Genomic DNA, 57,671 nt, shown 5'->3' on the forward strand with positions numbered 1-57,671 from the left:
ATGCCTTAGTTGCATAACAAAAGCGTAGCAGCTAAAAGCCACTACGCTTTCAAATCTAACTTTTGGGGGTCACCACATTATTACTTTACGATATAGACTGCTGTTTTTATATTGTTCTATTTTCTTTATTAATTACGGTTTAATAAAATACTTTTATAGTTACTTGGCAAAACCGTTTGCTAAACTATATTAAAATCTTTTGAATTTAAATTATTATACAGTAAGCTCTGTCAATAATCAATAATTTTCTTCGTGAATTTCAAAGTATGACTGTGGGTGAGCGCACACAGGGCAAACCTGCGGAGCTTTCTCTCCTACTACAATATGACCGCAGTTACGACATTCCCATACCTTAACTTCACTCTTTGCAAACACTTCCTGCATTTCAACATTATGGAGTAATGCACGGTAACGCTCTTCGTGTGCTTTTTCAATAGCACCGACCATACGGAATTTCTTTGCGAGTTCAGGAAATCCCTCTTCCTCCGCTGTCTTTGCAAAACCTTCGTACATATCAGTCCATTCGTAATTTTCGCCCTCTGCAGCTGCGGCAAGATTTTCTGCTGTACTGCCAATACCGTTCAATTCTTTAAACCACATCTTTGCATGTTCTTTTTCATTATCTGCTGTTTTCAGAAATAATGAAGCTATCTGCTCAAATCCGTCTTTCTTAGCCTTTGACGCAAAGTAAGTATATTTATTTCTTGCCTGTGATTCACCTGAAAAAGCCTCAAGTAAATTTTTCTCTGTCTGTGTACCGGCATATTTATTTGCCATAAAGTTCAACCCTTTCTAATTCATATTTTCTATAATTATCATATAAATCAGTAATGATTACTGTATTTATATAATATACTATTGTCGAGTATTTGTCAACACTTTTCCGAAAAATTTTTCAAAAAATAAAAAGGCAACTTTTACATTGCCTTTCTACCGAATTATAAAGTTTTAATTTTACACAAGCTCTATCGGAGCAAGCTGCGGAAAGATATTTCTCAATACCGTATATATCATTATCGCTATAAACGCACCCCATAAAAAGTATTTGCTGTGTACAAATGTGCGCAGTTTTTTCCGAAAGCTCTGAAAACGAGTTCAATATAAAGTACAAATAATGTAGCAAGAGAAACTATAACCAACGGATTTTGCTTTAACGACAATATAACATCTCCGTGAATTAGCGCATAAACCGCTCTTGTACAGCCGCACCCGGGACAGTAAATTCCTGTAAGCTCGTATAAATAACAAGACGGTAATGTTATGTATCTGAAAACATACAACGAAAACAAATACGCCATACCAACAGATGCAAACGGTAATATAAATACCAATATTTTTTGATATGTTTTATATGGAGTAATTATTTATACCACCTCGTATATAAACTTGCTGTTAAAATTAATAATAATTATAGCTGTTTGAACCGCTGAATATAGCAGCACCTGTTGCTGCTGAAATAATAATCATAATAATCATAATACCTAATGCAATCGCAGACAAGATAAGCTGTGCTCTTGCAAAATTCTTAAGTGACTTTTTAGGTGTGCTGCCAAAAGCCCAAACAAACATCATAATAAGATAAACAATAGGGCCTACGCACGGAATGATATTAAGGCAGAAAATTCCAATCCAGTGAAGAACAGAAACATGCTCTTCGTCATTGCTCATATTATTATAGTTAGGCTGCTGATAAGACGGAGTCTGATTGTAACCTGTGCCGTAAGAATTCTGATAATTTTGATTGTTGTCAGTCCCATATGGTCGCTGGTAATCCTGTGCGGAATAGTTTTGCGAACCGTATGGCTGCTGATAGTCCTGTGCAGAATATGTATTCTGATTTTGCTGTGGATTTTGGTTATTGTTCCAAGAATCGTTGTTGTAATTGTCCATAGTTTTCCTCCAAATTTTAATAAGCCACAAAAGCAAATTAATATAACCTACTCAATATAATTATAAAATACAGTTATTTTAATGTCAATAATTTATTGAAAATATTATAATTTTACAAACCTGCTTAATATGTAATCTCCACAGGAGCAAGTGTGTGAAAAATATTTCTTAAAATTGTATAAACAATCAATAAAGCGAACATTATCCATATAAAACCTTGCGTATTAATAAATGTATTGATTTTTTTACCAAAAGCACGGAGTACGAACTGAATATACAGAATAAGAACAATAACTATTCCAACCGCTAAAAAAGCATTTTGCCTTAGCGAAAGCAGAATATCTCCGTTAACAAGCGCATATACCGCTCTTGTCGCTCCACAGCCGGGGCAATACAAACCTGTAACATGATGTATATAACACGGTGGCAATGAAATGTACTTAAACGCAAAAGCACAAATCAGATAACACAAAAAAAGTAAGGCAAACGGTAAAATTAAAACCAAAATTTTTTGATATGTTTTGCACGGCTTAATAATAAAAATCACCCCAAAGCAAAACAAGCAGACATATAGTCCGCTTGTTGCTTGCTATGTAATAAAATTAATAGTAAATTAGGAAATTGAACTGATAAATGCGCCTGAAACAATTTGAGTAATAAGAAGTATTGCCCATATTACTAAAGCAATAATAGAAAGAATGATACCTGCAGTTGCAAGTCCGTTATTTTCAGGCTTTGCCTTTTTAGAATTAATACCAAGAATAAGACCAACTATACCGCAAGGAGCACAACAGCAAAGACCTATAATACCGAGTACAAGTGATGCAGTAGCATTATTCTTTGCGCTTTTATCCTCTACAGGATACTGATTGTAGTTAGGATACTGCTGCTGATAGTTATTCTGATTGTAGTTACTGTAATCAGGCTGTGAACCGTATGGCTGCTGATAATCATTTGCACCATATGACTGCTGCTGATAACCCTGATTATTGTCTGTACCGTAAGGCTGCTGGTAACCCTGATTATTGTCTGTACCGTAAGGCTGCTGGTAACCCTGATTTGAGTAGTTATTCTGCTGTGGATCCGGGCCGTTGCCCTGTGGGTTATTCCAAGAATCGTTGTTGTAGCCGTTATTGTTGTAATTGTCCATCTTTTTCCTCCATAAATTTGTAAGCATAAAATCAGCAAACCACTGTAAATATACATAATTTGCCTTAATGTTTATTATAAAGTACAAGTCAACAAATGTCAACAAGTAATTAATAAATGCCACAAATTAATACATATTTATTTACAGTTCAATACTCATAGTGGCAAAAGCATTAAGGTCTGTGCTTGCAATATTTCCGCTTAAAAATTCATAATATCCCTGCGAGCCAACCATTGCCGCATTGTCACCGCAAAGAGATTTTTCGGGCATATAAAAAGCAAGTCCGTGCTTATCACATTCTTCCCGTAAAGAAGAACGCAAAAGTCGGTTTGCAGACACACCGCCCGCAATAACCAGCTTGTCAACCTTTAAATCTTCTGCCGCTTTCAAAAAATTGGTTTTTAAACAGTCAACAACCGCATATCTGAAAGATGCGCAAACATCTGCCTTGTTAAGTTCTATGCCCTTTTGCGCAGAATTATGAATTAGATTTATTACAGCTGTTTTAAGTCCCGAAAAGCTGAAATCATACTGTGAACCGCTTACGGTAGGTCTTGGCAACTTAAATGCAAAAGGATCGCCGTCCTCTGCTACCTTATCAAGTGCAATTCCGCCCGGATACGGCATACCCATAGTTCTTGCCGCTTTATCAAATGCCTCGCCTGCCGCATCATCTCTTGTTTTGCCGATAATGCGCATTTTTGTGTAATCCTCAACCATTACAATATGACTGTGACCGCCCGAAACAACAAGACAAAGAAACGGCGGTTTTAAATCGGGATTAGAAATATAATTAGAGGCAATGTGCGACCTTAAATGATGGGTCGGAACAAGCGGAAGTCCTGTTGAAAGAGAAAGTCCCTTTGCAAAATTAACTCCTACAAGCAAAGCCCCTATAAGTCCAGGTGCGTATGTAACCGCAATTGCATCTATTTCTTTTAAAGTAAGTTCTGCCTGCTCAAGCGAGTTTTTTACAACAGGCACTATTGCCTCGGCGTGTCTGCGGGATGCAATTTCGGGAACAACACCGCCATACAGTTTATGCTCCTCAACCTGAGAGGCAACAACAGAGGATATAACTTTTCTTCCGTCCTCAACAACCGCTGCTGCGGTTTCGTCACAAGAGGACTCTATTGCAAGTATCTTCATAAAAATAATCCTTTCGTTTTATCAAAAATACTTTGTCATCAGTATTGCGTTTTCGACAGGTTCAGAATAATAATTCTTTCTCTCCCCCACCTTAACAAAGCCTGCGTTTGAATACAGTCTTATTGCATTTTCATTGGATTGTCTTACCTCAAGAGTCAAAAAAGCCAGGCTGTTTTTCTTGGCAAAGGTAACAAGAGTATTTATCAAAGCCGTACCTATGCCCTTTTTTCGTGCGTTTTCATCAACCGCCACATTAAAAATATATCCTTCGTCAACAACAACATTCATTCCTATGTAGCCGAGAACCTTATCGTCCTCAACGCTTACATAAAAATGCGAGCCGTTGTTTTTTAGTTCAGACTCAAGACTTTTTAATGACCACGGATGAGAAAAGCATTTATTTTCAATCTCTGCCACATGTAAAAGGTGGCTTTCTTTCATTTCTTCAATTCTCATATTGTTTTAAAATTTCCTTAACGGCACTGCAAATTTCATCTCGGCACTGTCTGTAAACCTCAACGCCGCACATATACGGGTCGGCAACATTAATAACCTCGATTTTATCGGCAGGGACAGCGCACTGCGTCATAAGAAAAAACTTGTGGCTTGTCGACATACAATAAAATTTATCGTATTCGTCAAGTTTTTTATCGGAATAAGCCGTAGAATGCATATCCGAAATATCAATACCGATTTCTTTGCAGACTTCAACCGAATTTTCAGAAACAGGCATACCCGTAACGGTTGTTGTACCCATACTCTCTGCCCTTACGGCAAGTCCTTTTTCCTCTGCAAAACGGTTAAAAACAGCCTCTGCCATAGGGCTGCGGCAAGTATTGCCTGTACATACAAACATAATTTTATTTTTTGGCATCATACCAAGTCCTTCCGACAGCAGCGTCGGCGGTAAGAGGAACAGAAAGTTTTACGGCGTTTTCCATTTCCTCCTGCAACAGCTTTGCCACTGTTTCCTTTTCGTTTTCGGGAGCCTCGACAATCAACTCATCGTGCACCTGCAAAATAAGTCTTGCCTGCAAGCCCTCTTTTTTCATTCTTTCGTCAACTTTAATCATTGCAATTTTGATAATATCTGCGGCAGTGCCCTGAATCGGCATATTTCTTGCCACACGCTCACCGAAAGCTCTCATCATATGCTTGCCCGAGCTAAGTTCAGGCAAATATCTTCTTCTGCCAAACATTGTTTCAACATAACCGTCACGCTTTGCTTTTTCAACGACATTTTTCATATATTCGTCAACACCGCTGTAATGAGCGAGGTAGTCTTTAATATATTTAGATGCCTCTTTATTGGTTACTTTAATATCCTTAGCAAGTGAGTAAGCACCGATTCCGTAAACTATACCGAAGTTTACTGCCTTGGCACGACTGCGCATTGTGGAATTAACCATTTCAACAGGCATATTAAACACCTGTGACGCTGTAATAGTGTGAATATCGGCATTCGTATTAAATGCCTCTATCATATTCTTATCGCCCGAAATATGAGCAAGCACTCTTAATTCAATTTGAGAATAGTCGGCATCAACAAGCACCCAACCCTCTCTTGCGGCAAAAAACCTTCTCAATTCTCTGCCGATTTCTGTACGGACAGGGATATTTTGTAAATTAGGCTCTGTTGAGCTGATTCTTCCAGTTCTGGTTTCGGTTTGATTAAAGCTTGAGTGTATTCTGCCGTCCTTGGCAATAACCTTTAACAACCCCTCGCAATAGGTTGAATAAAGTTTTGCAAGCGTACGGTACGAAAGCACCATTTCAACCGCAGGATGTTCGTAACGCAGACTTTCAAGCACCTCTGCATTTGTGCTGTAGCCGCTTTTTGTTTTCTTCTTACACGGAAGTCCTAAATCTTCAAAAAGCGCCTTGCCAAGCTGTTTCGGAGAATTTATGTTAAATTCATAACCGATGCTTGTGTATATCTCATTTTCAAGATTTTTTATCTGTTCGTGCAATATCTTGCCGTAGTCCTCTATACCCTGCCTGTCAACGGCAAATCCGATGTTCTCCATTTTAGCAAGCACCTTTGCAAGAGGAATTTCAATATCTGTCAATAGCTTTTCCTGTTCGTTTGTATCTATATCTTTCTTAAGTTTTTCGCAAAGCACATCATATACGGCAAGAGCAGAAAGTTCCGAAAACTTCTCGTTTTTCGGAAGCGTTATTCCGTAACCGCCGCATAAATTTTCGTCACTGTAATCTTTTGATGACGGCTCGATAAGATATGCCGCAAGTTCAATATCAAACGCAAGCGATTTTACTTCAATATTTTTCTTATCGGCATAAGCAAAAACTGTCTTACTGCCGTGAGTAAATTTCAAAATTTCTTCATTTTCAAGAAGTTTGTCGAAAAATTCGTTATCCTTAACAATATAAACTTTACCGTCAAAAAGAATATTGCAAACAGGATTTTCTATATCAGAAAAATCAGTTTTAAAATATACCTTACCCTGTTTTTTAATATTCTCATACAGAACATTAGCATCTGCATTTTCTACAACTTCAAAGTTCTGCACAGTTGCAGGCTTTTCCTCCGCTGTCGGCATTTCTTTTAATCCGAGTTTGTCGATAAGCGAGAATAGCTCAAGTTTTGCCATAAACCTCGCACATTCTTCGGGGTCTTTCAATTCGACTTTGTAATCCTCAACATTTGTATTGATAGGAACTTCACAGAAAATCTCACCGAGCATACGACTTAACTTTGCATTTTCCTCGGAATTTTTAAGTTTATTTCTGATGCCGTCCTTAACATCTATCTCGTCAATATGGCTGTAAATGTAATCAACACTGCCAAAGCGTGAAATCAAATCGCCTGCACCCTTAGGGCCGATTCCCGCAACACCGGGAATATTATCGGACGAATCGCCTTGAATAGCCTTAATTTCTATAAGCTGTTTTGGTGTAACGCCGTAATCCTCAAGAATTTTTGCGGGTGTATAACTGATGTCTTGCTTGTTTGTGCAGAGATGCACTGTTGTTGTATCGGAAACAAGCTGTAAGCTGTCACGGTCACCTGTCGCAATCACACATTCGTTGCCGTTTTTCTCGCAAGCCTTTGCAAATGTTCCCAAAATATCGTCGGCCTCATATCCCTCGCAGGTCACAAGAGTATAACCCAAAAGCTGTAAAAGCTCTTTTAGCGGTTTAATCTGTGAGGCAAGCTCTTCCGGCATACCTTTTCTTGTTGCCTTGTAGCCTGCATATGCCTTGTGGCGGAATGTAGGAGCTTTAAGGTCAAAAGCAATAGCTACCGCATCGGGATTTTCTTCGTTTTTTATTTTTGTGAGCATTGTAAGAAAACCGTAAATCGCATTTGTAAACTGACCGTCTTTTGTTGTAAGCGGTCTTATACCGTAAAAAGCACGGTTTACTATACTGTTTCCGTCAATAACAAGCATTCTCATAGCTTATACATCACATCCATTACTTTTCCGTTTTTAATATAAATTCTCGGTACACGCTTGCCTACAAGGCAAACTACTTCATAGTTAATAGTATCAGTATTTTTTGCAAGGTCATCGGCTGTCATTTCGCCGTTTTCGCCTGTTCCGAAAATCACTACCTCGTCACCGATTTTTACATCTTCAATATCGGTAACATCAATCATAGTCTGGTCCATACATATTCTGCCCACAATTTTTGCTTTTTTACCGTTGACAAGCATATATCCGTCTTTTGCATTCTGACGAATAAAACCGTCGGCATATCCAATCGGAACAGTTGCAATCTTCATATCTTTAGGAGCGGTAAATGTTCTTCCGTATGAAATATCAGCACCCTTTTTAAGATTTTTTACATACGCAACCGTTGATTTTAAAGTCATTGCGGGAATAAGATTTAAATTATTCTGAATTTTATACGACGGAGCAAGTCCGTAAAGTATAATACCCGCTCTTACCATATCGCAATATGTATGCTCATAATCTTCAATAGCACCGCTGTTTGAACAGTGGCAAATCTTAATGTTAATTCCCGATTCTTTAAGTTTATCCCTTACATAAGAAAAGCAACTGTACTGCTTTTCTGTAAAGTCTTTGCCGTCCTCGGCTTCATCCGATACACAGAAATGAGTAAACATACCCTCAAGCTCAAGATTTTTTAGAGTGCAGGCTGTTCTGATTTCTTCGACAGAATAATCATCTCTCGGAAATTCCTGACACATAAAACCTATTCTGCTCATACCGGTATCAACTTTGATGTGAATTTTACAAACCACATTCTGCTCACAACAAGCCTTAGAAAGCATTTTTGCATAATCAAGGCTGTAAACTGCCTGAGAAATATTGTATTCTGCAAGTCGCTTAGCCTCATTTGCAGGAGTAAAGCCTAAAATTACAATAGGCAATTTTGCGCCTGCCTCACGGATTTCAATACCCTCGTCAATATTTGAAACGGCAAAAAAGTCAGCGCCAAGCTGCTCATAGAGTTTAGACAGTTCAACGGCGCCGTGACCGTAACCGTCTGCTTTTATAACGCAGCAAATCTTTGCTCTGCCGCCGACTTTGTTTTTTATTTCATTAAAATTATGCTTAATTGCATCAAGCGATACCTCTGCCCAGGTTCTCTTTAAGTAATCCATCAAACTACCTCTTTTATTTTTATTCGCATCTAATTTAATACCGTAAACATCTGTATTTTTACAAATCAAATTGTACTGTCTTAAATATTTATTATAATACTTTTACACCGATAAATCAATCCATATTGACAAAGAAAAACTAAGTGCTAAAATATTAGTAGATTACGCACAAAAGGTTGATTTTATGGAAATAAATATTCGCAAAGCAGTCAAAAGTGATTACCCTGCCATGGTTAAAATCTGGAACGAAGTTGTAGAGGACGGAATAGCCTTTCCGCAGCTTGATTTACTTGACGAAAACAGCGGTGCGGAATTTTTCGGTTCACAAACATATTGTGCGGTTGCGGAAAATACCGAAAGCCACGAAATTTTAGGCTTATACATTCTTCACCCCAACAATGTAGGCAGATGCGGTCACATTTGCAACGCAAGCTATGCCGTAAAAAGCAGTGCAAGAAATTTACATATCGGTGAAAAGCTTGTTTCGGATTGCCTTGTTCAAGGCAAGGAAAACGGATTTAAAATTTTACAATTCAACGCAGTTGTAAAGTCAAATCTTTCTGCCCGACATCTCTACAAAAAACTCGGTTTTGTCGAGCTTGGTACAATTCCAAACGGATTTTTGCTCAAAAGCGGAGATTACGAAGACATAGTAATTTACTATCACACACTTTAATTTACACATAAATTATGCCCCTGTCGCAAGACAAGGGCATTTTTCAGCTTAAAAGCATTTGATAATGCGGTATTTTATCCTCAAGATACGGGCCTTCGGTAACAACAAATCCAAAACTTTTATAAAAATCAAGCAAATACGCCTGACCTGAAATCCTGATTTTTTGTATCTTCATAATATTGTGAATAAAGTCAATACACTTTTGCACAATCTCTCTGCCAAGTCCTTTTCCTCTGTATGTCTTATCAAGCACAATTCTGCCTATAGACGGCTCATCGTATGAAAGATTAGGAGGTAAAATTCTCGCATAGCCAATAATTTTACCGTCATCTTCAAGTATTAAATGCATACATTTTTGGTCTTTATCATCGGGGTCTGTTTCAAGGCAATTCTGCTCGATTACATAGACTTCAAATCTCAATTTCAAAACAGCATATAATTCTTCATTTGTAAGTTCGTCAAAACTTTTAAATATCCATTCCATACAAAAACTCACCTTAAACAAAGGGCAGTCACGAAGACTGCCCCTTAATTTTTATTTTAATGCGTCAATGGCAGCGGTAATGAGTGCAATCTGCTCTCTTTCCTTTGCAGCCTGACCCTTTACCTTTTCAATAACAGCCTCAGGTGCTTTTGCAACAAAGCCTGCATTGTTAAGCTTACCCTCGCTCTGTGCAAGTCTTTTCTTAACCTGCTCAAGCTCCTTGTTAAGTCTTGCAAGTTCTGCGTCTTTGTCAACAAGTTCGCTAAGCGGAATGTAAATCTTTGCGTCAGCTGTAACAACCGTTACTGCGCCCTCAATGTCAAAGTGCTCGGCAACCTCTACCTCATTTGCAGATGCAAGTTTCTGAATAAACGGTGTGCCGTTAGTAAATGTGTCTGCAAACTTAGTTGCAACATAAACCTTAGCTTTCTTTGACGGAGGGACATTCATCTCACTACGGCGGTTACGGATAGCACGGATAGCGTCCATAACTCTTTCCATTTCGGCAACAGCATCCGGGAAGTCAAGCTCTGCCTTGAACTCAGGGTACTTAGCAAGCATAACGGTTTCACCCTCGTGAGGAATTGTCTGCCAAATTTCTTCTGTTACATACGGCATAAACGGATGGAGAAGTCTTAAAATCTGATCAAGTACATAAAGGAGTACCTGTCTTGCGTTCTGAGCGTCCTCGCCGTCACCCGAAAGTCTTGTCTTAGCAAGTTCAATATACCAGTCGCAGTAACAATCCCAAATGAACTCGTAAACTTTCTGAACAGCAATACCAAGCTCAAATTTCTCAAGGTTTTCGTTTACTTCCTTAGCCACTGTATTGAATTTAGAAACAATCCACTTATCCTCTGTTGTAAGAGTATCGGGGAGCTTGTTTTCTACATTGTAATCGTCGATATTCATATGAACATAACGGGCAGCATTCCAAAGCTTATTGGCAAAGTTTGCACAAGCCTCGATACGCTTTTCTGAATATCTGATGTCATTTCCCGGTGAGTTACCTGTTACAAGCAAGAATCTTAGCGCATCGGCACCGTATCTGTTGATAACATCAATCGGGTCAGGACCGTTACCGAGTGACTTAGACATCTTTCTGCCAAGCTCATCTCTTACAATACCGTGCATAAATACGGTCTTGAACGGTGCTTGACCTGTCTGCTCAATAGCAGAGAATATCATTCTTGCAACCCAGAAGAAAATAATATCATAACCGGTTACAAGTGTATTTGTAGGATAGAAATACTCAAGCTCAGGTGTCTTGTCAGGCCAGCCGAGTGTTGAGAACGGCCATAAAGCCGAACTGAACCATGTATCAAGAGTATCTTCGTCCTGATGCAAATGGTTTTTACCGCACTTAGGGCAAGCTACGGGAGTTTCCTTTGCTACGATAACCTCACCGCAATCGTCACAATACCAAGCAGGAATTCTGTGTCCCCACCAAAGCTGACGGGAAATACACCAATCCTTGATGTTCTCCATCCAGTGATAATATACTTTTTCAAATCTTTCCGGAATAATCTGTATCTGCTTTTCCTTAACACACTTGATTGCAGGCTTTGCAAGAGGTTCCATTTTTACGAACCACTGCTTTGACACTCTCGGCTCAACAGTTGTCTTACAACGGTAGCAAGTACCTACATTGTGAGTGTGAGGCTCAATCTTAACGAGGAAACCGCCCTCTTCAAGGTCTTTAACGATTGCTTCACGACACTCGTATCTGTCCATACCCTGATATTTACCGGCATTTTCGTTCATATGGGCTGTATCGTCCATAACATTGATTACCTCAAGGTTATGTCTTAAGCCGACTTCAAAGTCGTTAGGGTCGTGTGCAGGAGTAATTTTAACTACACCTGTACCAAAATCTTTTTCAACATATGCATCGGCAACAACAGGAATTTCTCTGCCTACAAGCGGAAGAATAAGTGTTTTGCCTACAATGTCTTTATATCTTTCATCATCGGGATTTACCGCAACCGCAGTATCGCCCAAAAGTGTTTCAGGTCTTGTTGTAGCAAGCTCAACATAACCGCTGCCGTCCTTTAACGGATAGCGGAGATGCCAGAAAAAGCCCTCCTGCTCTGCAAAATCAACCTCTGCGTCTGAAATTGATGTGCAGCAATGCGGGCACCAGTTGATGATACGCTCGCCACGATAAATAAGTCCTTTATTGTAAAGTTTTACGAAAACTTCCTTAACCGCCTTAGAACAACCCTCGTCCATTGTAAAGCGCTCACGCTGCCAGTCACAGCTTGAACCGAGTTTACGGAACTGACGGGTAATTCTTCCGCCGTACTCTTCTTTCCACTCCCAGGCACGCTTGAGGAAACCCTCTCTGCCTAAATCATCTTTGGTAACGCCCTCTTTGCGCATAGCCTCAACGATTTTAGCCTCTGTCGCAATAGACGCATGGTCTGTACCCGGAAGCCAAAGTGCAGCATAGCCCTGCATTCTTCTCCAACGAATGAGAGTATCCTGAAGTGTAAGGTCAAGTGCGTGACCGATATGCAACTGACCTGTAATGTTTGGCGGCGGCATAACGATTGTGTATGGTTTTTTATCTTTGTCAACTTCTGCATGGAAGTAGTTGCCCTTCATCCAGAAATCATAAATTCTGTCCTCAAACTCAGACGGTTTGTAGGATTTAGCAAGCTCCTTTGCCATAATCATATCTCCTTACAATTTATTCGGGCAGATTACCCGACAAATATACCTTTATATTATCGCATTTTGCTTGCAATTTGTCAATTATGCAGAGATAAAAAATCATATTATTTGCAGCAAATTGCCAAATGGTATACGGTTATGATTTTATTGACATCATAATTTCAAGGTGATAAAATACTTATAGCTTACTTTAACTTAAACGAGGTGTTCTTATGCAATATACTATAGGTGAAATTTCAAAAAGACTTGATATGCAGCCGTCAACCCTTAGATATTATGACAAAGAAGGACTTATGCCTAATGTAAAGCGTACAAACGGCGGTATCCGCATTTTTGACGATTCCGATTACGAGTTATTAACTCTCATTGAATGTCTTAAAAGAACAGGTATGTCGCTTAAAGACATCAAAGTTTTTATAGATTGGACTCTTGAGGGGGATTCTTCAATTGACAAGCGACTTGAACTTATCAGAAAGCAAAGAGATGCCGTACTTGCTCAAATGGAAAAACTGAATGAAACTCTCGGAATTTTAGATTACAAATGCTGGTATTACGAAACTGCGCAAAAAGCCGGCACTTGCAAAATTCACGATACACTAAGTGCCGACGATATACCGCAGGAACTGAAAAAAGCGGTGTCAAAACTTAAAGGTCACCAGTAATTCATATAAATTCTTACAATTTGCACATTCATATCATTAATATGTTAGAAATACTTTACATTCCGCAAATTGACTAAAAACGTAAAAAATGATAAAATAATATATATTATATCAATATCGGGATGTGTCACAATGAAATGTATTATAAAGCGCACCTTACCTGTTTTCTTATCACTTTTTGCTGTAATTTTTCTTTTCAGCGGCTGCGGTGATAAAAGCGAAAATGAGGTGTTAAAGGGAAAATGGGTCCCTGTATCTGCCGTTATCGACGGAGAAACCGTACAATACAGCGAGCTTGAGCTTAAGGACGGATATTTTGAATTTAATTTTAAAGGAAACGGCAGCTGTACCGCAACGCTTGCGGGTATTGAATATAAAGGCAGTTATGTTTTCAGCGGCACAAGCGTTGACGCTACACTAAACGGCAACAGCGAAAAGCTGAGTTATGAAGCGACAAGGCAAACTCTCACCTATTCGTACGATAACACAACATCATTTACATTTATAAAAGACCAAAATTAAAACTTTCCCCTGCATATTTTTGAGTATGCAGGGGAATTTTTATGCTTCTGTTTTATTGTTAATCTGTTTTTTGTATAACTTTTTCATCAATACAACCGAAATAACGGCAGACAAAATCTCTGCAACAGGTACGGAAAGCCAAATTATCCATTCGCCGCAAATTGATTTATTGACAAGCACAGTAAATATCCACGCAAGAGGCAATACAAACACAAGTTGTCTGCAAACTGAAACTATCAGCGACTGCATTCCGCCGTTAATTGCCTGAAACATTCCCTGAAAAGCTATGTTAATGCCGGCAAATATAAAACTTGCAGAAACAATCCGCATTGCGCCGATACATAACAATTGTGTTTCACCCGAAAGTCCAAAAGCACTTGAAAGCGGATTAGCTATAATTTCTATTACCGCCAGACCTACAAACATTATTACTGTTGTGTAAATTGAGCCGAATTTTATACTGTCGTCAATTCTCTTTTTACTCTTCATTCCAAACGCATATGACATAATCGGAGTTATGGCATCTCTTAATCCGAACGCTGCAAAAAGTATGAATTGCTGTATTTTATAGTACAATCCGTAAGCTGTTACCATCGCCTCACTGACCGTACCCAAAATAAGATTAAAGCCGTAAGTCATAACCGACATAAGTGCCTGTGCAATTATTGCAGGCAAACCGATTTTGTAAATGTTCAGTATTGTATTTGCCGACGGCTTAATGTTTTTAACATTATTGGTTATATCTTTGTTAAACTTTATATGAAAAATAAAAGCAACCGCAAGTGAAATAATTTGACCGATAACCGTAGCGTATGCAGCACCCTTTACACCGAATTTCGGACAGCCTAACAAACCGTAAATCATAATAGGGTCAAGAATAATATTTGCAACTGCGCCGCAGATCTGTGCAATTGTCGAAAATACCGATTTGCCTGTTGCTTGTAAAAGTTTTTCATAAAGAGAGAAAAATACAAGTCCAAAAGAATATACGCAGCATATTCTTAAATAATCACACGCCATTTCCAAAACAATTCCGTTTGCAGTCTGCGTGCCGATATATAATTTAACACCGAACAATCCGAATATTAAAAACACTGCGTAAATAACAACAGCAAGAAATACACCGTTACCCGCAGCCTTATCGGCATAGTTTCTGTTACCCTCTCCAAGGCTTTTTGCTACAAGAACATTAACACCCACACCTGTACCTATGCCGATTGCAACTATTAACATTTGCAAAGGGAAGGCAAGCGTAAGCGCATTAAGCGCAAGTTCACCGTTATCTTCCATATTAGATACAAAAGCACTGTCAACAATATTATAAACTGCTTGCAGTACCATAGAAAGTATCATAGGAACACCCATTCTAAGCATAAGGCTTTTAACAGGCAAAATTTCCATTTTATCTTTTTCTTTTATTTTTTTCATAAAAACACCTCTTAAAACAAAAAAGTGCTGCACTACTGATTGGAATTACGCAGTAGTGCAACACATCTTTATATATTATACTATTTTGGTTTTGCAGATGTCAAAGGAAGTTTTCACTAAATAATATCAGTTATTCTTTGAAATTATTATCTGAAGATTAGTAATATCGTTGATATCTATTATTCCGTTGCCGTCAATATCGGCATTATCAAAGCTGACGGTATCATTTATATCAACAAAATCCGAACCGTCCTCTGCTTTTTCGCCTGCAACAAACAGCTGAATTACCGTGCTGTCTGTAATATCAATATTGCCGTCTTTATTTACATCGCCCTTGCTTTTTGCAAATAACGATATGTCAGTATTACTGCCGATATTTTCTTCTTTAACAACAACTTCCGTTACTGCCGAATCGTAAAAATAACCGACAGCTGATTTTTTCTGCTTAATATAATAAGTGCCAACCTGTAACGGCTTAGCAAATTCGGCTATACCGTTATTGTCTGTTATTGCCGTATCAATAAGATTTTGACATTCCACATCTGAAAACAATTCAAACTCCGCACAGTTTATCGGGGCTTTAAACTCATTTGTAAGATTTACTCTTACTGTCGAAGTATCCAACTTTATTGGTGTATTTTCAGCTTGAGCATAATAAACCGTAAGACCGCTCCATGTATATTGATAAACATTATCAAGAATTATTCTGTCAGAAAATAATTCAAAGCCTTTCGGAGCAACAACCTGCTTTGCGTAATAATTACCGTATGGCATATAAAGAGCTGAATCGAACGCACTTTCATTCCATTTAATATTATTTACATCGTCGGTTTTTTCTTTTGAGGTTGCGCATACCCAGCCGTCTTCGCCTGTTTTCATATAACCGCAAAAAGTGTTATCGGAATTATAAACTTCATAAACCGCACCGCTAAGTGAATAATTTTCATTATTATCGGTCAATTCGGAATAAGATGACACATTCTGAATACGGAGTGCTATTTTAGGTGTCTTGTTTATTTTGCTTAATTTATGGTTATTTTCATTTACAGCTACACCTGCATAGTATCTTTCCGTACCGCCCCATGTCAATGTAGACTTTTCAAATTTATATACCGTGTTGTCTGCAACATACCCGTTCGGTGTTTTTGTTTCTTTGCACCAATAAGAAGTATTTGCAACAGGCACACCTCTCGCAACCGCACTTGATGAAGAATACTGTTGACTGCTCGTCAAACCAAATGCACCGAATCCGTCAGACTGCGGTACAATTTTTCCGACAGGCTTTCTACAAGCCGAGTCAGCATAAACCGTGTATTCAAACTGTGAATAATCGTATGAAGTACCCTTTAATCCGCTTTGTGTGCTGTTAAGCTGAATATTAAGATCAATACCGTTTGAACAACCTGTTTTAAATACATACAATCCGTAGCAAGTACCCCTCGGTTCAATATTTGTGATTGTATTTACATTTTTATATTGAGAATGCCAGAACTTGTTATTTTTTGAATTATTGCCGTAAAAAATACCGACATGAGCGTCAGCCGTACCGAGCATAAAAATAATATCGCCTTTTTCAAGCACTCCGCTGTTCAATGCATTATTAATGGCACTTGTACCGTCAAAATAATATGTCTTGATATTGTTATTGCCCGCCCAATTAATCCATGTATCCTGACCCGTATCATAAGCCGCATACGAATAACTCGGAATATGAGTGTTTGCGTATGCATAGCTTACCGACTGACCCTTTTGTGCCTTGGTATTTGCAAGCGACTTGTAAAGTATATGCCATACAAATCCTGTGCAGTTCATCTGCGGCTTGTACGATGAACCGTTAAGCTCGTCTTGTCTGCCGTAACCTACACAGTAATATCCGCTGTTTGGTGAATATAAATCTGTATTAAAGTACCCTTTGGTATCTCCTTTTGGTGTACGATGGTCGCCCGATGTATATTTTGTACCGAGATAATAATCAGTACCTACAGATGAATCATAATTTTTAGAAACAGTGTAAGTCTGATAATCATTGCTTGAATCATTATCGTGATTTACAATCCATTTGTAGTATTCGGCAGTATCTATTCCCAATGCTTCGCATACGGTTTTACTACCCCATTTGCTGTAAGAAACCGATTCTGTTACTTCTGCGCCAAATGCAGTAACTGTAGAAGAAAATGCAAGCACGGCAGTCAGCGTAATTGCAGATAATTTTTTTATTCCTCTCATTTTCATTCCTCAATTCAAAAAAATTCTTTATCAAAAATTGTGGGAAAGTATGGTTTAGCGCACGAGTTAAACCATAATCTATTAATTTTACCCCAACATTTAAAATAGGACATTAAAACAAAACTTTAAAAGGGCGACAGAATAGCTCTGCCGCCCTATGACTTCATTATATTATGCTTTTAGATAGCACGAACACGGATTACACCTTCAATAGCTGCAATAGCAGCAGCGTTTTCAGGGTTACCGCCTGCAACATCAATAATTGCATAAGCGTAGTCGCCACGGCTCTTTGAAAGCATATTTTCTACATTGCCTTTTACCTCTGAAAGTACCTTCTTAAGAAGTTCAGGTACATTCTTGTGCATTACGCAGAAACGAACATTCTCTGTATTTGTTCTTGCAAGTGAAAGTGCAGGATAGTTTACAGAATTTACGATGTTACCGTTTTCGAGGTACTCTTTAAGCTCATCGCAAGCCATAATTGCGCAGTTATCTTCACTTTCGGGAGTTGATGCACCGAGATGTGGAAGACAAATGATATTCTCTTCGCCGATAATATCATCAGTTGCAAAGTCTGTTACATACTTAGCAACCTTACCGCTCTTAACAGCCTCAAGAACAGCTGTTGAATTTACAAGACCGTCACGGCTGAAGTTGAGAATACGAACGCCGTCTTTCATCTTAGCAATCATATCTGCATCAACCATATCCTTAGTGTCAGCTGTAAGAGGAACATGGATTGTAAGGTAATCACAGTTTACCATTACATCTTCGCCGCTCTTCATAAGCTTAACGGCAGGATTGAGCTTTAATGCGTTTGTTACAGACATAAACGGATCAAAACCGATTACATCCATACCGAGTGCAACGGCACAGTTGGCAACAAGAATACCTATAGCGCCAAGACCGATTACACCGAGAGTTTTGCCCTTAATTTCAGGACCTACAAACTGGCTCTTGCCTTTTTCTACCATCTTACCTACTGCGTCACCGTTACCTTTGAGTGTCTTTGCCCAGTCTGCACCCTCCATTACTCTTCTTGAAGAGAGTAAAAGACCTGCAATTACAAGCTCTTTAACAGCATTTGCATTAGCACCCGGAGTATTGAAAACCACAATACCCTTTTCAGAACAAACATCTTTTGGAATGTTGTTTGTACCTGCGCCTGCTCTTGCAATGGCAAGGAGATTATCTTCAAACTGCATATCGTGCATAGCGGCACTTCTTACGAGAACTGCGTCAGGATTCTGAACATCGTCACCGTAAGCGTAATTGTCACCAAGGCGGCTTGTGCCAACGGCAGCAATTTTATTGAGAGTAAGTATATTAAACATTGTATTCATCCTCTTTTATTTTATTTAAAGCAGATTGTTTGAGCAAAAATTACTTGTTTTCTGCCTCAAACTTCTTCATAAAGTCAACAAGAGCAACTACACCCTCATATGGCATAGCATTGTAGATAGAAGCTCTCATACCGCCAACTGTACGGTGACCCTTGATGTTTACAAGACCTGCCTCTGTTGCCTCTTTAACAAACTTAGCGTCAAGGTCAGCATTGCCTGTTACGAACGGAACATTCATAAGTGAACGATCCTCAGGAACAACAGTACCCTTAAAGAGTTCTGAATTATCAAGGAAGTCATAAAGAAGTTTAGCCTTTTTCTCGTTAAGCTCTTTCATCTTATCAAGACCGCCAACCTCATTCTTAATCCACTCAAGAACAAGCTTTGCAATATAAATTGTGTAGCAAGGAGGTGTGTTGAAAAGTGAATCTGCGTCAGCGTGAGTCTTATAGTTAAGCATTGTCGGGCAGATGTCCATAGCATTGCCGATAAGATCCTCACGAACAATTGCGATTGTAAGACCTGCAGGAGCCATATTCTTTTGAGCACCTGCAAAGAGTGCGCCAAACTTAGTTACATCAATAGGCTCTGAAAGAATACAAGATGAAATATCTGCAATAAGCGGAATATCGCCTGTATCCGGAAGTTCGTGATAAACAGTACCGTAAATAGTATTGTTCATACAAATATACACATAGTCGGCGTCCTCTCTGAACATTGACTTATCTGTCTTAGGAATATAAGAGAAAGTTTTATCCTCTGAAGAAGCAACAGCCTTAGCGTCGCCATAGCGAGCAGCCTCTTTGTAAGCCTTTTTAGCCCACTGACCTGTGATTATGTAGTCAGCCTTATTGTTCTTGTTCATAAAGTTGAGTGCTACCATTGCAAACTGTGTAGAACCGCCGCCCTGGAGGAACATAACCTTGTAGTTGTCAGGAATGTTCATAATCTCACGAAGTAAAGCTTCAGCGTCCTTAATGATTTTATCATATGTTTTGCTGCGGTGTGACATTTCCATTACACTCTGTCCGCTGCCCTGATAATCAAGCATTTCATCTGCTGCTGTCTTTAATACTGCCTCCGGAAGCATTGAAGGACCGGCAGAAAAGTTATATACTCTTGCCATATTAAAAATCTCCCTTGAAAATATATTTTATTTACAGTTTTAACTAATACTGACTATTAAATTATACCGCCAACTTTTAGCAAAGTCAACAATATTTGGTGTTTAATACATAAAAATAACAATTTATTGTATTATTTCTTAATTTTGCCTATGCAGCCGATAATTTCGTCACGCATACGAACCGCCTCGTTGTAAGCAGCCTTTGCAAAATCATTCTCGGTAAGGCCCTGTTTTTTCCATGCGCACATAATACCACGGCTTGAATTGATGATTGCGCCAAGACCGTTTTCATCAAATGCGTTTTTAACATCATTTGCACCGCCGCCCTGTGCACCGTAACCCGGTACAAGGAAAAATGTGTGCGGACATTTAGCTCTCATTTCGGCAAGCTGTTCGGGATATGTTGCACCGACTACTGCGCCGACACCCGAGTAACCGTATTTGCCCTCAAGCTCTGTTCCCCACTCTTCGCACATTTTACCCATTTGCTCATAAACGGTTGTGCCGTCATCAAGTTTCTTATCCTGTAATTCGCCTGAACTTGGGTTAGATGTCTTAACAAGTACAAAAATGCCCTTGTCACCGCTTTTGCAAATATTAACAAGCGGTTTGATACCGTCTGTGCCGAGGTAACCGTTTACTGTAAGTGCGTCTGCACCAAAAGCCTCTACCTCTTCGCCTGCAACTGTGGTTGAGCCGAGGTGAGCGGCAGCGTAAGCCTCCATTGTTGTACCGATGTCGTTACGCTTACCGTCTGTAATAACAAACATACCCTTTGACTTTGCATATGTAATAGTGTCTGCAAGTGCCTTAACGCCCTGCCAACCGTACATTTCGTAGTAAGCAGCCTGTGGCTTGATTGCAGGAACTACCTCATAAAGGGCGTCAATAAGAGCCTTGTTGAACTCAAACAAAGCGGCAGCCGCACCCTCAAGAGTTTTGCCATACTTTGCAAAGCACTCCTCTTTAATAAATTCAGGTACATAGTCAAGCTTTGGATCAAGACCTGCAACTGTAGGATTCTGCATTTCTGCGATTTTATCAATAAGTCTGTCAAATGCCATTTTTTACTCTCCTTTTAAATTCAGTAATAACGCTTACGATATTACTTTTATCTCTATTCCCAATACACCGTATTTCTTCTGCTGCTCCTCTGAATAATACTCTATCATATCCTCGGGTTTTGCATTTGAAATATCTTCCTTAGTATATCCGCATTTAAGTAAAGGAAGATCAGCGTATAATTCCTTAAAAGATTTATATTTATAAATATCAATAACCTCAGCCGTAATGGTTTTAATGCTGTCTTCTGTATTTACAAAAGTAATCAAATCCTTGCGGTTTAGTTTTCTGCGTTTTTCATCATTAAGCCTTAACTCAATGGTTTTTTCTCCGCTTGCTATCATTTTGAACGGCAAGGGATTTAATCTCATTATATGCGTCATCAGCTGTTGATAATGTCAAAAAGTTCGTGAGCAAAGTTTGTGTAATCTTTTCTGTCATCCTTAACAAATGAGATAGCCGGACGGGGGTGAGTGTTATACTGACCTGTAAGCATATAAGGAACATCGTATCCCCACTTAACTCCGCTTTCTCTGAACTGCTGTGTATACTCAAGCATCTTGAGAATCGGGTCAACCTTGTACTTAGGATTTTTGAGGAAACCTAAGAGTAGCTCAAGTGCGCAGTTGCCTGCACCTCTGCCCATACCGTCTACTGTTGCGTCAAGGTAGCTGACACCCTGTGTCATAGCCTCAATAGTATTTGCAAAAGCAAGCTGCTGGTTATTGTGAGCGTGAATACCGACTGACTTGCCGTACTTTTCACCGTATGAGCAATATAATTCAGCTAATTTTCTTGCCTCCTCAGGGTAAAGAGCGCCGTAGCTGTCTACAATATAAAATGCGTTTACAGGGCTTTTGCCGAGAATATCAAGAGCTGTAATAATATCCTCTGTTCTCGCCTTTGAAACAGCCATAATGTTGATTGTGGTTTCATAGCCTTTCTTTGCGCAGTCCTCAATCATTTCTACTGCCGCAGGAATTGTGTTGATATATGTTGCAATTCTTACAAGGTCAATCGGACTTTCGTTCTTTGGAAGAATGTCATTCTTAAAATCTGTTCTGCCAACATCAGCCATAACTGCAATCTTAAGGTCTGTATTGTTTTCGCCAACAACTTCTCTTATGTCGTCATCGTTACAGAACTTCCACTTACCAAAATCTTTTTCGTTGAAAAGTTCCTTAGATGCCTTGTAGCCGAACTCCATATAGTCAACGCCTGCTTTTACATTTGCGTTATATAAAGCCTTAACAAATTCGTCGGGGAACTCAAAATTATTACAAAGTCCGCCGTCACGAATTGTAGCGTCAACAACTCGTATATCTTCTCTTACTGATAACAAATCACCTTTTTGTGCCATTTTGCCAAATCTCCTTTAATCTGCGAGCGCTCCGATTATTTATCTTCAAATACGGTTTTTCCGCCCAAAATTGTATATTTAACCTTTCCGCAGAGCGTTTTGCCCTTGAAAGGAGTATTTTTACTCTTGCCGTGCAATTTATCTACATCAACAACCCATTCTTCGTTCAAATCAACGAGTGCAAGGTCTGCAGGCGCACCGACTTTGATATGTCCTGCATTGATTCCGAGAATTTCGGCAGGATTTGTGCTCATCTTTTCAACAAGCTCCGAAATTGTAAGAAGTCCTGTTTTTACAAGATATGTGTATGATACCGCAAATGAAGTTTCCATACCGATAGAACCGTTCGGTGCTTTTTCAAAATCGGACTTTTCTTCCGGTGTATGCGGTGCGTGGTCGGTTGCAATAGCGTCAAGCGTACCGTCTTTAAGACCGCTTATTATTTCAACAACATCTTCATGTGTGCGGAGAGGCGGATTCATTCTGAAATCTGCATCCTTTGCAAGCAATTCTTTTTCTGTCATTGAGAAATAGTGCGGTGCGGTTTCTGCCGTAACCTTAACCCCTCTTCTCTTTGCATCTCTTACAAGTGCAACGCTTGTTTTTGTGCTGACATGACAAATGTGTATCGGCACATCAAGCGCCGCCGCAAGTGCAATTTCTCTTGCGGTACCGCAATCCTCTGCTGCGGCAGGAATACCCTTTACGCCGAGATTTTTGCTTACTTCGCCGCCGTTGATTTTACCGCCGTCTGCAAGGAAAAGATCCTCGCAGTGAGCAACAACCGTCATACCGAGCTGCGGAGCTTTTTTCATTGCCTCGCTTAAATACTTTGTGTTTTCAACCGGTCTGCCGTCATCCGAAAGAGCAATTGCACCTGCTGATTTAAGTTCTTCAAGATCGGTCGGTTCAAGACTTTTGAGTCCCTTTGTAATACTGCCTGCCACATAAACATTGGCGTCGGCATTCTTTGCCTTGTCAAGAATATATTTTACGGTTTCGGCATTATCCGTAGTAGGGATTGTGTTAGGCATTGCAAGTAAACTTGTAACACCGCCCGCAGCAGCTGCTTTACAGCCTGTTATAATATCCTCTTTGTGAGTTTGACCGGGGTCACGAAGATGTACATGCATATCCACAAGACCCGGAATAAGTGTTAAGCCGTCTGCATCAATCACATTGCCCTCTGTAGAGATGTTCTCTGCAATTTTTGTGATTTTGCCGTCTTTTACAAGAACATCGGCAACTTTGTCAAGTCCATCTGACGGTGAAACTATGTGTGCGTTTTTAATTACTAAAGTATTTATTTTAATCACCTCTGATTACTTTCTTCTGTTATTGTTCTGCTGTGGTTTTCTGTTTGGTGTTCTGTGAGCTGACTGAGATGCTCTGCCGTTAGGCTGCGGTCTTCTCTGTGTGGCGCTGTGTACCTTTACAAGACCGTTGCCGTCACGCCTTTGCGCAGCCTGCTGTTTTCTCACACGCTCTCTTTCTATGCGTTCGAGTTCAGCTTTTTTACGCTTTTTAGCCGCATGCTTACGCTTTATAAGTCTTGAAACATTTGTGCAGAAATATCCGCAGTGTACAAAGAAATTCTTTATTCCGTTACCTGCTTTTTCCGCAGCCGCAATAAAGCTTTCTGTCTTATCGTTATCCACAGTGGTTTCAACCTCTACGGCACGCTTTTCTTCCTCTGAAAGAACATCGTAATCGACCGCATTTTTGAGGTCTGAACTGTCAACATCAATGATACCTACAATTCTTCTCGGCTTTTCCTCAAAGAAATCATAACCTTCATCAAAATCATCGGCTGTATTTTTTTCAGCCTCTCTTCTCAGTTCTTCCTCGTTTTCTTCTTCGACTTTATCTTTCGTTTCTTCTTCGTATTCAGATTCAACTTCTTCAATCGTTTCTTCTATTTCGTCTGTCGGTTCTTCTTCTGTTGAAATTTCTGCCTGTGCAGCTTCTTCGTATTTTCCGTCGTCCGAAATTACTTTTTCTTCCGATTCAATTTCAAAGTCTGCGTTTTCTTTATCTTTGACCGATTGATTTTCAACGGCTGCATCGGTAGCATCCGCATCTGCCTCCTCGGTTATTTCCGAGTTTTCTTCAGCATCGTTTTCATCTTCGGGTTCGTCAACAGCCACGGTTTGAACAACCTCTTCGGTCTGTAAATCCTCCTTAGCCTCTTCAAGTCGGTCTTCAATTACTTCCTGCGGCTCAAGTTTTTCGGCACTTGTTTCTATTACTTCAACATCTGCGCCCTCATTCTTAAGCCTTTCTTTGCTCTCATTTACTATTTCGTCAATTTCATAATCCGAAACTGTCGGCTTTTCGTAAATCTTAACCTTTACTTCTTCTTCGTCAATGTCCTTGTAATCGTCAAAGAGGTCATCGTCTTTTCTGCCACTGCTTATGTCGTTGTTTTCTTCTTTTAACTCATCATAAGCCTGATGAATGCTGACAATATCATCTTCCTGTAATTTTTTTACAGGTTTATTGTTTGATTTGTATTTATCGGTAAGTTCACGCAAAATTTTTTCGTTTTTGCTCTTTTTGTTTTTCTTTCTTGTCTTTTTACCTGCAATCATAACTATGATAAAAAGAATAATAACAACAGCAACTATACCTATGTAAACATATTTTGTAAAGTCGCTTTCCGGGTCAGCTTTTGCATTAAAAGTAACGGTTGAAAGAATTGACTTTAAAGTTTGATAATCGGCAGATGTAACATCGCCGCCGTTATGCTGAATAGTAATATTAATACTCATTCCGTCATAAACGGTGTTTGCCTGATAAGTCTTGATTCTGTCACTGCCGCTCTCTACATTAAGGTCAAACATAAGCCATACAAGGTCTTGCGCCTGATCCGGCGTGCAACTGATATATTCCTCTTGAGAAATAAAATTTTCTCTCACTTCATAAAGCTTTTCGTCCGAAAGAAGTTTATAATTCTTAATACCCTCGCTGTCACCGTTGCGTGTCATAGTAACCGTGACCGTCGTGGTTGCCTGATTATCCATAGCCTGCATAAAAATATCACTGCTCTTGAAATCAGACATTGTTTTGTCATAATCAAGTCCGAAAACGGAAAAATACTTGTCGGTACTCTTGCTGTCCCTTGTTATGCCAAGCATATTGTCGGGCAGTTGAATTGTCATATTATCAAGTTTTTCAATCTGTATTTTACTGCCCGCCGCACTGCAAACAACGGCAGTACAAGCAACAAGTGCCGCACAAACAAATGCTGTAAAAAATCTTTTTATATTTTTAGCTGTCATACTAAAAGCCTCCGAAAAAACAGAATATTCTGTCAATAAATCCATATACATCAATTATTATACATAATACAAGTAAAAAATACAAGTGCAAGGCGGTGTTTTAAGAGAATTTTTTTGAATTTTAAAGCGCTAAAGCGTTTGTTTTTTTCAATAAAGAAAACAAAAAACCAAGTGACAGCCATTCCGTCACTTGGTTTTTATAATAAAATTTCTAATGTTTATTTTGTAAATTACTCAACAGTAACTGATTTTGCAAGGTTTCTTGGCTTGTCAGGGTCATTACCCTTATTGACCGCTGTGTAATAAGCAAGAATCTGGAGCGGAACAACCGCAGAAATCGGCATAAGAAGTTCATCTGTCTGCGGAACTTTAATAACATAATCCGCAATACCGTCCTCAAGAGTTCTTGCACAAGCCTCCGAGCAAACAAGAATATTCATAGCACCTCTCGACTTAACCTCAACAATATTACTGATAGTTTTTGCAATAAGGTCACTCTGTGTTGCAACAGAAATTACAGGCATACCGTCCTCAATAAGAGAAATTGTACCGTGCTTTAATTCACCTGCCGCATAGCTCTCGGAGTGAATGTATGATACTTCCTTAAGTTTAAGCGAACCTTCCATTGAAAGAGCATAGTCAAGACCTCTGCCAATGTAGAGCAAGCTGTCTGTTGTGATAAGTTTTGTCGCTACGTACTTGCATTTTTCCTCTGTTGTTTCAATAACATACTTAACAGCTTCCGGCATTTTGAGAAGTGCAGACACAAGTCTTTTGCACTCTGCTTCGCTTACGGTTTCCTTTGCAAGAGCAAGCTCAAAGGCAAAAAGATACATAACAGAAAGCTGTGTAATATACGCTTTTGTCGACGCTACAGAAATTTCAGGGCCTGCAAGAGTATAAATAAGCATATCCGCCTCTCGTGCAATTGAACTTCCCTTTGCGTTTACAATAGCAAGTGTAGTTGCTCCTTTCTGCTTTGCAAGGCGCATTGCGGCAAGGCTGTCGGCAGTTTCACCCGACTGCGAAATAATAATTACAAGGTCGCCTTCACCTACAATAGGATTTCTGTATCTGAACTCTGACGCAATATCAACTGTAACAGGTACTCTCGCAATACTTTCGATAATATATTTACCTACAAGACCGGCATGCATAGCTGTACCGCAGGCAACAACCGAAATTGATTTAAATTCTCTTAATTTTTCGAGTGTAATACCGCATTCTTCAAGGCAAGGCAATCCGGCTCTTACTCTCGGAGCAACGGTGGTTCTGATAGCTTCCGGCTGTTCTTTGATTTCTTTAATCATAAAATGCGGATAACCGCCCTTTTCGGCAGCCTCCATATCCCAATCTGCAACCTTTAACTCTTTTTCGATAGGGTCAAGGTGCTCATCTACAAATGAAACGCCGTCTGCTGTAAGTGTAGCAATCTCATCATGGTCGAGAAGATAGTAATTCTTTGTGTATTTAAGAATTGCAGGAACATCGGACGCAATAAAGGTTTCGCCGTCAGCTACGCCAACAATAAGCGGACTCTCTCTTCTTACGGCAAAAATTCTGTCCGGAAAATCTTTGAACATAATACCGAGAGCAAAAGAACCCTTAAGTTCAGCCATTACGCTGTCGATAGTTTCAAGCGGATTTCCGTTATACTTATAATCAAGTAGCTGTGCAACAACCTCGGTGTCTGTATCACTGAGGAAAGTTCTGCCCTTTGATGTTAAAAATTCTTTTAATTCAATGTAATTTTCAATAATTCCGTTATGAACAATGGTAACTCTTGCGCCGCTGTGCGGATGTGAGTTTACATCTGACGGCTCACCGTGAGTTGCCCATCTTGTATGGCCTATACCTACATGGCCCTCCGGTTTACCCTCAACTGCCATCTTGTCAACAAGATTTTTAAGTTTACCTTTTGTTTTAACTGTTTCAATGCCGTTTTTTCCAAAAACAGCTATACCCGCTGAATCATAACCTCTGTATTCAAGCTTTGTGAGTGCGCTTACAAGCACATCACTGCAGTCTTTAGGTCCAACATATCCAACAATACCACACATTATGTATTCTCTCCTTTGCTGATTAATAAATATATCAGTTTGTCTTATGGTTAAAAGTAGGTACAAGATCCGCAAGAAGTTCTACCGTTTTTTCGCTGTCGTTGCTGTTAGCAACAACTTTAAGCTCATCAAGTTTTTTGAGCAGTTCTGCGGAATTGATATTTATCTGATTACCGATAAATATCTTTTCGTTTGCGGTAGACTTAAGTCCTTCTTCGTCCATCAAAAGTTCCTCAAAAAGTTTTTCGCCCGGTCTTAAGCCCGTGAAAACAATCGGAACATCTTTATATGGAATCTTGCCGTACATACGAATGAGATTTTCGGCAAGAGTTGTAATCTTTACGGGCGCACCCATATCAAGAACAAAAATCTCGCCGCCATGAGCCATAGCGCCTGCCTCAAGAACAAGCGAAACAGCCTCGGGAATAGTCATAAAATATCTGATTATGTCAGGGTGAGTAACGGTTACAGGTGAACCGCTTTCAATCTGACGCCTGAACAGGGGAATAACCGAACCGTTTGACCCAAGAACATTACCGAAACGAGTGGTTACAAATTCGGTATGAGTGCTGTGCTGAGCCTTGTGCTGAATTATCATTTCACATGCTCTTTTGGTTGCACCCATAACATTGGTCGGATTTACAGCCTTATCGGTTGAAATCATAACAAATTTATCGGCTTTGTACTTTTCTGCAAGTGTTGCAACATTAAAAGTACCGAAAATATTATTTTTAACTGCCTCTTCCGGCACGGTTTCCATAAGAGGAACATGCTTGTGGGCAGCTGCGTGAAATACAAGCTGAGGACGATATGTTTTAAATATCAGTTCCATTTTGTCGTAATCACGGATAGATGAAATCAAAGTTACAAGATTAAGTTTGTTGCCGTACTCAAGCACAAGTTCCTGCTGAATATCATATGCGTTATTTTCGTATATGTCAACAATAATTACCTGCTTAGGCGAATACTTTGCAATCTGTCTTACAAGCTCGCTGCCTATAGAACCGCCGCCGCCTGTAACCATACAGATTTTTCCCGTAACCAATTCTTTTATTTCTTTTTTATCAAATTCAATCGGCTTTCTGCCAAGTAAGTCTGCAATTTTAATTTCTTTAGCCTGTGAAATAAGCTCTGTGTGCTTATCGTCAAACAAAAGCTCGCTCAAATAAGGAATTATCTTGATTTTACAAGTAGTTTCCGAGCAATAATCAAGAATTTTGCGCTTTTCCTCTTCTTCGCAAGACGGAACAGCCACAATAATATTTGTAATCTTTTTATCATTGCAAATCTTAGAAATTTCTCTGCAAAAACCGAGAACAGGTACACCGTTAATGCTTCTGTTAAGTTTTGTTTCATCATCATCAACAAAGCCTACCGCAATAAGATTGCGTGCGGGACTGTTTTCGTCATAACTTGCATTCTGAATTTCGGTAAGAATCATTCTGCCTGCATTGCCTGCGCCAACAATAAGCGTACGCTCACAATTATCCGCTCTGCCGACTTCAGTTAAATCAAGGAAAGTACGCTTAAATATAAATCGGAATAAGAGCACTCCGCCTGTTGCGAGAATTGCATATAAAGTAACAAACAAAACAGATTGCTGTATCTGCAAAATCGACATAATAAGATAGCCCAAAGCGAAGCCTGCGAACATCGCCAAACCGCAAACCAAGTAATCCTTTTCATTAAAGTATCGCCAAAGTCTTTTATACGCACCTGCACCGTACATAATAAGCATACACAGTGCTAAGTTTACTATTATTGTATATAACAGTCCTCTGCTTGCTTCCGAAAGTTCCGGAAATATAAGCGACATAGCAAAATTAAGCACAATACCGCTTACCACAATAATAAAAACATCAGCCAAAGCAAGAATAAGCTTACGATAATTTATTTTTTTCATTTTTTAATTGTCCCCTGCAAATTTTATCTGATTATATAAAATTTAATACAAACATATCGTCTAATTTTAAAATATTATACAAATTAACACACAATATTATACATCAAATTTAATTTTTTGTCAAATTGCAAAGCAATGCTCTTTTCTTATTTGCGTAGATAAAATATGTGTTTTTTTTACCTAATTTGACAAATACTTAATTTAGATATAATATAATTTTATAAACAATATAACATTATTCTTAAAGAAAGGACATTTTTATGAAGAAAACAAAGAAAAGACTACCTTTAATTATTTTTTCTGCTTTATTTGCTCTTGCAATAGTCATTGCTTAATTTTTTCAAAAATGAAGTTCAGAACACTCATCATCAAGAAATCACACTAAACTTCCATTATTGAAATCAATTTGATTAATTGCTATAGTAATCAGTTCTTCAATATTTGATAGCTATATAATTTTTTCATATTTTCACTTTTTCTTCTCTCAGCCTCTTCCAGCGCCTCATTATATAAACTCTTGTCAGAATATACTTTATCCCGAGGATATACAATACTTTCGATAATACCATGAAACAAATCATCATAAGCCATTTCTTTCGTATAGCCATCACCAACATTTCCTGCATCAATTTGTGCGTATAATTCATCCAGATGCTGCTGGAAATACGTTTGAAAATCATCATGGTTATCTGTTTTAATCAAGACAAGAGATTCCCCTTCAAAAGTATCACATGCGCGCAATTTATTAATCGAATATTCCTTTAAAAAATCAATAAAAGAATCTAAATCATAAACTCGATTGAATATAGGCATCAAACGTTCCTTCACATATAAAGCCGTCGCTGAAATAATCTCTTCCATTGTATCTTCGGTATATTCAAAACTTACTCTTGCTTCATTTCGTGGAAGGAATGAATTTAAATCCTGTCCAGCATACAATATTGATTTTTTATCGATAGAGGAATGATAGGTAGAAATAATTCCTGCAGTAAGGAAAAATCCTTTTGCCCCTTTATTCCATGCCGGAGCTGTTTTTACTCCAAAAAAAACCATCAAATCTTCGTTGAGCATTTTAACAAAAACATTCAATTTTGAGCAATATCGAAAACCCTCTGTTTGAAATGTTTCACCAAAAATAAGTTTAAATTGTGAATTAAACGACATAAAAAATCTCCTTTGTTATAGTCCAAACGTCAACCTGTATGCAAGATAGAATGATGCGGCATCATCTGAAATTCCGCCACCACCTGTAATCACATCTTCTGCAAGTGTTCCTCCAACGATAAGAACAGCTGCTACAGTTCCCCAAAATTGTATCTCTTGTGATGGTTGATATTGCGGAACATATACATAGTTATCATCTTTCTCTTCTTCAGGAACCGGCACTGGTACTTCATCTGGTTGTTTTTTCTTGAAACTATATACTATAAGTCCATTATTCATATTCCATAAGTTTGCCTATATTTTGGTTATACAAATGAAAATACACAGTTCCTTCTCTCCCCCTTTTCTATCAAATTGACTTGTACAAAAACACTACTATTGTATGATATAATTCGTTATATTTCAATAATTTTCCACCTCTTTTATATCTTTTGCACTTTTGCAAAAAACGCAGTAACATCGTCATTATAACCGACAATGTATTAAAAGCATTTCATCCAGTTCCAATTGCCATTTTTATAATTTGTTATTAGTTGCCACCAGATTTTCTTTCCCTTGTATTTTCCCTTATGAGGGTTCGTAATCAAGGGTAAAATGATATAACACGATACAAGATGTGATGGACAGAACACCAATGAAAAGTTTAGCATTTTCAATGGATTAACGAGTTTTCCATAACAAAATATAACAGTTATTAAATGCTATAGATTTCGTCATTTGAGAACTGAAATTTGCATAATAAATATAACCAAGGGCAATTCCTGATTCGGAACTGCCCTTTTGTTTTAACCTAATACCTTTTTAGCCGTATCTACGCTTTCCTTAGCATCTCTGCAATAGTAGTCAGCGCCGATTTTCATAGCATATTCTTCCGTAAGTACAGCACCGCCGACAAAAATTACGCATTTACTGCTTCCGTCGGGATTCTGTAATTCTTTTGTTTCTCTTACAAGTTTGATTGTATCTTCCATACTCTTAAGGGTAGTTGTCATAAGAGCAGACAAACCAATCATCTTTATATCCTGCTCAATTGCAGTATCGACAACAAGTTGAGGGTCAACATCTTTACCGAGGTCAACAACCGTATAACCGTAGTTGTCAAGCAATACTTTTACAATGTTCTTTCCTATGTCGTGAATATCACCCTTAACGGTTGCAACAATGATTTTGCCCTTGCTTACGGTTTCTCCGCTTGTTTTGGAAATATGTGATTTAATTACATCAAAGCAAGCCTGTGCGGCATTTGCACTCTGAATAAGCTGCGGTAAAAAGATTTTGTTCTTTTCAAAACCCTCTCCCACCTTATCAAGGGCAGGAATAAGCATTTCGTTTACTATTTTCATTGCGTCGCCTGTTTCGGCAAGCATTTTTTCGGTAAGCAACGCACCTTCTTTTTTCAAACCGTTGAAAACAGCGGTCATAATATCCAAATCGGATGCGGCAGAATTATTATTTGCGGCAGGTGCTTGCGCCGCATCGTTATATGCGGCAATAAAATCCATAGAGTTTTTATCAATACCGTCAAGCACACGGTATGCTCTTACCGCACCCGTAATAGAATCAATATTCGGGTTAATAATCGGTAAGTCAAGTCCCTCTTCAAGAGCCATAGTAAGGAAAGTTCTTGTAACAAGGTCACGATTCGGAAGTCCGAATGAAATATTTGAAACACCGAGACAGGTTTTACAGCCAAGTTCGGTTTTTACTCTGTGCAAAGCATTAAGCGTCTGTCTGCAGGCAGACTGTTCGGCAGAAACCGTCATCGTAAGGCAGTCAATAAACACATCTCTTCTGTCAATACCGATTGCCTCTGCCCTCTCTACAATTCTTTTTGCAATTTCAAATCTGCCCTCCGCTGTCTTTGGAATACCGTTTTCGTCAAGTGTAAGACCGACAACGCAAGCACCGTATTTTTTAACAAGCGGTAAAACCGTGCTAAGGCTTTTTTCCTCACCGTTTACCGAGTTTACAATCGGTCTGCCGTTATAAGCACGAAGTCCTGCCTCAAGTACATCGGGTTTGGTAGAGTCAATCTGCAGAGGTGCATCGCAAACACTCTGAATTGCTTTGAGCACACGCACCATCATCTGCTTTTCGTCAATTTCGGGATGACCTACATTGACATCAAGAATTTCCGCACCTGCGCCCGTCTGACTAAGTGCCTGTGTAAGAATGTAATCAATATTATTATCAACAAGTGCCTGTTTAAACAGCTTTTTGCCTGTAGGGTTGATTCTTTCGCCGATAATTCTCGGATGATTAACTTCAACAACAGAACTTGCACTGCATACTATTGTATCGACTTGACTTTTTGACGGCTGATATTTTTTATCTGTAAGAGCGTCTTTAAGAGCCTTTATATATTCGGGATTTGTACCGCAGCAGCCGCCGAGAACTTTAACACCGTACTTTAACAGTGACAGAGATGACTTTGCAAAATCATCGGGCATAACATCGTATTCATTGGTGTTAGGGTCCGGCAAACCTGCATTCGGCTTAATTACAATAGGAAGATTTGTGTACTTGGAAATCTCACTTACAATCGGCTCAAGATCATCAGGTCCAAGCGAACAGTTTACGCCGAGAGCGTCAACGCCGAGGTTTTCCATAGTTACGGCAAAAGCAGACGGCAATGTGCCTGTAAAAGTACGCATATTACGCTCAAATGTCATAGTGGTGAATATCGGCTTATCGCTGTTCTCCTTTGCGGCAAGTACAGCGGCCTTAAGTTCATAAAGATCCGTCATAGTTTCAAAAACTATAACATCAGCGTCTTTACCTGCAAGGATAAGCTGTTTGTAATATTCATAAGCCTGTTCAAAAGTAAGCGAACCCGCAGGTTCGAGCAGCTGACCGATTGAACCGATGTCAAGGGCAACAAGCGCTCTGTCGCCGACAGCGTTTTTAGCAATGCTGATACCTGCTCCTACAATTTCTTCAACACTGTAGCTGCAGCCCTCAAGTTTGTACGCATTCGCACCAAAGGTGTTTGCATAAACAACATCTGCGCCCGCATCTACATAAGCTTTATGAAATGACGCAATAAGTTCGGTATGTGTAATGTTAAGCGTTTCGGGCACTTCGTCATACTGTACACCGCTTTTTTGAATCATAGTGCCTGTCGCACCGTCAAGTATAATAAATTCTTTTTCCTTTAATAATTCTCTAAACCCCACAATGAAGTCCCTTTCTCCTGAATTTACAGGTTTCTCTCATATTACAGATGGCACAGCCACGCTTTTTTCTTTCTATAGGATTTTTTGAAAGTCCCAGCACCGCCGTAACAGACTTTGTCGGTGTAAGCAAAAAGTTATCGTTTGTGCAAAGTCCTATTTTCTTTGGCGCATCAAGCATTTGCAAAATTATTTTTTGCAATTCAATAGGATAATCTCCGTAGCCCGGACTGAATCGGAATGTCATATTATAATCGCTGTATTTTTCCGCAATTATCTTGTCAAAAGCATTGCAGACCTGCTCCACGGCAACACTTGCAAGGCTGTCCATTACCACAGCACGGGCCATATCGGAAATCTGCGAAATTCTGATGAGTTTGTCCACCTCTGAACCGATGGTTGCGCACATAACAATAGCTTTTTCACAACCGTTTAAGTGTGATTCTATATCTTTTCCGCCCATAATCTGCGGGCACGGCAAATCCTTTTCTACATAAAGATATTTTGGCGACGCTTTTTCAAGCACAGCCTTTTCGCATTCATCCATCAGTACATCCATTCGGTAATTAAGCCTGATTCCCGCTCCTCCGAGATAACGCACTGCCTCGTTTCTGTTAAGTTTTTCTAATTTTATCATAGTATAACCCCTATACATTCAACGCAATCGGATTTATTTTTAATACTGCAAATCATTTAATAAAAACTCTCTGTTAAATCATAAATTCAAAACCGACCGCATAGCTATACTTTATTATTGTAACACACTAAGCATAATAAAACAATACGGGTATTTATTTTTTAAATCAATCTTAAAGAAGCCGCAAAAGCGGCTCATTTGCTTAAAAAGTTGCATTTTTTCTTAAAGTATGTTATGATAAAAATGTATAAATATGTACCGAAAGGAATCAATACACTATGAAATACAACAGAATTAAAAAAACTTTGTGCCTTATTGCGGCACTTGCACTTATTCCTGCATTTGCAGTCGGTTGCTCAAACGATAAAAGCGAATCCGAAAATTCAAAAGCAACAGAAGCCTCTTCCGCTGCCGTTGCCACAATTGACGAAGCAAAAGTCGGACAGCCTGCCGTATCCGCACTTGAAGATATGGGCATTGTTCCGTCAACCGTAGGTATTAATCCTTCTATAAATTACGACGACAATAAAGTAGGTTTCCAGCTTGACGCTCCTAACGACGGCGACACTATTGCGATTATGCACACCTCAAAGGGTGACATAAAGCTCCGCCTTTTTGCGGACCAAGCGCCAAAAACCGTTACAAACTTTATTAATCTTGCCAAAGAGGGCAAATATGACAACACCATTTTCCACCGAGTAATCAATGATTTTATGATTCAGGGCGGTGACTACGAAAATGCCGACGGCACAGGCGGCACAAGCTCATACGGTGAAAGTTTTGAAGATGAATTCTGCGACAAACTCTTTAACATAAGAGGTGCGGTATCAATGGCAAACAGCGGTCCTGACACAAACGGAAGTCAGTTCTTTATCAATCAGACCACACCCGAAGCTTATAAAAAGAACGGCGGTTTTTCTGCCTTTGAAAATCAGTGGGCAAACATTAAAGCACAGCTTGAAAATTATAAAGATTCCGAGCTTTTCTCCGCTTTTGTTCAGCAGTACGGCACATACTGCTACAACACAGATGTAATCAGTGATGACATCAAAAAGCTTTATGACGATAACGGCGGTAACCCATACCTTGACGGAGCTTACAACGCAGTTGACAGAGGTCACACCGTATTTGCACAGGTAATTGAGGGAATGGATGTAGTGGATTCAATCGCATCTGTAGCTGTTGACTCATCGACAAATAAACCTACGGAAGATGTAAAAGTAACTTCTGTAGAAATTACAACATATTCTGCCAATTAAGAGGATTATTATGAACGGAAAGCCTATTATTGCAATAATGTATGATTTTGATAAAACGCTTTGTACAAAAGATATGCAGGGATACGGCTTTATTCCGAGTCTTGGCATAACCGAGGAAGAGTTTTGGAATTACGCCAACGAAATCGGGCACAAGGAGCATATGGATTCAATCCTTGCATATATGTATGCAATGGTTAAAATATCTAAAGATAAGAACATTCCTTTATTAAGGGAAAAACTTGTTGAAACAGGCAAAAAAGTCGAACTTTTTGACGGAGTTTCAAAATGGTTTTCACGAATAAACAATTTCGGTAAAAAACTCGGCGTATGTGTCGAGCACTATGTTATTTCGTCCGGTCTTAAAGAGATTATCGAAGGTACGGATATTGCGAACGAATTTAAAAGTATTTTCGCCTGTGAATTTCTTTACGATGAAAACGGCAACGGAATATGGCCAAAAACCGATGTTAATTACACAAATAAAACTCAATTTGTGTACCGCATAAACAAAGGTGTTCTTGATGTTGCCAACGATAACGATCTCAACAAATCAATGCCCGACGACAGCAAGCGTATTCCTTTTTGCAATATGATTTATATCGGCGACGGTCTTTCCGATGTACCGTGTATGAAGATGATGAAAGCATACGGAGGATATTCCATTGCCGTATATCAAAAAAAAGACGCAAAAGTAGAAGATTTATTACAGCGTGGCAGAGTTGATTACATTTACCCTGCCGACTACAGCGAAAACAGCGGGCTTGACAATACAGTCAAAAATATAATTCAAAAAATGGCAATAAGTGAAACACTTTACCGTGAATATTCAAAACAAAAGCACGAAATTAACAACTGATATTTTTCAAAGGGAATCCTTGACGGGTTCCCTTTTTATTATGCTATATTCTGTTTGTAAATATTTTGTATTTGTATTGCAGATTTTTGGAAAATAAGGTAATATATAATATATACAAATCATTTCACACAAAACACATATTTTATTTATAAATTAATCTAAAAAAGTAGAAATTATGGTGAAAATATGAATGAATTTAAATCTGTTTTAAATGAAGTTAGAAAAGTTATTAACGGCAAAGACAGGGAAATTATTATTACAATGCTTGCTCTGCTCGCAAACGGCAATATTCTTATAGAGGATATACCGGGCGTCGGCAAAACCACTATGGCTCTTGCTTTTTCAAAGGCTCTCGGACTGAAGTACGGCAGAATACAGTTTACTCCCGATACTCTGCCGTCAGACATAACGGGATTTTCTTCTTTTAACAAAGAAAGCGGAAAAATGCATTTTAACAAAGGAGCTATTTTCTGTAATTTGTTTTTGGCGGATGAGCTTAACCGTACTTCAAGCCGTACTCAAGCGGCTTTGCTTGAGGCAATGGAAGAAAGGCAAGTTACCGTTGACGGACACAGTTATCAGCTTGAAAATCCTTTTTCCGTAATTGCAACCCAAAACCCTGTCGGTGCCTCGGGTACACAACTTTTGCCTGACTCTCAAACCGACCGTTTTACAGTAAGAATTTCAATGGGATACCCTAATTTTGAGGCTGAATGTCAAATGCTTATTAACCGCAGTCGACAAAACCCTCTTGATAAGGTAAAACAAGCAGTTACTGTTGAAGAACTTATTAATATGCAAAACAAGGTAAAAGAAGTTTTTGTAAGCGAAGATATGGCAAAATACATTGTAATGCTCGTAACAGCCACCAGACAGAACAGCCTTTTTGAAAGAGGTGCAAGTCCAAGAGCCGCACTTTCACTTAAAGATATGGCAAAGGCGGCGGCATTTGCGGACGACAGAGATTACATTGTTCCCCGTGACATTCAAAATATTTTTGTTGCTACCATAAGTCATCGTGTTATTTTGAGCGCAGAGGCAAACGCTAAAAAAATCAGCGTTACAAAAGCTCTTAATGAAATTTTGAGAACAACAAGACAACCCAAAATTTAGTGAGGGAAAAATGATAAAGAACATACTTATATATATTGCGGTTCTTGCAATATCATTTTCGTTTGCGGTTTTTTATTATGCCTGGTTTTCCAATTTTCTGCTGATTGTTGTACTTTGTCTGCCTGTTCTTTCATTGTTATGCAGTCTGCCTTTTATGATTTATTCGGCCGTCAAAGGTTTTTCTCTTTATGCTTCCAAGGTCATTTATGCAGGCGATGATGTTGTAATTAATCTTGCGGCAAACAACCGCAACGGTCTTTTCTGCCCTTTGATTAAAGTTCTTGTTTACTCAAAGAACAGTTTTTGCGGCAAATCGAAAAAAACAGCGTTTAAATACAGCGGAATGATAAATAAGCCCGTAAATATTCCGCTTTCAAAAATCGGCAAAGATTGCGGATTAGTCGAAATACAAACAAGATGGCTTAAGATTTACGATATGCTCGGAATATTTTTTATTCCCGTAAGGTTTAATACCGCGGCAGAAATACTTGTAATTCCTAAAACCGCAAATTGCAGCGAAGAAGTCCTGACGGACAAACAAGCTATTATAGGATACAAAAAGAAAGCCGGAGGCGGATTTTCTGATGATTACGAAATCAGAGAATACCGTGACGGCGACAATCTGCGTAATGTTCACTGGAAATTATCTGCCAAAAATGATGATTTAATGGTTCGAGAACCGAGCCTGCCGATTTACAAGAATTTTAAAATTATGCTTATGCTTGGCGACAACCCCGAAAACAACAATAAAGTTTTGGCGAAATTTGCAGGCGTTTGCAAGAACGCAATAAAAAATGAAATTCCGTGTACGGTGTGTACTACCAAAAATGCAGGTGCATATCCCCTTACCCCTCAAACAAATATTTATTCCATATACAAAGCAATTTACACACGGCAAAATCTCGGTAACGCAGATACTTCAAATGCAGAAATTCACAGTATTTTTGCCGACTCCGAGGAGGTGGCAAAATGAAAAAATATTTGCTTTCCACTCTGTCAGACGGTATATGCGTAGTTCTTTTGTCGGTCTGCCCCATACTCTGCTATGCAAGCGCATTTTCGGTTAAACTCGAAGCTTCGGTACTGATTATGGCGGCTGTATTATTTTCAATTGTTTTCAGCCTGCTGTCAGCCTTTGTAAAAAACAATTTGAAATACGCTTTATGTATGACAGTAATCGCTTTTGTGGCATTTTTGGTATTTGTCTTTGCAAATGAGAGTATTTTTGCACAGGCAAACTACGCAATTAACAAACTGCTTGAACTGTATTCGGTTTATCTTTCTGTTTACAGCAACATCAAATTTGCAAGTTATATAGCGAACGACGCTACAGGATTCTTTGTTTTGCTGTCATTAATTCTGAACGGATTGTTTTCTTTCTTAATATCACGAATTAAATCAATCAAAATTGCAGGACTTTTGAGCATTGCGTTACTTGTACCCTGCTTTGTACTTGTAAACACTTTGCCCGACCTTGTACCGCTGCTTATAATATTTACAGTTCTGTTTGCGCTTTACTTTTCATCACAGACAAGACAATTAAACTATGCACACAGCGGTGTAATAACTGCGGTTTGTGCCGTTATTTTGGCTGTACTCATTACTGTTTTGGCTGTAATAAATCCGGTTGCCGATTACGAAAGACCGAAGTGGCAGGACAATATGCTGAATACAGTACAAACTCTCACGGGAATGAAAACTTACAACGGCAGCGGCAAAATCTCATCCGCTCTTGCCGAAGTAGGAAATAATGTCAGCTCCGAAGTAGATTTTTCAAATGCAGGCGCATTAAAACAAACAGGCACAAAGGTTATGACTGTCACATCAAGTACAGACGGCAGAATTTACCTTAAGAGTATGGCATATGCAAATTACGAAAACAACAAATGGTCTGTACTTACCGATGAGCAGGCAGACAACTATCCGCAGGATTATCAATCCTTTATTATGACTATTATGACGCAGTATTTCGAAGAGGCAGAAACCGTAACCATTGACACCGTAAACAAAGAAAATGTTATTTACACACCCTATTATCTTAATTATATCAACAACAATTTTTCGCCTGTATGCGATGTGTTCATAGCAAACACCGACAAGGCAACAAACTACACTATGTTTGTTATACCGTATTCCGGCGAAAATATTAACGACTTTTCACGAATAGAAATAAGTGGCACCTCAAAATACGATGATTTTGCACAATGCTATTTATCTCTGCCAAACGATACCAAACAGGCAATGCTTGAAATTGCCGAGCGCAACAATATTAAAGATTTATCCAAGAGTGATATTTCTCAAACGGTTGCGGCGGTTAAGGACTTTGTTTCACATTCCGCATCATATTCTCTCAATACACAAAAAGTACCCGACGGCAGAGATGTTGCAGAATGGTTTTTAAACGATGCCGAAACAGGTTATTGTATGCATTTTGCAAATGCCGCCGCCGTAATGTTGAGAGCCTTAGGCGTTCCCGCAAGATATGTAACAGGGTATTGTGCCGATGTTGTTGACGGTAAAGCTATTGTCACCTCAGACAATGCCCATGCTTGGGTGGAATACTTTGACGAACGAATCGGCTGGATTCCGCTTGACGCTACATCATCTGATTTTGAAGTGCCGCAAGCTACCGAATCAGTGCAAACAACAACGCAGGCACAGACAACCTCTCCTACCGTTCAGCCTACTACACAGGCACAAAATACTAAGCCTGTAAAAATAGAAGTAAAGGCAAAAATTTCAACACCTGCCATAATTGTTATAATTATTTTACTGATTATAGCTTTGGCAATCTTAAGAATTATTTTAATACGGTATTACAGAAAATACAGTTTTACTCACAAAGATTATAAATCAAGAGTAATCTGCATTTACAGATATTTAAATAAACTTTCCGTTCATTCAAAAGTCAGAATACCGAAAAAAATTGAAAATATCTGTACCAAAGCAAAGTTTTCCACGCACAATATTTCTGATGAAGAATATAAAATTGTTCTTAATTATGTATTAACATTCAGAAATAAAACAATCGGTAAAATGCCGATTGTTAAAAAGCTGTATTGCATAATAATTCTCGGTATATAAGTAAAAGCTGTACCCCGCAAAGGGATACAGCTTTTTGCTTTACCGCAAGATTACTTACAACCGCAACCCTGTTTTAACTCAAAACTCTGACAGTCTGTGCACTGACATACTGTTGGGTTTGATTCATGTGTACCAACCTTAATTGTTTCAAGTGAGCAGTAGTGCTCTGCCTCGTTGTTATGAGAACAGTTATTTACGGTGCATTTAATACTACGGTTTACATAGGAGTTGTTCATCATTGTAAATCACCTCATACATTATTAGCGAACCCTGCGCGGTTGCAGTTCTGTTCGCCCTCTTATTGTCTGCAAAACAACAATAAATATACCTCACCAAATTCACACTTAATAATAAAATATATTGAGGTGATTTTATGACAGCGATTTCAACTGCCATACTGATTATTTTTGCGGTTATGGGAATAATATACTGCGTAAGGGAAATTACATATTTCCTTTATAAAAACAAAAATAATTGCTCAATCATTATTGTTACTCCGCTTGAAGGAGAAAATCAAAATGCCGAATTTATATTGCGAGGTGCGGCGTCAAGATTAAGATGGTTTTGTCGTGGCGGTAAAGACTGCATACTTTGCCTTGACTGCGATATGGACGAAGAAACCGAAAACATATGCAAAGCCTTGTGCAAAGAATACGGATTTATTCGTATGATAAAAAAGACTGAACTTATACATCTTTTAAACGAATAATCGCAAGGTGTATTGTTAAAGCAAAAAAACAGTGCTATAATAATTATAATTGTGGCAAAATACCGCTGTATTTTTTAAGGAAACAGGTATGTTTTTATGGATGACAATACACTTTTACAGCTTGAAGGCTATGTTGAAAGCGTAGTTTACAGAAATGAAGAAAACGGTTATACCGTTGTTGAAATATCGGACGATGACGACTATATAACAGCTGTCGGCATTATGCCAAGGGTACATCAGGGCGACCTTTTAAAGCTCACAGGCAATTATAAGGAACATCCTAATTACGGCAGGCAATTCTCTGCCCAGGTCTGTGAGCTTTGCCGTCCGAGCGGTACAGCAGGGATTCTGCGTTACCTTTCTTCCGGTGCAATCCGTGGAATAGGCGCAACAACCGCACAAAGGCTTGTATCTGAATTTGGCGAAAAAACTCTTGATGTTATGGAAAACGAACCCGAAAGAGTAGCAATGCTCAAGGGAATTTCAAAATCAAAGGCAGAAGATTTTTCTCTGCAGCTAAAGCAAAGCACGGGTATCCGCTCGCTTATATTATTCCTCGGCGAATACGGAATAGGCAATGCTGCGGCTGTCAAAATTTTCACAGAACTCGGAACTTCCGCTATTGAACAAATTAAAGAAAACCCGTACATACTTTGCAACGGAGAGTTCGGCATCAGCTTTCAGACCGCCGATTTCATTGCAAAAAAGCGAAATTTTGACGAGCAGAGTACAGAGCGTATTCGTGCAGGCATTGCATATATTTTAATTCACAACGAGGGCAACGGCCACACCTGTTTGCCTTTTGAGGTTCTCTGCAAAAAAGCCGCAGATTTTCTGAAAGTTGACATAGCACTTATTGCTTCAACAATGCAGGAAATGATTTTCGACCGCTCGCTTATCAAAGACAATGTAAACGATAAAGAATTTATTTTTTCTCCTAACACCCATCTTTGTGAACTTTATATAGCCTCAAGAGTGAAAATGCTGCTTGGATTTGCGGCTGAACAAATTAAAAATATTGACACCGAAATTGAAAAATGCGAAAAAAATGACGGAATAGAATATGCCGCACTGCAAAAAGAGGCAATCACACAGGCACTCACAAAAGGTATGCTTGTGCTGACAGGCGGTCCGGGCACAGGTAAAACCACAACATTAAACGCTATTATTAAAATATTGCAAAACAACGGCAAAAAAGTTTTGCTTGCCGCACCGACAGGAAGAGCGGCTCAACGAATGAGTGCTTTAACGGGAGTTGAGGCAAAAACTATTCATCGTCTGCTTGAAGTAAGCTGGGACAAGCACGATAAACCTATTTTTAATAAAAACGAACGCAATCAGCTTAAATGTGACGCCCTCATAGTTGATGAGGTTTCTATGGTTGACACCTTTATTTTTGAAAGCGTTATGAAAGCCTTGCCTATCGGTTGCCGTCTTATACTTGTCGGCGACTCTAACCAGTTGCCGTCCGTAGGGCCGGGCAACATACTCGGCGACCTTACCGACTGCGGAATTGTACCGGTTGTAAGGTTAAACGAAATTTTCCGTCAGGCACAGAAAAGTCTTATTGTTACAAACGCACATAAAATAGTCAACGGCGAAATGCCCGTTCTCAATGCATCAGATAAAGACTTTTTCTTTTTATTAAGGAATAACAAAACCGAAATTTCTCAAGTAATCGTTGACCTTTGCACACAAAGATTACCAAAGGCTTACGGTTACTCTGCATTTGACAATATTCAGGTGCTTTGTCCGTCAAAGAAAGGCGAACTTGGCACTGCCGAAATGAATTTCAGACTTCAAAAGGCTCTTAATCCAAAATCAGCCGATAAAGCTGAAATTGAAATTTCATCAAAAACATTCAGAATTGGCGACAAGGTAATGCAGATAAAAAACAACTACGATATAACCTGGATAAGAGATGACGGAGAGCAGGGTTCGGGAATTTTTAACGGCGACATAGGAATTATTGATTCTATCGACCGCAAAAGCCGTACGCTTATAGTTATTTTTGACGACAAGACAGCCAAATACACTTATGAATACGCAACCGATCTTGACTTTGCATATGCGGTCACCGTACATAAAAGCCAGGGTAACGAATTTGACTGCGTAATTATACCTATGTTTCAAGGGCCTCCTCAACTTTATTACAGAAATTTACTTTATACAGCCGTTACACGAGCAAAGAAAACACTTGTGCTTGTGGGAAATCCGAAGACCGTTGAATATATGGTACAAAATAACCGCCGTACCAAAAGATACAGCGGATTAAAGGAATTTTTACTGCGAGATGAACAGTTATATTAAAAGAGCAATGCTGTTTTTGCAGGACATAATTTTCACCGTAAAGTGCCCGTACTGCGAAAAAGTTATTGACAGGAATGACTACGCCTGTAAAGAATGTAAGAGTAAATTTCCGCAAAAAGGCTATGAAACTTACGCTGTCGGAGGATACAAAACAATAGCGCCGTTTAAATATGACGGTATATTTGCAAGCGGTGTAAAAAACTTTAAATTTTATGAAAATCCGTCATATTCCCGCCGGCTTGCCATACCTTTGGCTAATGAAATAATCGCAAAATACGGTGTCGGATGTTTTGATATTATTACCGCCGTACCGATGTATTATAAAAATATGCGTGAACGGGGATATAATCAATCGGAACTTCTTGCAAAAGAATGTGCGGAAATTTTTAACATTCCGTATGCAGAACTTGTTGAAAAGCATAAGAAAAATAAAGCTCAACATACGCTTAAAGGAAAAGAACGAGAAAGCAATGTTCAAGGTGTGTACCGTGTAATTGACAGTCAAGCAGTGGCTGACAAGAATATTCTTATAATTGACGATATTATTACTACGGGCAACACACTCGGAGAATGTTGTAAGGTTCTTAAAAAAGCAGGCTGCAAAAACATATGCTGTGCAGCGCTTTGTGCGGCTATTGTATAACTTAAAAAGGTTGAAAAAATTGGAGTATTACCAATTCTTTCAACCTTTAGTTTTATTGTTTTTAGATAGTTGTGAATAAATTATGGCTTAGTAAATTGTTTTGCCAATCTTTTATAATTGCCTGACTAAGTATTCATAATTCCTAATTTTTAAAGAACATTATACTGTCATTGAAATATACTTTTGAAGAACAGTAACATCGTTTACATCAATTTTTCCGTCGTCGTTTAAGTCACAATAAATTTTATATCTGTTTTCATCAAATATTGAATCTTCTTCGACAAAAAGAGAACCGCTAAGATACATCTGCAAATTTGTAACATCATTTACATTTGTTGACTTGTCGGAATTTAAGTCGCCATAATATCTCGCACCCAAGCCATACATAGTATCAATATCAATAAAACCGTTAGTGTACAATTCAACAGCATTTTGTACTTTATTATCAGCATAATAATATCTGCCCGCAGGTGAATCTTCATAAATAGGATATACAAAATTTCCTGTTTTTAAAGATTTAATATTATTGTCTGACGAATAATGTTCCTCAACTAAAATATAATCGAATTTAACTTCTTCGCTTAATACAGATAATTTAAAATAAAAAATATCATAATCGCTTTCAGGGCAAGGGTAAGCTAAAGTTTGTTCAATATATTCTCTTGTCTGTTTTTCAATCTTAAAAAATTCATCCCATGTAATTTTGTTATCAACACTGTAGTAGTCTTTATCTGCAAGATCAACAGATACCTTTATATCGGCATCGGCAAGGCTTAATATCTGCCCTTTAGTTGAAATACAAAAGAGAGCTTGGGTAACAGGGAAATATTTTATTTCCGATACCGAATATTTTTCATCAATAATTTTCTTTTTATCATCGGGCTTCTGACTTCTTATATTATTTTTATATTCCTCATAATCACGCATTAATTCATCACTATAAGTCTTTCCGCCGTCTTCATTTACAATAATCTCATCTAAGCGATCGTTTTTATCTGCAAATATATATATATCTTCATAATATGAAGTTAAATTAATTTCAACCGCAACCGTATCTGTATCCGCAATATCATCAATCGCCCACATAAGTTTTCCTGTTAACGTATTTTTAAAATCGTGATTCCACATATCTACATCACCTACGGCCGAGTTTCCCGTATCAGCCGCAAATGCTGTTGTTGTACCGCAAAGAACAGCACTTGCCAAAATTGCTATTGCCATAATACCGCTTATAAGTTTTTTCATAATATAGCCTCCTTTAAAACATAAGTCATATTTCTTACGATTATTGTACTATATCATTAAATATCAAGCAAGTGTATTATTGTATAATCTTTTGATTAAATTGTTAGTTATTTTGACTAAACAAAATCATATACAAAAACTCCCTCCGTAAATACGAAGGGAGTAACTAATTTGATTAAATTATCAAACAGGATGAACCATATTTTTCTTGTCGAGCTTATCGCCGTTAATGCCAACTTCGGCATTTCTTCTCTTCTCAAAGAAGTCGAGAGCAACCTTCGGGAACTGAGCGTATGAAAGAACATCCTCTTCCTGCTCAATCCACTGTGAAATCTCACCTCTGAGCTTATCAAGCTCCGGCTCAAGTAAATCTGCAGGACGGCAAGTAATAATTTTCTTATCGCCGCAAATCTTCTTCTGGAATGCAGGATCAATCGGCATTGGTGTTGTGCCGTACTCGCCTGCAACAAGACCCTTAAACTCGTTTGTACACATCTTGTATCTCTCACCTGTAATTACATTGAATACAGCCTGTGTACCAACAATCTGTGATGTAGGAGTAACGAGCGGTGGGTAACCTGCATCTTTACGAACTCTCGGAACTTCCTCAAGTACCTCTGTAAGCTTGTCTTCTTTGCCTGCCTGCTTAAGCTGTGAAAGAAGGTTAGAAAGCATACCGCCCGGAACCTGATAGATAAGAGCCTTAGCATCTGTAGCAAGCATCTTCTGATCAAGAAGACCGTTCTTAAAGTATTTCTCACGAAGAGTCATAAAGTAAGCACGAATTTCAGCAAGCTGCTTAATGTCAAGACCTGTATCATACGGTGTGCCTGCAAAAGCGGCAACCATTGACTCTGTAGGAGCATGTGAAGTACCGAGTGCAAGTGGGCTGATAGCGGTATCAATACCGTCAGCGCCTGCCTCAACACCCTTTAAAAGACACATTGATGCAAGACCTGATGTGTAGTGTGTGTGGAGCTGAATAGGAAGATCAACAGCAGACTTAATAGCCTTTACAAGGCTCTCTGTAGCTGTTGGTGTAAGCAAAGCAGCCATATCCTTAATGCAGATAGAATCTGCACCTGCATCGGCAATTCTCTTTGCATACTCTACATAGTATTCATCTGTGAATACAGGACCTGTTGTGTAGCTGATAGCTACCTGTGCTTCAGCCTTGCCGTTTTCTCTCTTTGCAGCATTGATAGCTGTCTTGAGGTTCTTAATATCGTTAAGAGCGTCAAAAATTCTGATAATGTCAATACCGTTAGCAACCGAACGCTGAACGAGGTACTCTACGCAGTCATCGGCATAGTGACGGTAACCGAGCATATTCTGACCTCTGAAAAGCATCTGCAGCTTTGTATTCGGACAATGCTCACGAATTGTACGAAGTCTTGCCCATGGGTCTTCATTTAAGAAACGAAGACAAGCGTCATATGTTGCACCGCCCCAGCACTCAAGTGAATAATAACCGATTTTGTCAAGCTTATCAAGAATCGGGAGCATTTCCTCTGTTGTCATTCTTGTAGCAATAAGTGACTGATGTGCGTCACGCAGGGCAGTTTCGGTAACTCTAATTTTCTTTGCCATTTCGGACATCCCTTTCGTCAGTTATTAGTTAAGAGTAACAAGTGTTTTACCTGAATCTACAGACTCACCCTTAGCAACATCAACAGTTGCAACTACACCGTCCTGAGGAGCCTTTACAGGAGTTTCCATCTTCATAGCCTCAATAAATACCAGGTCGTCACCGGCTTTAACTGACTGACCGGCTGAAACAACAACATTAACAACTGTACCCGGCATAGGAGCTGATACTACTACTGAACCTGCTGCGCCTGCAGGAGCTGCCGGCTTTGCTGCAGGTGCGGGTGCTGCTGCCGGAGCAGGAGCTGCTGCAACAGGAGCTGAAGAACCGCCGAGTTCTTCAACCTGAACATCGTATGCTGTACCGTTTACTGTAATTCTTAAATTTTTCATTTTAAATATCCCCTTTATTTAAACAAACATATTTATCAGATTGTTGAATGTTTCTTAGCAACTGTAGGAACTCTCTTGCCTGCAAGCATATCAAGAGCGGAAATAAGAGTTTTTCTTAAATCCTGCTGTTCAACAATACCGTCAACATAGCCGTTCTGTGCTGCGTTGAAAGCAGAGAGATTTTCTGCCGCAAACTTTTCGGCAACTGCCTTCTGCTCTGCAACAGGAACATTCATAGCGTCAGCTGCAAGAATAAATGCCGCAGCCTCAACATTTACAGGAGAAATAACAGCCTGCGGAAGTGCGTAAACCATATCTGCGTTTGCGCCTGTACCTGCAAGTGCAATGTAACCTGAACCGACAGCCTGACCGTAAACTACGGAAATCTTAACTGTAGTAGCCTCTGCATAAGCCGAAGCTGCCTTTGCGGCTGACTTAATTGATTCAAAGCCCTTACAGTCAACAAATGTAAGTATCGGAAGTGAGAAAGCATCGCAGAAACGAACAAATTTTGCAATCTTTGTTGTTGCGGAACATGAAAGCACACCGCCGTTTGTCTTTACAATACCAACTACCGAACCGCCAAGACGGGCAAGTCTGACTTTAGCGTCTTTGCCGTAGTTGTCAAAAAGTTTATAAACACTGCCGCCGTCAACAGTTGAACCTACGATGCAATCGCAGTCTGCAGGCTCTTCCTCAAATGACTCCGGAGCAGTATTGAGATTGTTAGACGGAAGATAAAGAACAAGCTCTTTAGCCTTAGCTACAGCCTCAGCAGAATCCTTTGCAACAACAGATGCAACACCATGCTCTGCGTTGTATTCGGCACTTGCATTCTCGCCTGTAACATCAAGAGAAAGCTGTGCCTTTTCACTCATAATAACAAAATCCGCACTTGCTGCGTTAAGAGCGTTTGTACCAAGGCAAGTTCCGAGAACTACCGAAATCTGCGGAACCGCACCCGAAACCGCAGCAGCGCTGTTAAGAACCTGACCGCAGCCTGCAAGAAGCTCATTGCCCTGCATAAGTCTGCCGCCGACACTGTCGTAAAAACCTACAACAGGAGCGCCTGTTTTAAGTGCAAGATCATAAATCTTTTTAAGCTTTGCAGCCTGTGCCTTACTCATAGCACCGCCGCAAATGTCGCTGTTCTGTGCGAAAGCGTAAACAGGCATACCCTCAACTGTACCAAAGCCTGCAACAACCTCTGCAAAACCTTCGCCGGACTTTGCAAAAGCATCAATTTCAGTAAAGCTGTCTGCATCAAAAAATTCTGTTATTGTTTTATAAGCAGAAGTAGATGCGATTTCAGCCTTTGCCTGATTGATTTTTTCAATACTCATCTTAAACATCCTCCAATACAATGTATTGAATATACCGACAAATAGCATAAGTCGGCATACTAATTTACCACATATATCATTATATCCTAATATTTATCAAACTACAAGGAAAAAGCAAAGCTATTTTTAAAATTTGAATATTTACAACAATGATTTTGCACAAACATTCTGATTTACTGTGCATTTTAACTTGTAATTTTATTTGATTTTTTGCCCAAAAAGTTAAGTTTTTAAGGCTTTGGATTAAATAAGCTGTTTTCCGTTTACAAACGGGTTTGAAAGCAGTTTTTTTACCTCAATTTCGGTAAGGTCACGCCAATCGCCCTGTTTCAGCATACCCATTTTTACGCCGCCGATTTGTATTCTTTTAAGTCTTGCAACCTCAAGACCCACAGCCTCGCACATACGGCGGATTTCACGGTTCTTGCCCTCATGAAGTATCATTTCGAGTACAACTCTGCCCGGTTCCTGATGAAGTACATGCACCATTGCAGGGGCTGTCTTTACTCCGTCAAGCTCAATACCGGTTTCAAGCTTAACAAGCTGATCTTCGTCAATAGACGGACGGACTGTTACTCTGTAAATTTTATAAACGCTGTTCTTCGGGTGCATAATTTTGTTTGCCAGCTCACCGTCATTTGTGAGAATGAGCATTCCCTCCGAATCTTTGTCAAGTCTGCCGATAGGGTAAACTCTTGTGCCCACATTTTCCACAAGTTGAGCAACGCATTTTCTGCCTCTGTCATCGCTCATTGTAGTAATAAATCCTCTCGGTTTATTGAGCATAATATAGCGGTAAGACGGCTTTGCGTTGGTAAGCACACGCTTACCGTTTACAAATACCTTATCTGTCGGTCTTACCTTGTCGCCGAGTTGAGCGGTTTTGCCGTTCACTTTTACATGACCGTCAATAATCATCTGCTCTGCTTTTCTTCTTGATGCGATACCGCATTGTGATAATAACTTTTGAAGTCTTATTGGTTCATTCTTTGCCATATGTAAAAAAATCCTTTATCTTAGTCCAAATACTTTTGTTTTTATTCTGCGTATTGCTGTATTCAACAGCGGTTAAATTTGTACTTGCAAGCGTTTTGCCGTCAAGCGTGTATTCTATTCTGCCTACAATATCTCCGTCTTTAACAGGTGCATACAAGAAATTATCGGCATATGCGGTTCGTACAACATTGCTTTTCTTGTCAAAAGGCACTACAACATTTTTGCCCTTTGTACCCGTAACACCGATGCTCTCGTCATCACCGCCCGCACACGGAATTTCAAGGTAATAATCGGAATCATCGCACTCAACACAGGCCAGTTTGGAAAAGCCGTAATTATAAAGAGCTATGTGGTCATTCCAATCGTTTCTGTCATTGAGTGTAACGCAAACAAATGTAAGTCCGTCCTTTTTTGCGGAAGAAACCAAACATCTGCCTGCCGCCATTGTGTAGCCTGTTTTTCCGCCCGTACAATACTCATACATAGAGAGCAGACGGTTATGGTTTGTATAGGTTGTTCTCTTTGACTGCGGTTCGCTGAATTCTACCGTAACGCTTTTTTGCGAAGTCAGTTTTGCAAAACTTTCGTTTTCAAGCGCATAGCTCATAAGCAAAGCCATATCGTAAGCCGTAGAATAATGATTTTCGTCATCAAGTCCGCTCGGTGTAACAAAATGTGTGTTTTTCATTCCTATTACAGCCGCCCGATTGTTCATAAGCTCGGAAAATTTTTCTGCACTGCCCGCAATAGAAATTGCCGCCGCATTTGCTGCGTCATTTCCCGATGCCATCATCATTCCTGCCGCTAAATCACTGAGTTTAACCTTTTCCCCCACTTTAAGGTACATCGAACTGCCCTCGGCTGTCATATTCTTGGTAAAAGCAACAACCTTGTCGGCAGAATCGGCATACTCAAGCGTAATGAGTGAAGTCATCAGCTTTGTGGTACTTGCAGGTTTCATTTTTTTATTTTCATTTACAGAAAAATACACTTTCCCGTCATCAACACAATAAAGCACGCAAGCCTGTGCATTTACTGCCGGCTTGTCGGTTTCCTGCGCAAATGCCGTAATCTGTGCGGTTTGCGTTAATGTCACCACAACTACAACTATAACGGAAAGTATTTTTTTCATAAGCTCGCCTCCGAACTAATTTTATGCGAAGGCTTTGCCATAAATTACACCATATCTATATCGTCCTGTGTTATTTCCGAGAAATCATCGGCATCTTTCTTCTTGCTGAACATTCCCTTTACTTTTTGAAGAACATCCGGGATCATACCCACAATGCCCTCTGCGGTACTGCCGTTGTTGTCAACGGAAACAAGTCTTACTTCTCCCTGATAAACAGTTAAAAATGCAACAGGCTGAATTGTAACGCCTGCGCCGCTGCCGCCGCCAAAGCAATCTTTATTTTCTTTTTTGGTAGGAAGATCCGAGCCGCCTGCCGCAAAACCGTAGGTTACCTTTGAAACAGGAATAATGAGTGTACCGTCGGGAGCGGTAATCGGCTCGCCGACAATAGTATTTACATCTACCATTTCCTTAATTTTGTTCATAGTAGTGTCCATAAGATTTCCGATAGGATGTTCCATAGTAATTCTCCTTTGTATTGAATAATCGTCATAACTGCACAAACAGGTATGTGATAAATATCGTTAATTGTCTTTTATATTTTTAAGCTCCATAAGCATTTTTAATGCCTTAAAGCCGTGTTTTAATACTATTTTAACAAGATGTGCTATTCTTGTTTTAAATATCGCAAAAAACTCAATCTTGGTTTTTGCACCCTCCGTAAAGTCGGGAAGAATATCCACACCGTAATGCGTATATTTCATTGAACTTATAACCGCACTTGTCAGCGGATAGACAACCGAGCAAACCTTGCCGTAATTTATAGCCGTATCGGCAGCGTCTTTTCCTCCGACTTTTATGCTTAACGCAAAGCTTTTGATTATTATGTGTGCAAAAAAGTCTTTTAATACACCTGCGGCAAGCTCTGTAATCCTTGTAAAAAGATTTACAATCCCCGAAAGTCCCAACTCTTTTAAGAAGTTATCATTAGGTTTTTCCTCTTTTTTAGGAGCAGGCTTTTGCGGTTGTTCGGTTTTTTTCTTCTTTTTGGGTTTCTTTTTCTTTGGCACAGGCGGATAAAGAATAATCTTTACAAAGCCTATGCGAAGTCTGCAAAAGAATTGTTTTTTATATTGAACGCAGACCTCAATGGGAACAGCAAGAATTATTGCAAAAAACAAAACTATCCCCAGCAGTATATACAGCCAGAGCAAGGCAAAACCTCCTCCGAGTAGAATTCATTTTTACTAACATTTTTATTAATATAAATATTCAAATTCTATATTATTCCAAATATCAATTAACCTATACCCATCAATTTGTGCTGACTGAAGTAAATTTTCAACAGAGTCAAATTTATATTCTTCTTTATCTATCCAAATTGATGCTTTATTTTTTGAAGCCGAAAAAGCAATAAAAATTAAATGACTTTCATATTTTGCTTCTAATTCACGCCCGTGAGTAATCAGCCAAATTAAAGCAGATATTGATTTTTTATCAAATAATTCATTTTCAATCAATTCATATAAATCCATCTTAACTGCCTTTTTTAATTAATCTACTTCTTCCTTTTAGCCTTTGGCATCGGTAATTCGTCATACATTGCATTGAATAAACCTGTCAAAAAATCTTTATTATCAACTTCATCCACCAAAAGCATTTCCTTTGCTCCCTCATACGGCAGCTCATATACAGCTGTCGGAATATATTGGATTGCGGATTTTACAGGCTTTACAAGTAATCTGTCATCATATATTCCTCCTATTATTTTACCACGATAGTAAATAATAAATTCACCCATCATAGCACGATAAGTAATTTCATCCAAATCGGAGAGTTGTCCTAAAACAAACTGCAAATATTCCTTGCTTGACGCCATAACCTGCATACACCTCAAATTAATGCCAGTTAAACATATCCAAAACTCTGCAAACCATATAATGTATTGGTTTTCCGTTGTCAGCCGGCTTTTTATCATGCAGATTATACCATGGCTTAAGATTTTCGTTTTTAGATAATTCAACAGCTACTCTGAGAGCCTCATCGAAATTTTCTGTCAAACCATCATCACCAAAAGGGATACACTCTCCATTTGAGTTTACAACACAATTAATTCTTTCTTCATTTGAATTAATAACACTATACAGTTTACTGTCTTTAAATTTAAATTCTTCACGCTCTAAGCTAAGCAAAAACCCCTTGAATAAAATATCTTTATTAGGTTTTTTATTAACCCAAACAGCCTTGCCGTACTCAAGCTGAACCAATTTTTCTTCCAAATGGATACAGTCATATCCCAGCGGAATTTTATCGGTATATTCATTATACGGCCATGATTTATGCAATTCCTCATATGTTCCGCATCGTGTAAAGCCTTTGTTGCTTGTTATAAAAAATGTAAAGTCGTCTGATTTTGAAAATAAATAATTATTTTCATGTTCCGGAAAGTCAAACATTTATATCCCCCTGTTTATAGTTAGTTATTTGTCACTTTGTTCTATTTCATTAGAATTATTCTCAGGCTGTTCCTTTTCGGATTCTTCTTCCGAATTTGCGTTTTTGTCACTTTCGGGAAGCGGAGGGAGATTTTCTATGCTTTCAAGATTAAAACATCTTAAAAAGTTCTCGGTTGTTCCGTAAAGCAACGGTCTGCCCGGAAGTTCAAGTCTGCCCTTTTCCTCGACAAGTCCCTTTGTGGTAAGACTGCCGAGAACACCGCTGCAATCTACGCCTCTGACCTGTTCCACAAAAGCCTTTGTAACAGGCTGATTGTATGCAACAACGGCAAGCACCTCAAGCGCCGCCTGCGAAAGCGGAGTATTTCTGCGCAAGTCCATAACTTTACGGATTTCGGGAGCAAATTTTTTAGCCGATACCATTTGATAGGATTTATTCAGCTTAATTATTCTTATGCCCCTCTCCTGCTTTTCGTAATCATCCATAAGCTCTAAAATTAATTTTTCGGCCTGTGATGGTTCCATTTCTATTGCCTGTGCTATTTTGTCAGGCTCTGCCGGCGAACCGTTTGCAAACAGTATTGCCTCGACTGCCGCTTTTTTATCATACATTTTTGTTCTCCTTGTTATCTATCATATAAACGATTGCGTGGTCGCCGTCACCGTCAACTCTAACACGCTTGCCTTTTACAAGTTCCAGTGTAGCAAGAAAAGTCGCTACAAGTTCGCTCTTTTCTTCGCAGGCGTCAAAAAGTTCCTGATACTCTATTCTTCTTCCTTTCCACAGCTTACGCATTACATGAATAATTCGGCTGCTTACAGACACAAACTTTCGTGCCACAATTACGCTGAATGCCGATTCCGGCGGCGGAAGTTTACGCTTTCCTCTTCCAACTGCACTTACATATGCCTTTGCTATGTCCTCGCTCGGATGAATACGGTTGTATGTGAGATCATATTCAACAGGCGACGCCTCCCTGTAAAAGCTGTCGTAATCGTAAATCTCGCTGAATTTCTTGGCTATCTGACGGCAGATTGCATATTCGATAAGCTGTCCCGTGAGTTCTTTCTTAAGTTCTTCAACTTCTTCTTCATACTTAGGGAGCAACATTACTGACTTTATATAAACAAGTCTTGACGCCATCGTAAGAAATTCCGACTCAATGTCAAGCTGATTTTCCTGCATAACCTTAATTTGCTCAAGGTACTGTTCAATAAGCTCGGCTATCGGTATATCGTAAATATCTATTTTGTTTTTTGAAATCAGGGTAAGCAATAAATCAAGCGGACCTTCAAATGCCTCCAACCTGTATTGCAACGGCTGTGAATCCATAGCTCTACCTCTTAAAATAATTCTGCAAAAAATCTGACAGGGCTCAATGCCATATCGCTTAAGAAATTCAAAATTCCGTTTGTGGCAAAACCAAGCACCGTACTAAGACCGCCCGTAAAGATTAAAAAGATAAGTGCCAAAGAGAAAATAGTTTCATACTTTGTCATAAATGCAATTGCCTTATAAGGCAAGAATGCAAATAAAATCTTTGAACCGTCAAGCGGTGGAATCGGAATAAAGTTAAATACCGCAAGACTGACATTACAAGATGCATAAAAAACAAAAAAACTTCTTATCATAAGTCCTATGTCATTCAAATAAAAGAATGACGGGAACGCAAAAGCTAAAATATAATAAATAATCAAACCTACATATGCCGCAAGAAGATTTGCCACAGGACCTGCAAGAGCGCAAAGCGCCATACCCAGCTTTGGCTTTTTAAAGTTATTGGGATTGATAGGTACAGGCTTTGCCCAACCGAAGCCGACAAATATCATTGCAAGCGCACCTACCATATCAATATGGCTTATAGGATTAAGAGTTAATCTGCCACGGCTTTTTGCCTCTTTGTCGCCGAGTAAATACGCAACAAAAGCGTGCGCCCACTCGTGAAACGGCAAAATTAAAAATATAATAAGTAAAACTGCTACCAGATAGGCTACAACATCGTAAAAATTAAACGAGCCTGAAAAAATCTGTTGTAACATAATTATCCTCCAAAATTTTATTTAGCAATTGATTTTGTTTTTAAAAACATTAATTTTCCACAAAACAAGCAAAAGCAAAAGAACAGCCATTTAAGCGATATTTCAGAGCAAAATTTATCTATCATAAAGATAAAAATCACACCTAAGCTATATATAATTACTATTATATAATAAAGCAAATAAAAAAACAAGAAAAGAAATTTTAAAAAAACACTTGCATTTTTGTTCGTTTTCTGTTATTATAACAAAGTTAGATGTGAAAAATGATTTTTAAGGAGGTGCAGACGCATGGCAAAATGTGATTTCTGCGGTAAGGATGTAAAGTTCGGCATCAAGGTATCTCACTCACACAGACGTTCCAACAGAACTTGGAAGCCTAATGTACAGCGTGTAAAGGCTATTGTTGATGGCTCTCCAAAGCGTGTATATGCTTGCACCCGTTGCTTACGTTCAGGTAAGGTTACCAGAGCAAACTAATACAGACAAGTCGAAAACCAATGCCGTTCTGATTTCAGAACGGCATTTTTCGTTGTCTTATGCTTAGTTTTAGGCTATTTATTAAAAAGCTGGTAGAATTATAGTTTATCAGAATATATCTGCAAAGTATTTTTCTAAACCACAACTTAACAGTTACACAGACAAAGCCTTGCTTTCTCAGATTGAAAGCAAGGCTTTTTTTGCTTATAGAGATTACTTATCACAATCATCAACAGAGTTTTGTTCTGTCAATATCTCTAATATCTATTCTCTTTATTTTACCGCTGATAGTCTTTGGCATTTCGTCAATAAATTCAATATGCTGAATATGCTTATATGATGCAACCTTTGAATTTACAAAGTGCTTTATATCCTGCATAAGCTCTTTGCTTTTATCAAATCCTTTGGCAAGGTGGATTGTCGCCTTAATCGCCTGACCTCTTGCTTTATCGGGAATGCCCGTTACCGCACATTCCATAACGGCAGGATGCTCCATAAGCACATTCTCTATTTCAAACGGACCTACTCTGTAACCTCTTGTTTTAATAAGGTCGTCAATTCTGCCCACATACCAATAATAGCCGTCATCATCCATATAAGCAGTATCACCTGTATGATATATGCCGTATTTCCACACATTTGCGTACAAATCTTCATTTCCGCAATAACCCATAAATATGCCGTGTTGATTTTCTGACGGAATTACAACGATTTCTCCGACTTCATTTGCAGGCAGTCTGTTACCCTCATTGTCGGCAATCATAATATTATAAAGGGGTGTGGGCTTGCCGAGTGAACCGATTTTAGCCGTACTTCCGACCAAATTACCGAGCATTAATACAGATTCGGTCTGTCCGAATCCCTCCATAATCTGCAATCCTGTTTGCTTATGTACCTGCTCAAACACTTCCGGATTAAGTGCCTCACCTGCTGTTGTAATGTGCTCAAGGTGTGACAAATCGAATTTCTTCATATCTTTTTTGATAAAATATCTGTAAACCGTAGGAGGTGCACAAAAAGAAGTTACCTTAAAATCTTCAATCACCTTTAAAAGTTTTTCAGGTGAAAAAATATCAAAGTCATACACCATAACTCCGCAGCCGCAGAGCCACTGACCGTAAATTTTACCCCATGATGCTTTACCCCAGCCTGTTTCCGCTACCGTAAGGTGAAGCCCGTTTTCCTTGACATTCTGCCAAAATTTTGCGGTCACAATATGCGCTAAAGTATAGGTATGATTGTGCATTACCGCTTTTGGATAACCCGTTGTGCCTGATGTAAAATAAATCAGCATCGGCTCTTTTGCTTTCGTCTCTACTCTTTCAAGGTTTTCGTCAGCATTTTCAATTTCCTTTGTAAGGTTAATGCTGCCCTCAACATCTCTGCGAACCACAAATACTTTTTCAAGTTGAGATTTTACTGTCTTTGCCTGCACCAAAGTTTCGGCTGTAACATCGTCAGGAGTTGAAACTGCGAATTTAATATTAGCAGTTTCAATACGGTAGGTAATATCATCAAGGGT

General features: G+C 39.0%; 55 protein-coding genes (1 of these 55 running past the window's edge). 12 read left to right on the forward strand and 43 right to left on the reverse strand.

The window, feature by feature from the left end; translation table 11 throughout:
• Window positions 1-237: 237 nt before the first annotated feature.
• From rbr to alr, 10 genes are all read right to left on the reverse strand, one after another.
• Window positions 238-777, reverse strand: coding sequence for a rubrerythrin (gene rbr, locus AAAY30_RS04540; protein ID WP_022234411.1), 540 nt, complete (start codon window positions 775-777; stop codon window positions 238-240).
• Window positions 778-1,019: 242 nt separating this feature from the next.
• Window positions 1,020-1,298, reverse strand: coding sequence for a DUF2752 domain-containing protein (locus AAAY30_RS04545; RefSeq protein WP_499215716.1), 279 nt, complete (start codon window positions 1,296-1,298; stop codon window positions 1,020-1,022).
• A gap of 100 nt (window positions 1,299-1,398) precedes the next feature.
• A complete protein-coding gene (locus tag AAAY30_RS04550; protein WP_296154412.1) occupies window positions 1,399-1,890 on the reverse strand; it encodes a hypothetical protein in 492 nt (163 codons plus the stop codon).
• Window positions 1,891-2,014: 124 nt separating this feature from the next.
• On the reverse strand, window positions 2,015-2,320 hold the full coding sequence (locus AAAY30_RS04555) for a DUF2752 domain-containing protein (RefSeq protein ID WP_499222348.1): 306 nt from the start codon (window positions 2,318-2,320) through the stop codon (window positions 2,015-2,017).
• A 183-nt stretch (window positions 2,321-2,503) separates the two neighbouring features.
• On the reverse strand, window positions 2,504-3,040 hold the full coding sequence (locus AAAY30_RS04560; protein WP_302333249.1) for a DUF4190 domain-containing protein: 537 nt from the start codon (window positions 3,038-3,040) through the stop codon (window positions 2,504-2,506).
• A gap of 141 nt (window positions 3,041-3,181) precedes the next feature.
• Entirely contained in the window at window positions 3,182-4,189 is a 1,008-nt protein-coding gene (gene tsaD / locus AAAY30_RS04565; RefSeq protein WP_303248244.1) for a tRNA (adenosine(37)-N6)-threonylcarbamoyltransferase complex transferase subunit TsaD, read from the reverse strand.
• 21 nt (window positions 4,190-4,210) lie between these two features.
• On the reverse strand, window positions 4,211-4,645 hold the full coding sequence (gene rimI, locus AAAY30_RS04570) for a ribosomal protein S18-alanine N-acetyltransferase (protein ID WP_337781766.1): 435 nt from the start codon (window positions 4,643-4,645) through the stop codon (window positions 4,211-4,213).
• On the reverse strand, window positions 4,635-5,066 hold the full coding sequence (locus AAAY30_RS04575) for an arsenate reductase/protein-tyrosine-phosphatase family protein (RefSeq protein WP_022234416.1): 432 nt from the start codon (window positions 5,064-5,066) through the stop codon (window positions 4,635-4,637). The genes rimI and AAAY30_RS04575 overlap by 11 nt, the downstream gene beginning before the upstream one ends.
• The gene (polA, locus tag AAAY30_RS04580; protein ID WP_303248243.1) at window positions 5,050-7,608 is read right to left on the reverse strand and encodes a DNA polymerase I; all 2,559 of its coding nucleotides are present in this window, start codon (window positions 7,606-7,608) and stop codon (window positions 5,050-5,052) included. The genes AAAY30_RS04575 and polA overlap by 17 nt, the downstream gene beginning before the upstream one ends.
• A complete protein-coding gene (gene alr, locus AAAY30_RS04585; RefSeq protein ID WP_302190876.1) occupies window positions 7,605-8,783 on the reverse strand; it encodes an alanine racemase in 1,179 nt (392 codons plus the stop codon). The genes polA and alr overlap by 4 nt, the downstream gene beginning before the upstream one ends.
• 184 nt (window positions 8,784-8,967) lie before the next feature.
• Between alr and AAAY30_RS04590 the strand changes: the two genes are divergently transcribed.
• A complete protein-coding gene (locus tag AAAY30_RS04590) occupies window positions 8,968-9,459 on the forward strand; it encodes a GNAT family N-acetyltransferase (RefSeq protein ID WP_294656965.1) in 492 nt (163 codons plus the stop codon).
• Window positions 9,460-9,502: 43 nt separating this feature from the next.
• Here the strand turns inward: AAAY30_RS04590 and AAAY30_RS04595 are convergent, their stop codons facing one another.
• On the reverse strand, window positions 9,503-9,943 hold the full coding sequence (locus AAAY30_RS04595; protein WP_302190875.1) for a GNAT family N-acetyltransferase: 441 nt from the start codon (window positions 9,941-9,943) through the stop codon (window positions 9,503-9,505).
• A gap of 51 nt (window positions 9,944-9,994) precedes the next feature.
• Window positions 9,995-12,616, reverse strand: coding sequence for a valine--tRNA ligase (locus AAAY30_RS04600; protein WP_302484174.1), 2,622 nt, complete (start codon window positions 12,614-12,616; stop codon window positions 9,995-9,997).
• Between the two features lie 215 nt (window positions 12,617-12,831).
• Here AAAY30_RS04600 and AAAY30_RS04605 point away from each other — a divergent pair, with 215 nt between their 5' ends.
• Together AAAY30_RS04605 and AAAY30_RS04610 are read left to right on the forward strand one after the other, a co-directional pair.
• Complete coding sequence (locus AAAY30_RS04605) at window positions 12,832-13,281, forward strand: MerR family transcriptional regulator (protein ID WP_022234425.1); 450 nt, start codon at window positions 12,832-12,834, stop codon at window positions 13,279-13,281.
• A gap of 132 nt (window positions 13,282-13,413) precedes the next feature.
• A complete protein-coding gene (locus AAAY30_RS04610; protein ID WP_249375921.1) occupies window positions 13,414-13,803 on the forward strand; it encodes a hypothetical protein in 390 nt (129 codons plus the stop codon).
• A 39-nt stretch (window positions 13,804-13,842) separates the two neighbouring features.
• On the opposite strand, the gene AAAY30_RS04615 is transcribed toward AAAY30_RS04610, so the two are convergent.
• From AAAY30_RS04615 to AAAY30_RS04685, 15 genes are all read right to left on the reverse strand, one after another.
• The gene (locus AAAY30_RS04615; RefSeq protein ID WP_333780936.1) at window positions 13,843-15,231 is read right to left on the reverse strand and encodes an MATE family efflux transporter; all 1,389 of its coding nucleotides are present in this window, start codon (window positions 15,229-15,231) and stop codon (window positions 13,843-13,845) included.
• Window positions 15,232-15,357: 126 nt separating this feature from the next.
• The gene (locus AAAY30_RS04620; protein ID WP_252559177.1) at window positions 15,358-17,457 is read right to left on the reverse strand and encodes a SpaA isopeptide-forming pilin-related protein; all 2,100 of its coding nucleotides are present in this window, start codon (window positions 17,455-17,457) and stop codon (window positions 15,358-15,360) included.
• A 179-nt stretch (window positions 17,458-17,636) separates the two neighbouring features.
• A complete protein-coding gene (locus tag AAAY30_RS04625) occupies window positions 17,637-18,791 on the reverse strand; it encodes a 3-phosphoglycerate dehydrogenase family protein (protein ID WP_186935885.1) in 1,155 nt (384 codons plus the stop codon).
• Between the two features lie 49 nt (window positions 18,792-18,840).
• Window positions 18,841-19,926, reverse strand: a complete 1,086-nt coding sequence (serC, locus tag AAAY30_RS04630) for a 3-phosphoserine/phosphohydroxythreonine transaminase (RefSeq protein ID WP_022234430.1) — start codon at window positions 19,924-19,926, stop codon at window positions 18,841-18,843.
• A 131-nt stretch (window positions 19,927-20,057) separates the two neighbouring features.
• Window positions 20,058-20,990 carry an orotidine-5'-phosphate decarboxylase gene (gene pyrF / locus AAAY30_RS04635; protein WP_499215714.1) on the reverse strand — a complete coding sequence of 311 codons (933 nt, stop codon included), beginning with the start codon at window positions 20,988-20,990 and terminating at the stop codon, window positions 20,058-20,060.
• A 33-nt stretch (window positions 20,991-21,023) separates the two neighbouring features.
• Window positions 21,024-21,359, reverse strand: coding sequence for an ASCH domain-containing protein (locus tag AAAY30_RS04640; RefSeq protein WP_302186959.1), 336 nt, complete (start codon window positions 21,357-21,359; stop codon window positions 21,024-21,026).
• 11 nt (window positions 21,360-21,370) lie between these two features.
• Window positions 21,371-22,348, reverse strand: coding sequence for an aldolase catalytic domain-containing protein (locus AAAY30_RS04645; protein WP_302193317.1), 978 nt, complete (start codon window positions 22,346-22,348; stop codon window positions 21,371-21,373).
• Window positions 22,349-22,383: 35 nt separating this feature from the next.
• On the reverse strand, window positions 22,384-23,655 hold the full coding sequence (locus AAAY30_RS04650; protein ID WP_295025516.1) for a dihydroorotase: 1,272 nt from the start codon (window positions 23,653-23,655) through the stop codon (window positions 22,384-22,386).
• 15 nt (window positions 23,656-23,670) lie between these two features.
• Window positions 23,671-25,629 (reverse strand): hypothetical protein, encoded by a 1,959-nt coding sequence (locus AAAY30_RS04655; RefSeq protein WP_499215713.1) that lies wholly within the window; start codon window positions 25,627-25,629, stop codon window positions 23,671-23,673.
• Between the two features lie 230 nt (window positions 25,630-25,859).
• Entirely contained in the window at window positions 25,860-27,689 is a 1,830-nt protein-coding gene (glmS, locus tag AAAY30_RS04660; RefSeq protein ID WP_022234436.1) for a glutamine--fructose-6-phosphate transaminase (isomerizing), read from the reverse strand.
• A 34-nt stretch (window positions 27,690-27,723) separates the two neighbouring features.
• Window positions 27,724-29,592 (reverse strand): nucleoside-diphosphate sugar epimerase/dehydratase, encoded by a 1,869-nt coding sequence (locus tag AAAY30_RS04665; RefSeq protein ID WP_295025512.1) that lies wholly within the window; start codon window positions 29,590-29,592, stop codon window positions 27,724-27,726.
• 426 nt (window positions 29,593-30,018) lie between these two features.
• On the reverse strand, window positions 30,019-30,756 hold the full coding sequence (locus tag AAAY30_RS04670; RefSeq protein ID WP_337781761.1) for a hypothetical protein: 738 nt from the start codon (window positions 30,754-30,756) through the stop codon (window positions 30,019-30,021).
• Window positions 30,757-30,771: 15 nt separating this feature from the next.
• Window positions 30,772-31,035, reverse strand: a complete 264-nt coding sequence (locus AAAY30_RS04675; protein ID WP_499215712.1) for a hypothetical protein — start codon at window positions 31,033-31,035, stop codon at window positions 30,772-30,774.
• 506 nt (window positions 31,036-31,541) lie between these two features.
• Window positions 31,542-33,932: a homocysteine S-methyltransferase family protein gene (locus AAAY30_RS04680; RefSeq protein WP_499215711.1), complete on the reverse strand. Its 2,391-nt coding sequence runs from the start codon at window positions 33,930-33,932 to the stop codon at window positions 31,542-31,544.
• Window positions 33,922-34,566, reverse strand: a complete 645-nt coding sequence (locus AAAY30_RS04685) for a vitamin B12 dependent-methionine synthase activation domain-containing protein (RefSeq protein ID WP_449074180.1) — start codon at window positions 34,564-34,566, stop codon at window positions 33,922-33,924. Before AAAY30_RS04685 ends, AAAY30_RS04680 begins: the two co-directional genes overlap by 11 nt.
• A 278-nt stretch (window positions 34,567-34,844) precedes the next feature.
• On the opposite strand from AAAY30_RS04685, the gene AAAY30_RS04690 reads away from it, so the two are divergent.
• From AAAY30_RS04690 to AAAY30_RS04710, 5 genes are all read left to right on the forward strand, one after another.
• Window positions 34,845-35,825: a peptidylprolyl isomerase gene (locus tag AAAY30_RS04690; RefSeq protein ID WP_449074179.1), complete on the forward strand. Its 981-nt coding sequence runs from the start codon at window positions 34,845-34,847 to the stop codon at window positions 35,823-35,825.
• 10 nt (window positions 35,826-35,835) lie between these two features.
• Window positions 35,836-36,681, forward strand: coding sequence for an HAD family hydrolase (locus AAAY30_RS04695; RefSeq protein ID WP_022234443.1), 846 nt, complete (start codon window positions 35,836-35,838; stop codon window positions 36,679-36,681).
• Between the two features lie 186 nt (window positions 36,682-36,867).
• Entirely contained in the window at window positions 36,868-37,794 is a 927-nt protein-coding gene (locus AAAY30_RS04700; RefSeq protein WP_022234444.1) for an AAA family ATPase, read from the forward strand.
• 10 nt (window positions 37,795-37,804) lie between these two features.
• Window positions 37,805-38,767: a DUF58 domain-containing protein gene (locus AAAY30_RS04705; RefSeq protein ID WP_449074178.1), complete on the forward strand. Its 963-nt coding sequence runs from the start codon at window positions 37,805-37,807 to the stop codon at window positions 38,765-38,767.
• On the forward strand, window positions 38,764-40,878 hold the full coding sequence (locus tag AAAY30_RS04710; protein ID WP_499215710.1) for a transglutaminase domain-containing protein: 2,115 nt from the start codon (window positions 38,764-38,766) through the stop codon (window positions 40,876-40,878). The genes AAAY30_RS04705 and AAAY30_RS04710 overlap by 4 nt, the downstream gene beginning before the upstream one ends.
• A gap of 50 nt (window positions 40,879-40,928) precedes the next feature.
• Here the strand turns inward: AAAY30_RS04710 and AAAY30_RS04715 are convergent, their stop codons facing one another.
• Complete coding sequence (locus AAAY30_RS04715; RefSeq protein WP_252559128.1) at window positions 40,929-41,117, reverse strand: DUF1540 domain-containing protein; 189 nt, start codon at window positions 41,115-41,117, stop codon at window positions 40,929-40,931.
• Between the two features lie 134 nt (window positions 41,118-41,251).
• On the opposite strand from AAAY30_RS04715, the gene AAAY30_RS04720 reads away from it, so the two are divergent.
• The 3 genes from AAAY30_RS04720 to AAAY30_RS04730 all read left to right on the forward strand — a co-directional run bounded on the left by AAAY30_RS04720 (window position 41,252) and on the right by AAAY30_RS04730 (window position 44,540).
• On the forward strand, window positions 41,252-41,587 hold the full coding sequence (locus AAAY30_RS04720; protein ID WP_022234448.1) for a hypothetical protein: 336 nt from the start codon (window positions 41,252-41,254) through the stop codon (window positions 41,585-41,587).
• 96 nt (window positions 41,588-41,683) lie between these two features.
• Entirely contained in the window at window positions 41,684-43,897 is a 2,214-nt protein-coding gene (gene recD2 / locus AAAY30_RS04725; protein WP_337565591.1) for an SF1B family DNA helicase RecD2, read from the forward strand.
• Window positions 43,881-44,540, forward strand: coding sequence for a ComF family protein (locus AAAY30_RS04730; RefSeq protein WP_301965514.1), 660 nt, complete (start codon window positions 43,881-43,883; stop codon window positions 44,538-44,540). Before recD2 ends, AAAY30_RS04730 begins: the two co-directional genes overlap by 17 nt.
• Window positions 44,541-44,699: 159 nt before the next feature.
• On the opposite strand, the gene AAAY30_RS04735 is transcribed toward AAAY30_RS04730, so the two are convergent.
• The 14 genes from AAAY30_RS04735 to AAAY30_RS04800 all read right to left on the reverse strand — a co-directional run bounded on the left by AAAY30_RS04735 (window position 44,700) and on the right by AAAY30_RS04800 (window position 55,672).
• Window positions 44,700-45,785 carry a dockerin type I repeat-containing protein gene (locus AAAY30_RS04735; RefSeq protein WP_337781754.1) on the reverse strand — a complete coding sequence of 362 codons (1,086 nt, stop codon included), beginning with the start codon at window positions 45,783-45,785 and terminating at the stop codon, window positions 44,700-44,702.
• 183 nt (window positions 45,786-45,968) lie between these two features.
• Window positions 45,969-47,375: an oxaloacetate decarboxylase subunit alpha gene (locus tag AAAY30_RS04740; protein ID WP_022234945.1), complete on the reverse strand. Its 1,407-nt coding sequence runs from the start codon at window positions 47,373-47,375 to the stop codon at window positions 45,969-45,971.
• A gap of 24 nt (window positions 47,376-47,399) precedes the next feature.
• Complete coding sequence (locus AAAY30_RS04745) at window positions 47,400-47,765, reverse strand: DUF2118 domain-containing protein (RefSeq protein ID WP_022234946.1); 366 nt, start codon at window positions 47,763-47,765, stop codon at window positions 47,400-47,402.
• Window positions 47,766-47,800: 35 nt separating this feature from the next.
• Complete coding sequence (locus AAAY30_RS04750; RefSeq protein WP_499215709.1) at window positions 47,801-49,108, reverse strand: carboxyl transferase domain-containing protein; 1,308 nt, start codon at window positions 49,106-49,108, stop codon at window positions 47,801-47,803.
• A gap of 243 nt (window positions 49,109-49,351) precedes the next feature.
• Window positions 49,352-50,104 carry a pseudouridine synthase gene (locus AAAY30_RS04755; protein ID WP_022234948.1) on the reverse strand — a complete coding sequence of 251 codons (753 nt, stop codon included), beginning with the start codon at window positions 50,102-50,104 and terminating at the stop codon, window positions 49,352-49,354.
• Window positions 50,091-51,236 (reverse strand): D-alanyl-D-alanine carboxypeptidase family protein, encoded by a 1,146-nt coding sequence (locus tag AAAY30_RS04760; protein WP_499215708.1) that lies wholly within the window; start codon window positions 51,234-51,236, stop codon window positions 50,091-50,093. Before AAAY30_RS04760 ends, AAAY30_RS04755 begins: the two co-directional genes overlap by 14 nt.
• 44 nt (window positions 51,237-51,280) lie before the next feature.
• The gene (gene ytfJ / locus AAAY30_RS04765; protein ID WP_022234950.1) at window positions 51,281-51,697 is read right to left on the reverse strand and encodes a GerW family sporulation protein; all 417 of its coding nucleotides are present in this window, start codon (window positions 51,695-51,697) and stop codon (window positions 51,281-51,283) included.
• Window positions 51,698-51,760: 63 nt separating this feature from the next.
• Complete coding sequence (locus tag AAAY30_RS04770) at window positions 51,761-52,390, reverse strand: DUF2953 domain-containing protein (RefSeq protein ID WP_195411139.1); 630 nt, start codon at window positions 52,388-52,390, stop codon at window positions 51,761-51,763.
• A gap of 45 nt (window positions 52,391-52,435) precedes the next feature.
• Window positions 52,436-52,711 carry a hypothetical protein gene (locus AAAY30_RS04775; protein ID WP_295025815.1) on the reverse strand — a complete coding sequence of 92 codons (276 nt, stop codon included), beginning with the start codon at window positions 52,709-52,711 and terminating at the stop codon, window positions 52,436-52,438.
• Window positions 52,712-52,734: 23 nt separating this feature from the next.
• On the reverse strand, window positions 52,735-53,055 hold the full coding sequence (locus AAAY30_RS04780; protein WP_295025816.1) for a TfoX/Sxy family protein: 321 nt from the start codon (window positions 53,053-53,055) through the stop codon (window positions 52,735-52,737).
• A gap of 19 nt (window positions 53,056-53,074) precedes the next feature.
• A complete protein-coding gene (locus AAAY30_RS04785; RefSeq protein ID WP_295025817.1) occupies window positions 53,075-53,632 on the reverse strand; it encodes a hypothetical protein in 558 nt (185 codons plus the stop codon).
• A 24-nt stretch (window positions 53,633-53,656) separates the two neighbouring features.
• On the reverse strand, window positions 53,657-54,244 hold the full coding sequence (scpB, locus tag AAAY30_RS04790; protein ID WP_195411141.1) for an SMC-Scp complex subunit ScpB: 588 nt from the start codon (window positions 54,242-54,244) through the stop codon (window positions 53,657-53,659).
• The gene (locus AAAY30_RS04795) at window positions 54,237-54,965 is read right to left on the reverse strand and encodes a segregation and condensation protein A (protein WP_117705612.1); all 729 of its coding nucleotides are present in this window, start codon (window positions 54,963-54,965) and stop codon (window positions 54,237-54,239) included. The genes scpB and AAAY30_RS04795 overlap by 8 nt, the downstream gene beginning before the upstream one ends.
• An 11-nt stretch (window positions 54,966-54,976) precedes the next feature.
• Window positions 54,977-55,672, reverse strand: coding sequence for a site-2 protease family protein (locus AAAY30_RS04800; RefSeq protein WP_249375945.1), 696 nt, complete (start codon window positions 55,670-55,672; stop codon window positions 54,977-54,979).
• A 288-nt stretch (window positions 55,673-55,960) separates the two neighbouring features.
• Between AAAY30_RS04800 and rpmB the strand changes: the two genes are divergently transcribed.
• On the forward strand, window positions 55,961-56,149 hold the full coding sequence (gene rpmB, locus AAAY30_RS04805) for a 50S ribosomal protein L28 (RefSeq protein WP_022234957.1): 189 nt from the start codon (window positions 55,961-55,963) through the stop codon (window positions 56,147-56,149).
• Window positions 56,150-56,378: 229 nt separating this feature from the next.
• Here the strand turns inward: rpmB and AAAY30_RS04810 are convergent, their stop codons facing one another.
• A protein-coding gene (locus AAAY30_RS04810; protein WP_337781752.1) for an AMP-binding protein crosses the window boundary here: on the reverse strand, window positions 56,379-57,671 show its 3' portion. It continues 357 nt past the right edge of the window; only the last 1,293 of its 1,650 coding nucleotides appear in the window; its start codon lies beyond the right edge, outside the window; it ends in the stop codon at window positions 56,379-56,381.

The organism is Ruminococcoides bili, from assembly GCF_040093295.1.
In the GTDB taxonomy this organism is placed as follows: domain Bacteria; phylum Bacillota; class Clostridia; order Oscillospirales; family Acutalibacteraceae; genus Ruminococcoides; species Ruminococcoides intestinale_A.

Bases quoted from the DNA above. Each gene is read 5' to 3' on its own strand.
- AAAY30_RS04620 (WP_252559177.1), bottom strand. From the start codon at position 17,457: ATGAGAGGAATAAAAAAATTATCTGCAATTACGCTGACTGCCGTGCTT.
- AAAY30_RS04605 (WP_022234425.1), top strand. From the start codon at position 12,832: ATGCAATATACTATAGGTGAAATTTCAAAAAGACTTGATATGCAGCCG.
- AAAY30_RS04590 (WP_294656965.1), top strand. From the start codon at position 8,968: ATGGAAATAAATATTCGCAAAGCAGTCAAAAGTGATTACCCTGCCATG.
- recD2 (WP_337565591.1), top strand. From the start codon at position 41,684: ATGGATGACAATACACTTTTACAGCTTGAAGGCTATGTTGAAAGCGTA.
- AAAY30_RS04610 (WP_249375921.1), top strand. From the start codon at position 13,414: ATGAAATGTATTATAAAGCGCACCTTACCTGTTTTCTTATCACTTTTT.
- glmS (WP_022234436.1), bottom strand. From the start codon at position 27,689: ATGTGTGGTATTGTTGGATATGTTGGACCTAAAGACTGCAGTGATGTG.
- AAAY30_RS04755 (WP_022234948.1), bottom strand. From the start codon at position 50,104: ATGGCAAAGAATGAACCAATAAGACTTCAAAAGTTATTATCACAATGC.
- AAAY30_RS04545 (WP_499215716.1), bottom strand. From the start codon at position 1,298: ATGGCGTATTTGTTTTCGTTGTATGTTTTCAGATACATAACATTACCG.
- rpmB (WP_022234957.1), top strand. From the start codon at position 55,961: ATGGCAAAATGTGATTTCTGCGGTAAGGATGTAAAGTTCGGCATCAAG.
- AAAY30_RS04665 (WP_295025512.1), bottom strand. From the start codon at position 29,592: ATGAAAAAAATAAATTATCGTAAGCTTATTCTTGCTTTGGCTGATGTT.
- rimI (WP_337781766.1), bottom strand. From the start codon at position 4,645: ATGAGAATTGAAGAAATGAAAGAAAGCCACCTTTTACATGTGGCAGAG.
- ytfJ (WP_022234950.1), bottom strand. From the start codon at position 51,697: ATGGAACATCCTATCGGAAATCTTATGGACACTACTATGAACAAAATT.
- alr (WP_302190876.1), bottom strand. From the start codon at position 8,783: ATGGATTACTTAAAGAGAACCTGGGCAGAGGTATCGCTTGATGCAATT.
- AAAY30_RS04550 (WP_296154412.1), bottom strand. From the start codon at position 1,890: ATGGACAATTACAACAACGATTCTTGGAACAATAACCAAAATCCACAG.
- AAAY30_RS04645 (WP_302193317.1), bottom strand. From the start codon at position 22,348: ATGGCACAAAAAGGTGATTTGTTATCAGTAAGAGAAGATATACGAGTT.
- AAAY30_RS04695 (WP_022234443.1), top strand. From the start codon at position 35,836: ATGAACGGAAAGCCTATTATTGCAATAATGTATGATTTTGATAAAACG.
- AAAY30_RS04785 (WP_295025817.1), bottom strand. From the start codon at position 53,632: ATGTTTGACTTTCCGGAACATGAAAATAATTATTTATTTTCAAAATCA.
- AAAY30_RS04750 (WP_499215709.1), bottom strand. From the start codon at position 49,108: ATGAGTATTGAAAAAATCAATCAGGCAAAGGCTGAAATCGCATCTACT.
- AAAY30_RS04715 (WP_252559128.1), bottom strand. From the start codon at position 41,117: ATGATGAACAACTCCTATGTAAACCGTAGTATTAAATGCACCGTAAAT.
- AAAY30_RS04745 (WP_022234946.1), bottom strand. From the start codon at position 47,765: ATGAAAAATTTAAGAATTACAGTAAACGGTACAGCATACGATGTTCAG.
- tsaD (WP_303248244.1), bottom strand. From the start codon at position 4,189: ATGAAGATACTTGCAATAGAGTCCTCTTGTGACGAAACCGCAGCAGCG.
- AAAY30_RS04700 (WP_022234444.1), top strand. From the start codon at position 36,868: ATGAATGAATTTAAATCTGTTTTAAATGAAGTTAGAAAAGTTATTAAC.
- AAAY30_RS04640 (WP_302186959.1), bottom strand. From the start codon at position 21,359: ATGAGATTAAATCCCTTGCCGTTCAAAATGATAGCAAGCGGAGAAAAA.
- AAAY30_RS04575 (WP_022234416.1), bottom strand. From the start codon at position 5,066: ATGATGCCAAAAAATAAAATTATGTTTGTATGTACAGGCAATACTTGC.
- pyrF (WP_499215714.1), bottom strand. From the start codon at position 20,990: ATGGCATTTGACAGACTTATTGATAAAATCGCAGAAATGCAGAATCCT.
- AAAY30_RS04710 (WP_499215710.1), top strand. From the start codon at position 38,764: ATGAAAAAATATTTGCTTTCCACTCTGTCAGACGGTATATGCGTAGTT.
- AAAY30_RS04595 (WP_302190875.1), bottom strand. From the start codon at position 9,943: ATGGAATGGATATTTAAAAGTTTTGACGAACTTACAAATGAAGAATTA.
- polA (WP_303248243.1), bottom strand. From the start codon at position 7,608: ATGAGAATGCTTGTTATTGACGGAAACAGTATAGTAAACCGTGCTTTT.
- AAAY30_RS04760 (WP_499215708.1), bottom strand. From the start codon at position 51,236: ATGAAAAAAATACTTTCCGTTATAGTTGTAGTTGTGGTGACATTAACG.
- AAAY30_RS04795 (WP_117705612.1), bottom strand. From the start codon at position 54,965: ATGGATTCACAGCCGTTGCAATACAGGTTGGAGGCATTTGAAGGTCCG.
- AAAY30_RS04730 (WP_301965514.1), top strand. From the start codon at position 43,881: ATGAACAGTTATATTAAAAGAGCAATGCTGTTTTTGCAGGACATAATT.
- AAAY30_RS04655 (WP_499215713.1), bottom strand. From the start codon at position 25,629: ATGACAGCTAAAAATATAAAAAGATTTTTTACAGCATTTGTTTGTGCG.
- AAAY30_RS04670 (WP_337781761.1), bottom strand. From the start codon at position 30,756: ATGTCGTTTAATTCACAATTTAAACTTATTTTTGGTGAAACATTTCAA.
- AAAY30_RS04685 (WP_449074180.1), bottom strand. From the start codon at position 34,566: ATGATAAAATTAGAAAAACTTAACAGAAACGAGGCAGTGCGTTATCTC.
- AAAY30_RS04720 (WP_022234448.1), top strand. From the start codon at position 41,252: ATGACAGCGATTTCAACTGCCATACTGATTATTTTTGCGGTTATGGGA.
- AAAY30_RS04775 (WP_295025815.1), bottom strand. From the start codon at position 52,711: ATGGATTTATATGAATTGATTGAAAATGAATTATTTGATAAAAAATCA.
- AAAY30_RS04615 (WP_333780936.1), bottom strand. From the start codon at position 15,231: ATGAAAAAAATAAAAGAAAAAGATAAAATGGAAATTTTGCCTGTTAAA.
- AAAY30_RS04735 (WP_337781754.1), bottom strand. From the start codon at position 45,785: ATGAAAAAACTTATAAGCGGTATTATGGCAATAGCAATTTTGGCAAGT.
- rbr (WP_022234411.1), bottom strand. From the start codon at position 777: ATGGCAAATAAATATGCCGGTACACAGACAGAGAAAAATTTACTTGAG.
- serC (WP_022234430.1), bottom strand. From the start codon at position 19,926: ATGGCAAGAGTATATAACTTTTCTGCCGGTCCTTCAATGCTTCCGGAG.
- AAAY30_RS04740 (WP_022234945.1), bottom strand. From the start codon at position 47,375: ATGGCAAAGAAAATTAGAGTTACCGAAACTGCCCTGCGTGACGCACAT.
- AAAY30_RS04675 (WP_499215712.1), bottom strand. From the start codon at position 31,035: ATGAATAATGGACTTATAGTATATAGTTTCAAGAAAAAACAACCAGAT.
- AAAY30_RS04560 (WP_302333249.1), bottom strand. From the start codon at position 3,040: ATGGACAATTACAACAATAACGGCTACAACAACGATTCTTGGAATAAC.
- AAAY30_RS04800 (WP_249375945.1), bottom strand. From the start codon at position 55,672: ATGTTACAACAGATTTTTTCAGGCTCGTTTAATTTTTACGATGTTGTA.
- AAAY30_RS04600 (WP_302484174.1), bottom strand. From the start codon at position 12,616: ATGGCAAAGGAGCTTGCTAAATCCTACAAACCGTCTGAGTTTGAGGAC.
- AAAY30_RS04690 (WP_449074179.1), top strand. From the start codon at position 34,845: ATGAAATACAACAGAATTAAAAAAACTTTGTGCCTTATTGCGGCACTT.
- scpB (WP_195411141.1), bottom strand. From the start codon at position 54,244: ATGTATGATAAAAAAGCGGCAGTCGAGGCAATACTGTTTGCAAACGGT.
- AAAY30_RS04780 (WP_295025816.1), bottom strand. From the start codon at position 53,055: ATGGCGTCAAGCAAGGAATATTTGCAGTTTGTTTTAGGACAACTCTCC.
- AAAY30_RS04625 (WP_186935885.1), bottom strand. From the start codon at position 18,791: ATGTTTAATATACTTACTCTCAATAAAATTGCTGCCGTTGGCACAAGC.
- AAAY30_RS04705 (WP_449074178.1), top strand. From the start codon at position 37,805: ATGATAAAGAACATACTTATATATATTGCGGTTCTTGCAATATCATTT.